General features: G+C 67.7%; 46 protein-coding genes and 1 pseudogene. 17 read left to right on the top strand and 30 right to left on the bottom strand.

Going from position 1 to position 55043, the window contains the following annotated elements:
• A partial coding sequence (locus AC1DXK_RS11605) for a transposase (RefSeq protein ID WP_477297818.1) occupies positions 1-221 on the bottom strand: 221 nt, incomplete at its 3' end.
• A gap of 607 nt (positions 222-828) precedes the next feature.
• Between AC1DXK_RS11605 and AC1DXK_RS11600 the strand changes: the two genes are divergently transcribed.
• On the top strand, positions 829-1212 hold the full coding sequence (locus AC1DXK_RS11600) for a hypothetical protein (RefSeq protein ID WP_457105330.1): 384 nt from the start codon (positions 829-831) through the stop codon (positions 1210-1212).
• A 158-nt stretch (positions 1213-1370) separates the two neighbouring features.
• On the opposite strand, the gene AC1DXK_RS11595 is transcribed toward AC1DXK_RS11600, so the two are convergent.
• Positions 1371-1604, bottom strand: coding sequence for a hypothetical protein (locus tag AC1DXK_RS11595; RefSeq protein ID WP_457105331.1), 234 nt, complete (start codon positions 1602-1604; stop codon positions 1371-1373).
• Positions 1605-2148: 544 nt separating this feature from the next.
• Positions 2149-2781, bottom strand: a complete 633-nt coding sequence (locus tag AC1DXK_RS11590) for a tyrosine-type recombinase/integrase (protein WP_457105332.1) — start codon at positions 2779-2781, stop codon at positions 2149-2151.
• Between the two features lie 373 nt (positions 2782-3154).
• Between AC1DXK_RS11590 and AC1DXK_RS11585 the strand changes: the two genes are divergently transcribed.
• Positions 3155-3550 (top strand): hypothetical protein, encoded by a 396-nt coding sequence (locus tag AC1DXK_RS11585; protein ID WP_457105333.1) that lies wholly within the window; start codon positions 3155-3157, stop codon positions 3548-3550.
• Positions 3537-4436, top strand: a complete 900-nt coding sequence (locus AC1DXK_RS11580) for a sigma-70 family RNA polymerase sigma factor (RefSeq protein ID WP_457105334.1) — start codon at positions 3537-3539, stop codon at positions 4434-4436. Before AC1DXK_RS11585 ends, AC1DXK_RS11580 begins: the two co-directional genes overlap by 14 nt.
• 368 nt (positions 4437-4804) lie before the next feature.
• Here AC1DXK_RS11580 and AC1DXK_RS11575 read toward each other — a convergent pair whose 3' ends face one another.
• Both AC1DXK_RS11575 and AC1DXK_RS11570 read right to left on the bottom strand, forming a co-directional pair.
• A complete protein-coding gene (locus AC1DXK_RS11575; RefSeq protein WP_457105335.1) occupies positions 4805-5563 on the bottom strand; it encodes an SDR family oxidoreductase in 759 nt (252 codons plus the stop codon).
• Between the two features lie 295 nt (positions 5564-5858).
• A complete protein-coding gene (locus AC1DXK_RS11570) occupies positions 5859-6806 on the bottom strand; it encodes an MBL fold metallo-hydrolase (protein ID WP_457105405.1) in 948 nt (315 codons plus the stop codon).
• Between the two features lie 857 nt (positions 6807-7663).
• Between AC1DXK_RS11570 and AC1DXK_RS11565 the strand changes: the two genes are divergently transcribed.
• Both AC1DXK_RS11565 and AC1DXK_RS11560 read left to right on the top strand, forming a co-directional pair.
• Positions 7664-13477, top strand: a complete 5814-nt coding sequence (locus AC1DXK_RS11565; RefSeq protein WP_477297815.1) for a HAMP domain-containing protein — start codon at positions 7664-7666, stop codon at positions 13475-13477.
• Positions 13474-15561 carry a response regulator gene (locus tag AC1DXK_RS11560; RefSeq protein WP_457105337.1) on the top strand — a complete coding sequence of 696 codons (2088 nt, stop codon included), beginning with the start codon at positions 13474-13476 and terminating at the stop codon, positions 15559-15561. The genes AC1DXK_RS11565 and AC1DXK_RS11560 overlap by 4 nt, the downstream gene beginning before the upstream one ends.
• A 632-nt stretch (positions 15562-16193) precedes the next feature.
• Here the strand turns inward: AC1DXK_RS11560 and AC1DXK_RS11555 are convergent.
• The 11 genes from AC1DXK_RS11555 to AC1DXK_RS11505 form a co-directional block, all read right to left on the bottom strand.
• Complete coding sequence (locus tag AC1DXK_RS11555) at positions 16194-16646, bottom strand: Rieske (2Fe-2S) protein (RefSeq protein ID WP_457105338.1); 453 nt, start codon at positions 16644-16646, stop codon at positions 16194-16196.
• Positions 16618-17322 carry an ABC transporter ATP-binding protein gene (locus tag AC1DXK_RS11550; protein WP_457105339.1) on the bottom strand — a complete coding sequence of 235 codons (705 nt, stop codon included), beginning with the start codon at positions 17320-17322 and terminating at the stop codon, positions 16618-16620. Before AC1DXK_RS11550 ends, AC1DXK_RS11555 begins: the two co-directional genes overlap by 29 nt.
• Positions 17315-18160: an ABC transporter ATP-binding protein gene (locus tag AC1DXK_RS11545; RefSeq protein WP_477297812.1), complete on the bottom strand. Its 846-nt coding sequence runs from the start codon at positions 18158-18160 to the stop codon at positions 17315-17317. The genes AC1DXK_RS11550 and AC1DXK_RS11545 overlap by 8 nt, the downstream gene beginning before the upstream one ends.
• On the bottom strand, positions 18157-19191 hold the full coding sequence (locus tag AC1DXK_RS11540; RefSeq protein WP_457105341.1) for a branched-chain amino acid ABC transporter permease: 1035 nt from the start codon (positions 19189-19191) through the stop codon (positions 18157-18159). The genes AC1DXK_RS11545 and AC1DXK_RS11540 overlap by 4 nt, the downstream gene beginning before the upstream one ends.
• Complete coding sequence (locus tag AC1DXK_RS11535) at positions 19188-20060, bottom strand: branched-chain amino acid ABC transporter permease (protein ID WP_457105342.1); 873 nt, start codon at positions 20058-20060, stop codon at positions 19188-19190. Before AC1DXK_RS11535 ends, AC1DXK_RS11540 begins: the two co-directional genes overlap by 4 nt.
• A 93-nt stretch (positions 20061-20153) precedes the next feature.
• Positions 20154-21302 carry an ABC transporter substrate-binding protein gene (locus AC1DXK_RS11530; RefSeq protein WP_457105343.1) on the bottom strand — a complete coding sequence of 383 codons (1149 nt, stop codon included), beginning with the start codon at positions 21300-21302 and terminating at the stop codon, positions 20154-20156.
• A gap of 42 nt (positions 21303-21344) precedes the next feature.
• The gene (locus AC1DXK_RS11525; protein WP_457105344.1) at positions 21345-22541 is read right to left on the bottom strand and encodes a xanthine dehydrogenase family Fe-S subunit; all 1197 of its coding nucleotides are present in this window, start codon (positions 22539-22541) and stop codon (positions 21345-21347) included.
• Positions 22538-23404 carry an FAD binding domain-containing protein gene (locus AC1DXK_RS11520; RefSeq protein ID WP_457105345.1) on the bottom strand — a complete coding sequence of 289 codons (867 nt, stop codon included), beginning with the start codon at positions 23402-23404 and terminating at the stop codon, positions 22538-22540. Before AC1DXK_RS11520 ends, AC1DXK_RS11525 begins: the two co-directional genes overlap by 4 nt.
• Positions 23401-25782: a xanthine dehydrogenase family protein molybdopterin-binding subunit gene (locus AC1DXK_RS11515; protein ID WP_457105346.1), complete on the bottom strand. Its 2382-nt coding sequence runs from the start codon at positions 25780-25782 to the stop codon at positions 23401-23403. The genes AC1DXK_RS11520 and AC1DXK_RS11515 overlap by 4 nt, the downstream gene beginning before the upstream one ends.
• The gene (locus AC1DXK_RS11510; RefSeq protein ID WP_457105347.1) at positions 25779-26678 is read right to left on the bottom strand and encodes an alpha/beta hydrolase; all 900 of its coding nucleotides are present in this window, start codon (positions 26676-26678) and stop codon (positions 25779-25781) included. The genes AC1DXK_RS11515 and AC1DXK_RS11510 overlap by 4 nt, the downstream gene beginning before the upstream one ends.
• Positions 26678-27961, bottom strand: a complete 1284-nt coding sequence (locus AC1DXK_RS11505) for an amidohydrolase/deacetylase family metallohydrolase (protein ID WP_457105348.1) — start codon at positions 27959-27961, stop codon at positions 26678-26680. The genes AC1DXK_RS11510 and AC1DXK_RS11505 overlap by 1 nt, the downstream gene beginning before the upstream one ends.
• Before the next feature lie 135 nt (positions 27962-28096).
• Between AC1DXK_RS11505 and AC1DXK_RS11500 the strand changes: the two genes are divergently transcribed.
• Positions 28097-28630: a MarR family winged helix-turn-helix transcriptional regulator gene (locus AC1DXK_RS11500; protein WP_457105349.1), complete on the top strand. Its 534-nt coding sequence runs from the start codon at positions 28097-28099 to the stop codon at positions 28628-28630.
• A gap of 819 nt (positions 28631-29449) precedes the next feature.
• On the opposite strand, the gene AC1DXK_RS11495 is transcribed toward AC1DXK_RS11500, so the two are convergent.
• The 5 genes from AC1DXK_RS11495 to AC1DXK_RS11475 form a co-directional block, all read right to left on the bottom strand.
• On the bottom strand, positions 29450-30739 hold the full coding sequence (locus AC1DXK_RS11495; protein ID WP_457105350.1) for a cystathionine gamma-synthase family protein: 1290 nt from the start codon (positions 30737-30739) through the stop codon (positions 29450-29452).
• A 178-nt stretch (positions 30740-30917) separates the two neighbouring features.
• A complete protein-coding gene (locus AC1DXK_RS11490) occupies positions 30918-32933 on the bottom strand; it encodes an erythromycin esterase family protein (RefSeq protein WP_477297807.1) in 2016 nt (671 codons plus the stop codon).
• Positions 32934-33034: 101 nt separating this feature from the next.
• Entirely contained in the window at positions 33035-33568 is a 534-nt protein-coding gene (locus AC1DXK_RS11485; protein WP_457105352.1) for an Hsp20/alpha crystallin family protein, read from the bottom strand.
• 279 nt (positions 33569-33847) lie between these two features.
• Entirely contained in the window at positions 33848-34267 is a 420-nt protein-coding gene (locus AC1DXK_RS11480; protein WP_457105353.1) for a CBS domain-containing protein, read from the bottom strand.
• Between the two features lie 205 nt (positions 34268-34472).
• Positions 34473-35291 carry a universal stress protein gene (locus AC1DXK_RS11475; protein WP_457105354.1) on the bottom strand — a complete coding sequence of 273 codons (819 nt, stop codon included), beginning with the start codon at positions 35289-35291 and terminating at the stop codon, positions 34473-34475.
• Positions 35292-35482: 191 nt separating this feature from the next.
• On the opposite strand from AC1DXK_RS11475, the gene AC1DXK_RS11470 reads away from it, so the two are divergent.
• On the top strand, positions 35483-36016 hold the full coding sequence (locus AC1DXK_RS11470; RefSeq protein WP_457105355.1) for a flavodoxin family protein: 534 nt from the start codon (positions 35483-35485) through the stop codon (positions 36014-36016).
• On the opposite strand, the gene AC1DXK_RS11465 is transcribed toward AC1DXK_RS11470, so the two are convergent.
• Positions 36006-36911 (bottom strand): RMD1 family protein, encoded by a 906-nt coding sequence (locus tag AC1DXK_RS11465; protein WP_477297804.1) that lies wholly within the window; start codon positions 36909-36911, stop codon positions 36006-36008. The two genes, AC1DXK_RS11470 and AC1DXK_RS11465, sit on opposite strands and share 11 nt — an antisense overlap.
• A gap of 77 nt (positions 36912-36988) precedes the next feature.
• On the opposite strand from AC1DXK_RS11465, the gene AC1DXK_RS11460 reads away from it, so the two are divergent.
• On the top strand, positions 36989-37357 hold the full coding sequence (locus AC1DXK_RS11460; RefSeq protein ID WP_477297802.1) for an SPW repeat protein: 369 nt from the start codon (positions 36989-36991) through the stop codon (positions 37355-37357).
• Positions 37358-37707: 350 nt separating this feature from the next.
• Here AC1DXK_RS11460 and AC1DXK_RS11455 read toward each other — a convergent pair.
• The 3 genes and pseudogenes from AC1DXK_RS11455 to AC1DXK_RS11445 all read right to left on the bottom strand — a co-directional run.
• Positions 37708-38039: pseudogene (locus AC1DXK_RS11455) on the bottom strand (ABC transporter permease); the annotation flags it as partial.
• Positions 37991-38752 carry a CBS domain-containing protein gene (locus tag AC1DXK_RS11450; RefSeq protein ID WP_457105358.1) on the bottom strand — a complete coding sequence of 254 codons (762 nt, stop codon included), beginning with the start codon at positions 38750-38752 and terminating at the stop codon, positions 37991-37993. The gene AC1DXK_RS11450 and the pseudogene AC1DXK_RS11455, both read right to left, overlap by 49 nt.
• 247 nt (positions 38753-38999) lie before the next feature.
• The gene (locus AC1DXK_RS11445) at positions 39000-39290 is read right to left on the bottom strand and encodes a hypothetical protein (RefSeq protein WP_457105359.1); all 291 of its coding nucleotides are present in this window, start codon (positions 39288-39290) and stop codon (positions 39000-39002) included.
• Between the two features lie 161 nt (positions 39291-39451).
• Between AC1DXK_RS11445 and AC1DXK_RS11440 the strand changes: the two genes are divergently transcribed.
• Both AC1DXK_RS11440 and AC1DXK_RS11435 read left to right on the top strand, forming a co-directional pair.
• Positions 39452-40243 carry a Crp/Fnr family transcriptional regulator gene (locus tag AC1DXK_RS11440; protein ID WP_457105360.1) on the top strand — a complete coding sequence of 264 codons (792 nt, stop codon included), beginning with the start codon at positions 39452-39454 and terminating at the stop codon, positions 40241-40243.
• Positions 40212-40688, top strand: coding sequence for a hypothetical protein (locus AC1DXK_RS11435; protein WP_457105361.1), 477 nt, complete (start codon positions 40212-40214; stop codon positions 40686-40688). Before AC1DXK_RS11440 ends, AC1DXK_RS11435 begins: the two co-directional genes overlap by 32 nt.
• Positions 40689-41048: 360 nt before the next feature.
• Here AC1DXK_RS11435 and AC1DXK_RS11430 read toward each other — a convergent pair whose 3' ends face one another.
• From AC1DXK_RS11430 to AC1DXK_RS11420, 3 genes are all read right to left on the bottom strand, one after another.
• Positions 41049-42962 (bottom strand): heavy metal translocating P-type ATPase, encoded by a 1914-nt coding sequence (locus AC1DXK_RS11430; RefSeq protein WP_477297799.1) that lies wholly within the window; start codon positions 42960-42962, stop codon positions 41049-41051.
• Positions 42963-43110: 148 nt separating this feature from the next.
• The gene (locus AC1DXK_RS11425) at positions 43111-44514 is read right to left on the bottom strand and encodes an FAD-binding oxidoreductase (RefSeq protein WP_477297797.1); all 1404 of its coding nucleotides are present in this window, start codon (positions 44512-44514) and stop codon (positions 43111-43113) included.
• Positions 44515-44598: 84 nt separating this feature from the next.
• On the bottom strand, positions 44599-45081 hold the full coding sequence (locus tag AC1DXK_RS11420) for a nucleoside deaminase (RefSeq protein ID WP_457105364.1): 483 nt from the start codon (positions 45079-45081) through the stop codon (positions 44599-44601).
• A 1303-nt stretch (positions 45082-46384) separates the two neighbouring features.
• Here AC1DXK_RS11420 and AC1DXK_RS11415 point away from each other — a divergent pair.
• Together AC1DXK_RS11415 and AC1DXK_RS11410 are read left to right on the top strand one after the other, a co-directional pair.
• On the top strand, positions 46385-47341 hold the full coding sequence (locus AC1DXK_RS11415) for an antibiotic biosynthesis monooxygenase (RefSeq protein ID WP_457105365.1): 957 nt from the start codon (positions 46385-46387) through the stop codon (positions 47339-47341).
• A 104-nt stretch (positions 47342-47445) separates the two neighbouring features.
• A complete protein-coding gene (locus AC1DXK_RS11410; protein ID WP_457105366.1) occupies positions 47446-48570 on the top strand; it encodes a hypothetical protein in 1125 nt (374 codons plus the stop codon).
• Positions 48571-48614: 44 nt separating this feature from the next.
• Here AC1DXK_RS11410 and AC1DXK_RS11405 read toward each other — a convergent pair whose 3' ends face one another.
• Positions 48615-49874, bottom strand: coding sequence for a D-amino acid dehydrogenase (locus AC1DXK_RS11405; protein ID WP_457105367.1), 1260 nt, complete (start codon positions 49872-49874; stop codon positions 48615-48617).
• A gap of 8 nt (positions 49875-49882) precedes the next feature.
• A complete protein-coding gene (gene alr, locus AC1DXK_RS11400; protein WP_457105368.1) occupies positions 49883-51016 on the bottom strand; it encodes an alanine racemase in 1134 nt (377 codons plus the stop codon).
• Positions 51017-51145: 129 nt separating this feature from the next.
• Between alr and AC1DXK_RS11395 the strand changes: the two genes are divergently transcribed.
• From AC1DXK_RS11395 to AC1DXK_RS11375, 5 genes are all read left to right on the top strand, one after another.
• Positions 51146-51613 carry an Lrp/AsnC family transcriptional regulator gene (locus AC1DXK_RS11395; RefSeq protein WP_457105369.1) on the top strand — a complete coding sequence of 156 codons (468 nt, stop codon included), beginning with the start codon at positions 51146-51148 and terminating at the stop codon, positions 51611-51613.
• A 37-nt stretch (positions 51614-51650) separates the two neighbouring features.
• Entirely contained in the window at positions 51651-52889 is a 1239-nt protein-coding gene (locus AC1DXK_RS11390; protein WP_457105370.1) for an amidohydrolase, read from the top strand.
• Positions 52886-53797 (top strand): LysR family transcriptional regulator, encoded by a 912-nt coding sequence (locus AC1DXK_RS11385; protein ID WP_457105371.1) that lies wholly within the window; start codon positions 52886-52888, stop codon positions 53795-53797. The genes AC1DXK_RS11390 and AC1DXK_RS11385 overlap by 4 nt, the downstream gene beginning before the upstream one ends.
• 101 nt (positions 53798-53898) lie before the next feature.
• Entirely contained in the window at positions 53899-54783 is an 885-nt protein-coding gene (locus AC1DXK_RS11380; protein ID WP_457105372.1) for an NAD(P)-dependent oxidoreductase, read from the top strand.
• The coding region (locus tag AC1DXK_RS11375) for an aldehyde dehydrogenase family protein (RefSeq protein ID WP_477297793.1) at positions 54783-55043 on the top strand (261 nt) is incomplete at its 3' end. The genes AC1DXK_RS11380 and AC1DXK_RS11375, both read left to right, overlap by 1 nt.

Here is a 55043-nt window from a genome sequence, read left to right as displayed (position 1 = left end):
TCGCGCCGCAGGCGCTTGAGCTCGGCGGCCATGTCCTCCTGCCGATCGGCCGGCGGGTGATCCATCTCCCGCTCACGCCGGCCGTCGATCCAGGTGCGCAGCGTCGAGAGCCCGACGCCGAGATCGGGGGCTACCTCGCGGCGGGACCGCCCGCTCGTCTGCGCCCATCGCACCGCCTCAGCGCGAAACTCAGGGGTAAAGGTCTGCTTCCGGTCTGCCATCGGAAACCCCCTCCTTCAGGAAAAGAGCCCTCCACTTTCTCGAGGCAAGTCCACGGCTGGGCGACGCCTGGGACATTGATACTGGTGCGCTGCGAGCTACCCTCCCGGTGAGCGGAACCGGAGCGGTGCGGAGTGATCATGAGACGGGCGACGGCCAGGTGGCTCGTAGCGGCGCTTGCGGGGGTTGCCAGCCTTCCTGCCGAGGCTCAGGGCGGCCGGGGGAATAGGGTGACTCCCCGTTCGAGGATCCAAGCGCGCCCACCCGCTTTTCCGCAACCGCCAACGACGAGGCTGCGTCCTCCGGACGACGGCATCATCCATTGGAACACGCCGAACAAAGACGGCAACCTGGGCGGTCCTGGGACGGGTGGAAGTGGCGGCGGAGGAGGCTGATCTGCTCGGCCTTCACAATCCGGCGCTCAAGACGCGGCAAGCTGTAGCGGTAGAGGTTGCCTGACGGACACGATGTCAGCCGCGCCGGTGGAGCGTCATCCGAATAGGGGTAGTGTTCCGCAGCACGTCGCGGGTTGATGTCTGGTGCTTAACTATGGCTCGCACCGTCGGCGCCGATAGGACTATGCGGCGTAGGTGCTGGAAGGTCTCCACCATGTTGACTCGCACCGTCATCAGCCTCGCCGCCCCTGTCTTCGTCCTCGCCGCATGGGCCGCTCCGTCCTTGGCCCAACCCGCCGCCAATGGCGGACCGAAGCTCCTGATCCACGGCAACTACTGCGGTCCGGGCAACAATGCCCCCTTGCCGCCGATCGACGCTCTCGATGCAGCTTGTGCTCGTCACGACGCCTGCACGCCCGATGTCGGCCTCCCCTCGAAGGCTTGTAACGTTCGGCTGGAGCAAGAAGCAGCGGCAGTCGCCCGGGATCTGCGTCAACCCGATGATGTTCGCTCCTTGGCGGGCTTCGTAGCCTCGTTCGCTGCGTCCGCCGCTTCCAGCACCGCTCCGTCGGTGCTCCCAGCGAGGCTAGGTCGCTAAGTGACGGGCGGTCAGCTCCCGCCAGCCGGGCCATCGTCCGGCCTCGCTACAGCACAACGTTCCTGAACAACTCGGCGGAAGCTGAGGTGTGGACGTTAGTGTCCGGCCCGGGCTTCTGCACGAGCACCGACACGAAGCCGTTGTTCTCAATGCGTGGGCTACCCACGATACTGGGACCGCCCCTGCCAGGGCAGATCGTCGAGGCGGCGCTGATAGGAGCCGTGGGTCGGATCTGATTGCATTCGGCAAACCGGACAGCACGACGCCTCCGACCGCGGCACGGCCATCACCGTCACTCGCTCGGGCTTGGACACGACCGCGATGACGCGCAACGAGGCCGGAATGAAGGGAAGCAGGCGCTTGGGCATGAGCAGCTCGGGGATGGCATTCATCCCATCGAAATCGCCGCTACGCGCGACGGCTCCCGATAACCCCGTTCCGCCACACGAAATGACGGAGAACCCCAAGTCTCCGCAAATGTGGGCTTTCAAAATTCCCTATCCGGCGGGTTCGGTGGTGATCGGTGATCAGCCGGCGATATAATCAAGGGTCGCCTTCTTGGGTGGCCGGCCGCGGTGCCTTGGAACCGGCGGCGGGGTGAAGTTTACCGGAGCCTATCTCTTCATGACGGTCGGCTCGCCGAGCTAAGCCGACCGGAGCCGACTCGCCCGAGCTTACGTGTAACGCGCCCCGGAGCGGCTCGTCTGGGGCAGCGATGGCCGCATCCGACCTCACTAGCCGACGCGGAGCCGGACGATGCCGTGCTCATAGACCTCTTGGCGGATTGGGGTTCCGACGAGGCGGTGCAGAGCAAAAGCCTGGGTGATCATGTTCGCTTCCAGCGATTGTCTTTGCCAAAGGGAATGGCTGGAATGGGCGCACTGCTGCCGGGCTGGGTTTGGAGCCCCTCAACACTGAAGCCGAGGGGCCGATCGCTCAAATCTCAGTTCCTTCGACCAAGGTCAGCGCATCCTCGACGTCGACCCTAAGGTAACTGACTGTACTCTCGATCTTGGTATGGCCAAGCAGGGTCTGGACGGCGCGCAGATTGCCAGTCCGCTTGTAGATCAATGACGCCTTSGTGCGACGCAGGGAATGGGTYCCGTAGTCCTCGCTTCGCAGCCCGATGCCCCTGACCCATTCATCGACCAGACGCGCATACTGCCGGGTGCTGATGTGCGTGACGCCGTCGAGCCTGCTCGGGAAGGCATAATCATCGAGCGTTCCGCCCCTGGCCTCCAGCCATTCCAGGATGCTGGTGCGAGCGGGTTCGAGCAACTCGAACTGCACCGGCCGGCCGGTCTTGCGCTGGATGACGATGGCCCGGCTACGAACGCGACCACCGCTGACGAGGTCGCCAATCTTGAGCTTGACGATGGCGCCGCCGCGCAGCTTGCTGTCGATGGCGAGATCAAACATCGCGCGGTCGCGCACGCGCCGTTTGCGGTCGAGCCAGAAACGGATGGCCCAGACCTGCTGCGGTTTGAGGGCGCGCTTGGCGCCCAGGTTACGGCCAGCGTTCCAGGCGGGTCGCCCTTTCGTGGCCGGATCGTATGCGGAGTGTCCCATCGCCCTCCTCCTCGTCGGCCCATGCCGACGAGGCGAGAAGACGCTCGAACTGATGCTTCGTATGAAGGCCAGCCTAAGCAGACGGGCGGGTTGCGACCCAAGATCGCCGTTGACGTCCGTACCGGAGCTCCTCGAAAGCGTTCGTTCAATCGAGTACTTCGTCTGGGTCCGTCCGTACCTGTGTTCCGTATCCTGGCTGCATTGAGCTCTCCGACGCGGCACACGAGTATCAGCTCGGTCAGCTCGAATTTGGTGAGGAGGGCTGTCCGAGGCCGAGGCATTTTATGAAAGCGCCGAGGTAAGTTGCGTCCGATGTCACATTCGGCCTCAGCGCGTCGTCATCCTCGTGGACCAATCACGTGGAGAGCTTGCGATGGGGAAAGCAGTTCCGGTGCTGGCCGGCCTTTTCGGCGCTGGACTGGTGGGCAATGGCGCCTTCATGCTCGCCTCACCTGAGGCATGGTACTTCGCAGTGCCAGGCGTGACGACGACAGGCCCATTCAATCAGCATTTCCTACGCGATATCGGGCTGATCTTCGTTCTGATCGGGTCGGGACTTGTGTACGGTGCGCAGAGGCCCAGCTCGCGTGTGCTGCTTTGGAGCATCGGCGCGATCTGGCTCTCAGGGCATGCGTTGTTCCACTTCTGGGAAGTTGCAGTGGGCATTTGCGGGCCGGAAGTGCTGTCCCGCGACTTCCCCGCAGTGACACTTCCTGCGCTCATTGCGATTGCCCTCAGCGTCTGGTCCCTTCGCCATGCCGACCATTGACGATCCGACCCTCGTCTTCGAACAGGAGCGGACGCGGCTCGTCCGGCTCGCCTACCGCATGCTCGGTTCATACGGCGAGGCCGAGGATGTCGTACAGGACGCCTGGCTCCGCTGGCGGCACGTCGACCATACTGGTGTTTCGTCAGCCGGCGCATTCCTGTCGCGAACGGTGACGCGGCTCTGCCTGGACGTCATGAAGTCTGCTCGCGCACGGCGAGAGACATACTTTGGAACTTGGTTGCCCGAGCCCGTTGCCATGGCACCGGACGACGTCTCTGGCGATGACCTGACACTCACGCTGATGCTCGCTTTGGAGCGGCTCTCGCCTCTAGAGCGGGCTGCGTTCCTCCTGCATGACGTCTTCGCGGTCCCACTCGGGGAGATCGCAGCAGCACTTCAGCGTGAACCGCCGGCTATCCGCCAACTCGCAGCGAGAGCGAGAAGGCACGTGCAGTCGGCACGTCCACGCTTCCCCGTCGACAAGGAAGAGGGCGCACGCATCGCGAAAGCTTTCTTCGAGGCATCGGCGACAGGCGACGTCGCGGCGCTCCGCAGCATGCTCGCCGATGCCGTCATCGTGCACTCCGATGGTGGCGGGAAGGTCCACGCATTTCCGCGGCCCATCATCGGCATCGACAAGGTCACGCGTATGTTCGAGGGCGCTGCGCGAAAGTCGTGGATCCAGCATGCGCAGAAGCTGCAGGAACTCTGGATCGATGGGCTGCCGGGCTATCTCAGCCTGGAGCCGGGCGGAACCCTTCAGACCGTTGCGCTGGATATCCAGGGGGGCTTGATCGTCGGCATCTACTTTACCCGCAATCCGGACAAGCTCGAACGGATGGCGAGGCTGTTCGGAGGAGCAGCGGGAGCGCGGATGCCGCACTGAACCTCACCGCCGGGCGATTGCGAGTTCCCTACGGCAAATCGCCGAGAATGCACAGAGCGGGTCGAGGTCGCCGGCGTGGTGGATGCCGGCGAAGGACGAGATGTTCTTGTGTGGGGAGAAGTAAGTCTCGCCAATTTGGCCGAATCGTCGAGGTCATGCTGGAAGGCTTCGCCGAACAAGGTCGAAGCCTCCCGAATGAACTCGCCGTAGAGTGCTTCCCGCCGAGCGCGGTCCTGCACCAGCAGCGTCGCGCGCTCCTGGCTGTGTTGCGTCAGCGATGTGGTCGCAAAGGAAGCCATCGCGCCGATGGCGGAACCCGCGAGTGCGGAGAGCGCCGAGACGTAGGCCGCATCCATCGGCGCCGTTCCTCAGGCCACTCGCTTCGGCTGCGCCGCCAGCCAATCGCTGTAGCGCCGCTTCGACAGCCACGCGTCACCGGTGGGTGTCAGCCAGCGGTCTTCGAGGAGTATCCCAAAGTATGGGGCGGTATCATCCAGGATGACTTCACGCGTTTCACCGATGCCGTCAAAATGGCGCTTCACCAGCTCGACCATCGGGAGCCGCTCAGGCCCAGCGATCTCGATCATGCCGTTTCGAGCTGGTGCGAGCGCGACCTCGGCGACTTTCGCGGCCACGTCGGCCGACGCGATCGGCTGGATCGACGCGGAGGTCACCCGCGAAACGCCGTCGATAATTGTCGCTTCCGCGATCGTGCCAACGAACTCGAAGAACTGCGTGGCGCGCACCACCGTCCAAGGCACGGCCGCCGAGGCGACCAGCTCCTCCTGGGCCAGCTTGGCGCGAAAGTAGCCGCTATCGAGCAGGAGCTCGGTCCCGACCACCGAGAGCGCCACGTGATGCATGACGCCCGCAGCCTGCTCAGCCGCTGTGAGGTTCCGTCCGGCGCGGACGAAGAAGTCCATCGCCGCATCGTCAGCAAAGGAGGGCGAGTTGGCGACGTCGACGACGACGCTGGCACCTTGCAATGCATCCGCGAGCCCCTCGCCCGTGACAGCGTTCACCCCCGTATTGGGCGAGGCCGCGAGCGCCTCGTGACCGGCACTTCTTACGTTGGCGACGACCTGCGAGCCGATCAGCCCAGTACCGCCGATGACGACGATCTTCATGTAACGCTCCATCTCGACTCCGGCCCCCGCGGGACGGTCGTGGTCAAGACGAGGAGCGCCTCTCACAGTGTGACATTGGCGGGAAGAATCGATGCGCCCTCTTTGGGTCGGCGAGGACTCATGTCGTTGCATGAGCCGGACGGAGACGAGCTAGATAGACCAAAGCCATTTTAGTTCGGCCATGCGATCTTACGGAAGCTCATCCTCGGGACAAATCCCGAGGATGAACGATTGCCAAAGAAGCGAACGTGCGCGATCTTCGGTTGCAACGGACGACCGTTTCGACCAGGGCCTCTCAGTAATCCCAGAACGCGGGAACCCACCGAAAGGCGTCGCCATCAATCGCGACCCGACCGACGGACGGGAACGGCAGGTGCGTGGCGATCAATTGCTCGCCGGTCGCCGCCAGTTCTCGCAGAAGCCGGACGCGAACGCGAGCCGCCTCCGCGGGATCGTGTTCGAAGCCGTTGTGCCAGTCGGGATGCTCGAACCCGACCGTGAACACGGCGTCGCCGGCGAATGTCAGCCGGTCGCTGCCGGATGCCATACGGACGACGCTGTGCCCGGGAGTGTGGCCGCCGGTGCGTTGGACAATCACCCCCGGTGCGACCTCGTGCTCCTCGTCGAAGAGCCGCAACTGGCTGCGGTACTGTTGCGTGAACTGCTTGGCAGCTGCCCTGAGCGCGTCAGGAAACCCTTGAGGCATGTCGACGTGGGTGAAGTCAGGCGCTTCCCAGAATTTGACCTCGGCAGCCGCCACATGGATCCGCAGATCCGAGCGAAGCCGCTCCTTTACTCCGTCGACAAGGAGCCCGCCAACATGGTCCATGTGCATGTGGGTGAGCACCACGTCCGTCACAGACACGAGATCGATACCTACGGCCTCCAATCTCCTGATCAGTTGCCCGGCTCGCGGCAGGTTCAGGTTCGGGTCCAGCCCCAACCCGGCGTCGATGAGGATGGTTTGGCCGCCGCTGTAGACGACAACCGCGTTTAGCGACCAGTCGAACGCGTCCGTCGGCAGGAACATGTCGTTCAGCCAAGCCGCTCGTACGGCTTGGTCAACATTGTGTCCCAACATCTTGGTCGGGAGCGGCAGCACGCCATCGCTGACGACCAGTACGTCGATCTCACCGATCCGCACCGCGTAGCGCGAGGGCACCAACTCCTCCCCGCTTACACGAGGAGGGCCAGCATATCCCAGATCGATTCGCTTGGTATCGGCGGGTATTATTGCAGTCATCGTCATCCCTCTCGCGGGACGCGCGTGCATCTGGCTCGTCAGGTTCACTAAACGCGCGTCATGCCACGGAGACGAGATAGGATCGGCCGATGTGACATGAGCGATGAGGAGCTAAAATCATAACCCGTGGATGATCGTTTTTCCCCCACGGTTTCCCGGAGGGGACGTTCCTCGGTCTTGCAATGACCCGAGAACAGCCTGGACGGCGACGTTTGCTCTGATGCATTTCCGCCCGGAAGCGGACAAGCAAAGAACCACCCAGCTGAGACGTTCACTCGGGCGGTCTACGACAGCCGGTGCTGGCCGAAAGCCGTTGGTCCGCTTTGAAATCAGCAAGACATTGAAGCAGACCTAAAGAGTGCCGTGTGGCTCGTCATTGAAGTGCAAACCTCGAAGTGGCAGCGGAGCCCACGTCGCGACATGGCCCTGCAACGAGGAACGTCAGCCCGCGCCGGCGCATCCCGGCCCACAATCAAACATTGAGACGCATGGTCGTTCTCCGTGAACTCGGGCCGGAGCAGCGTCAATGCCGCGATCACAAGCCTTGATGATTTCACTCCAGCAGACAGCCGGCAGGGCTGCCGAACCAGAGTCGAACGATACCAACATGCATTAAGTCCAGAGCCCGCGGCGAAAGCTAAACAGCAACATCCGGCGACGCGCCGCCCCATTTTCGGCCCAACGGCTGCCCATCAGGAAGTGAAACGTGCTGGCTCACTCCTCAGGCCGAACGGTTGAGCAATCATCTCCACTCAGCCCTATTGCCGTTCTTTCCCGTCGGTGGTTTCTCGTTGCCACGTACGATCCCGACGGCAGCCTCGCCGGGCCGTATGCATCTGCCCTGAAGGTGTGTTCGAATGACGCCGACTACGTCGCAACTGGAGCCGAAGCTCCTCCTGAAGAGCCTCCGCGCGTTTCGGAAGGGAGACTTCTCGACCCGGCTGCCGCTGGATCTGACTGGCATCGATGGCGAAATCGCGGAAGCATTCAACGACATCGTCGAGCTGAACCAGGGGCTCGCGCGGGAACTCGACAGGGTCGCGCGTACGGTGGGCAAAGACGGGCGCATCAATGAGCGCGGCAAGCTGCCGGCGGCAACTGGCGGCTGGAACGACTGCGTCGAGTCGGTCAACACGATGATCGGCGACCTCGTGCAACCGACCACCGAGGTCGCGCGGGTCATCGGTGCGGTGGCCAAGGGCGATCTCGGCCAGACCATGCAGCTTGAGATCGAGGGCCGCCCGCTGAGGGGCGAGTTCCTGCGCATCGGCAAAGTGGTCAATACGATGGTCGACCAGCTGAACTCCTTCGCGTCCGAGGTGACGCGCGTGGCACGCGAGGTGGGCTCCGAGGGCAAGCTCGGTGGTCAAGCCCAAGTTAAGGGCGTCGGCGGCACCTGGAAGGATCTCACGGACAACGTGAACCTGATGGCGGCCAACCTCACCGGACAGGTGCGCAATATCGCGGAGGTCACAACCGCTGTCGCCAACGGCGATCTGTCCAAGAAGATCACCGTTGACGTCAAGGGCGAGATCCTGGACCTGAAATCGACCATCAACACGATGGTGGACCAGCTGAACTCCTTCGCCTCGGAGGTGACTCGCGTCGCCAAGGAGGTGGGCTCGGAAGGCAAGCTCGGTGGACAAGCCCAGGTCAAAGGCGTCGGCGGTGTCTGGAAGGATCTAACCGACAACGTGAACATGATGGCCGAGAACCTGACCGGCCAAGTGCGCAACATCGCCGAGGTCACGACCGCGGTCGCGCGCGGCGACTTGTCCAAGAAGATCACCGTCGACGTTAGAGGCGAGATCTTGGCTCTGAAGCTGACTATCAACACAATGGTGGATCAGCTGAACTCCTTCGCTTCAGAGGTGACGCGCGTCGCCCGCGAAGTCGGCACCGAGGGCAAGCTCGGTGGCCAAGCACAGGTTGAGGGGGTCGGCGGAACCTGGAAGGACCTGACCGACAACGTCAATATGATGGCCGCTAACTTGACGGGTCAGGTCCGCAACATTGCCGACGTGACCACCGCGGTGGCCAACGGCGATCTGTCCAAGAAGATCACCGTCGACGTGCGCGGCGAGATCCTGGAGCTGAAGAACACCATCAACACCATGGTGGATCAGCTCAATTCCTTCGCCTCCGAGGTGACGCGCGTCGCCCGTGAAGTCGGCTCAGAAGGTAAACTCGGCGGGCAGGCCCAGGTGCGCGGCGTGGCCGGTACGTGGGCCGATCTCACCGACAACGTGAACCTGATGGCGGCCAATCTGACCGGTCAGGTGCGCAACATCGCCGACGTGACCACGGCGGTAGCCAACGGCGATCTGTCCAAGAAGATCACCGTCGACGTTCGCGGCGAGATCCTGGAGCTGAAGAACACCATCAACACGATGGTCGACCAGCTCAATTCCTTCGCTTCAGAGGTGACGCGCGTCGCGAAAGAGGTCGGCTCGGAAGGCAAGCTCGGCGGGCAGGCCCGCGTCGAGGGTGTAGCGGGAACCTGGGCCGATCTCACCGACAACGTGAACCTGATGGCAGCCAATCTGACCGGTCAGGTGCGCAACATCGCCGATGTGACCACGGCGGTGGCCAACGGCGATCTGTCCAAGAAGATCACCGTCGACGTCAAGGGTGAGATCCTGGAGCTCAAGTCGACCATCAACACGATGGTGGATCAGCTCAATTCCTTCGCCTCCGAGGTGACGCGCGTCGCCCGCGAGGTCGGCACAGAGGGCAAGCTCGGCGGTCAGGCACAGGTCAAGGGTGTCGGCGGCGTCTGGAAGGGCCTGACCGACAACGTGAACATGATGGCCGCTAACCTCACCGGACAGGTGCGCAATATCGCGGAGGTCACAACCGCTGTCGCCAACGGCGATCTGTCCAAGAAGATCACCGTCGCCGTCGAGGGCGAGATCCTGGAGCTCAAGTCGACCATCAACACCATGGTGGATCAGCTCAACTCCTTCGCCTCCGAGGTGGTCCGTGTCGCCCGTGAAGTCGGCATCGAGGGCAAGCTCGGCGGTCAGGCCCAGGTGCGCGGCGTCGGCGGAACCTGGAAGGACCTGACCGACAACGTCAACATGATGGCGGCCAATCTGACCGGTCAGGTGCGCAACATCGCCGATGTGACCACGGCGGTGGCCAACGGCGATCTGTCCAAGAAGATCACCGTCGACGTCAAGGGTGAGATCCTGGAGCTCAAGTCGACCATCAACACGATGGTGGATCAGCTCAACTCCTTCGCCTCCGAGGTGACGCGCGTCGCACGCGAAGTCGGCTCGGAAGGCAAGCTCGGCGGTCAGGCCCAGGTGCGCGGCGTCGGCGGAACCTGGAAGGACCTGACCGACAACGTCAACATGATGGCCGCTAACCTCACCGGACAGGTCCGCGGCATCGCGGATGTCGTCACTGCGGTGGCCCAGGGCGACCTCAAGCGGAAGCTCTCAGTCGACGCCAAGGGTGAGATCGCCGCCCTGGCCGACACCGTCAACGAGATGATCGAGACGCTCGCTACCTTTGCCGATCAGGTCACCAACGTCGCGCGCGAAGTGGGTGTCGAGGGTAAGCTCGGCGGTCAGGCCCGGGTGCCGGGCGCAGCAGGCCTATGGCGCGATCTGACAGACAACGTGAACCAACTCGCGGCGAACCTGACGACCCAGGTGCGCGCCATCGCCGAGGTGGCGACTGCGGTGACGAAGGGCGACCTCGCACGCTCGATTTCGGTTGAGGCCTCCGGCGAGGTCGCCTCGCTGAAGGACAACATCAACGAGATGATCCGCAACCTGCGGGACACGACCCTCAAGAACGCCGAGCAGGACTGGCTGAAGACGAACCTCGCCAAGTTCACGCGCATGCTGCAGGGCGAGCGCGACCTCGCCACCGTCTCCAACCTGATCCTTTCCGAGATCGCGTCGCTCGTGAACGCCCAGCGCGGCGTGTTCTACATGGTGGAGGACGAGGGCGGAGAGCCGGTTCTGGACCTGATGGCGAGCTACGCCTTCACGGAGCGCAAGAACCTGTCGAACCGGTACCGCCTCCGCCAGGGTCTCGTGGGTCAATGCGCCTTCGAGAAGAAGCGCATCCTCCTCACCCACGTGCCCGGTGACTACATCACCATCGGCTCAGCTCTCGGCGAGGCGCCGCCGCTCAACATCATCGTGCTGCCGGTCCTGTTCGAGCAGGAAGTCCGGGCGGTCATCGAGCTGGCGTCGTTCAACCGCTTCAGCGAGACGCATCAATCCTTCCTCGATCAGCTAACGGAGTCGATCGGCATCGTGCTCAACACGATTGCCGCCAACATGCGGACCGAGGGCCTCCTCAAGCAGTCGCAGCTCCTGACTGGCGAATTGCAGAGCCGGCAGGAGGAGCTGAAGAAGACAAACGATCGCCTGGAGCTGCAGGCCGCCTCGCTGCAGCAGTCGGAGGACCTCCTCAAGAGCCAGCGCGAGCGGCTGCAGCAGACAAACGAGGAGCTGGAGGAGAAGGCGCGGCTGCTCGAGATCCAGAAGCGCGAGGTCGAGGGCAAGAACCGCGAGGTCTCCGTCGCCAAGACCGCACTGGAAGAGAAGGCCGAGCAGCTGAGCATGACCTCGCGCTACAAGTCTCAGTTCCTAGCCAATATGAGCCACGAGCTGCGTACGCCGCTCAACAGCCTGCTGATTCTCTCGAAGCTTCTCTCCGAGAACCGGGACGGGAACCTTTCAGACAAGCAGCGGGAGTTCGCCAAGACCATCAACGCTGCCGGGACCGACCTCCTGTCGCTCATCAACGACATCCTCGATCTCTCCAAGATCGAGTCAGGGACGGTGTCGCTTGAGATCGGCGACGTGACGCTGCAGGACCTTGTCGAGAATCTTAACAGGACCTTTCGGCAGCTCGCCGAGGAGCGCCACCTTGGCTTCATAATCGATGTCGAACCTGGCTTGCCGCGCGCGGTGCGCACAGATTCGAAGCGCCTGCAGCAGGTGCTCCGGAACCTCCTCTCCAACGCCTTCAAGTTCACCGAGAAGGGGAGCGTTTCGCTAAAGATCAGCTCGGCCGAGGGGTCGCCACTGCGCGCTGGGAGCCAGTGGATGGCCCTATCGGTCACCGATACCGGCATCGGCATCGCTGAGGATAAGCAGCGCATCATCTTCGAGGCGTTCCAGCAGGCCGACGGGACAACGAGCCGCAAGTACGGCGGCACGGGCCTGGGCCTCGCGATCAGCCGCGAGATCGCCCGCCTACTGGGCGGCGAAATCGTGGTTGAGAGCCAGATCGGTTCGGGTAGTACCTTCACCCTGTTCCTGCCGTTCGAGCCGCCGGTCCAGACCGTCACGGGTCGCACCTCGGATGCTTCGGATGGGAATGGCATTGCGGCGCTTATCGGCCGCCAGCCCAATGCCGCGATGGCGCTCTCGGCCTCAGCCGATGACCGTCATGCCATTCACCCGGGCGATCATATCGTGCTCATCGTGGAGGACGATGCGATGTTCGCCTCGGTGCTGCTGGAGCTTGCGCGCGAGCGCGGGTTCAAGGGCTTGATCGCGCAGGATGGCGCCGGCGCGCTGAGCCTCGCCCACCGCTTCAAGCCGCACGCCATCACCCTCGATATCGGTCTGCCCGACATGGACGGCTGGGCCTTGCTCGACCTCCTGAAGAACGATCCCCGCACCCGGCACATCCCGATCCACGTCATCTCGGTCAATGACGAGAAGAAGCGCGGCCTGCGCGCGGGCGCGTTCGGCTTCCTGGAGAAGCCCGTGGAGCGCGAAGGCCTGATGCGGGCGCTCGAGCGCTCGAAGGAATTCATCGCACGGCCCGTGCGCAACCTCCTGCTCGTCGAGGATGACGAGAACCAGCGCGCCAGCATCACGGCGCTCTTGAGCGAAGAGGGCGTCAAGATCTTCGGGGTCGGCACCGCCGCGGCCGCGCTAGAGGCCCTCACAGGTGGCCGTTTCGACTGTGCGATCATCGATCTCGGTCTGCCCGATATCGGTGGTTCCGAGCTGATCGAGCGGATCCGCGCCTCGCAGGAGGGCGAAGAGCTGCCGATCATCGTCTACACGGGCCGGGAGCTGACGACCGCAGAGGAGCAGCAGCTCAGGCAGACCGCCTCGACGATCATCCTCAAGGACACGCGCTCATCCGAGCGGCTTCTCGATGAGGCCGCCCTATTCCTGCATCGGACCATCGCTAGCGTTCCGGTCGAGGAGCAGATCCTCGTCGAACGGAAGGACGCGGCGTCTCTCCAGGGATGCCGGGTCATTCTAGTCGACGACGACCTGCGCAACATCTTCTCGCTCACGAGCGCCCTTGAGCAGTATGGGCTGGAGGTTCTGTTCGCGGAGAACGGGCAGGACGGCATCGCGCTGCTCAAGGCTAACCCGAACATCGATGCAATGCTGATCGACATCATGATGCCTGGGATGGACGGCTACGAGACGATGCGCACGATCCGGGCTCAGTCCACCTTCCGAAGCCTGCCGCTCATCGCGGTGACCGCGAAGGCCATGAAGGGCGACCGCGAGAAGTGCCTTGAGGCGGGCGCGACCGATTACGTCTCAAAGCYGATCGACATGGACCAGCTCCTCGCCGTGCTGCGGGTGCAATTGGCAAGGCGTGGTGAGGTCGTAAACAGCCCCGCACTGGTTCGCGGAGCCGCACAGGATTTTGAACGGCAAACACAATGACGGACCGACTGGATTTCCTTCCGGCTGGTACGGTTGCTCCCGCCGAACAGCTGGCCGCGCTCGCTGACCCGGACGCGATCCGAGCGAAGATCCTGATCGTCGATGACGATCAGCGTAATCTGCTCGCCGCCTCGGAGATTCTCGCTGATCCGGCGATTGACCTCGTCCTGGCAAACTCACCGGAGGAAGCCTTGCGCTGGGCGCTCCGGGAGAACTTCGCCGTGATCCTGCTCGACGTGCAGATGCCGCGTATGGATGGCTACGAGGTGGCCGCGCTCATCCGCGGCCGCTCGCGCACGTCCCGTGTCCCGATCCTTTTTCTCACGGCGCATAACAAAGACGACATTCACATCTTCCGCGGTTATTCCGCTGGAGCGGTGGACTATGTGTTCAAGCCCATCCAGCCGCTCGTCTTGAAATCGAAGGTCGACGTCTTCGTCGAGCTTTACCGCAAGACCGAGGAAATCAAGCGCAAGGCGGCGGCTGAGAAGCAGCTACTCCTAGAAAACCTGCGCGTGCGCGGCGAGAAGCTTGAAGCCGAGCAGGCGCTGCGTAGGCAGGCGGAGCATCAGGCTGCAGTGCTGCGTGGCCTTCCGATCGCGCTTTACACCTCACCGCTCGGATCGGAAGACCGGCGGCTCCACTTCACGAACGACAGCATCGAGCGCATCACCGGCTTCTCGCGTGAGGCCTTTGCCGATTCCAGCCTTTGGCAGTCGCGCCTCGAAGCGGAAGACAGGGACCGCGTTTTGGAAGATCTGCGCACCGTCTCGGCGGTCGGCGCAGTGGCTCTGGAATATCGTTGGCGCAACGCGGACGGCACGGAGCGGCACATCCTCGATCAGATTGCGGTCAACTGCGACGAGAGCGGCACGGCGGTCGAACTCTTCGGGATGTGGTTCGACGTGACAGAGCGCAAGGAGCTTGAGCTCAGCTTGCAGCACGCCTCGAAGCTTGAGGCAGTCGGCCGTCTGACCGGCGGTATCGCACATGACTTCAACAACATGTTGAGCATCGTGATCGGCAATCTCGACCTAATGAAGGGCTCGCTCCAGGGGAATGAGAAGGCGCTCCGCCGCGTCGAGAGTGCCATTGAGGGGGCGCATCGCTGCGCAGAACTCACCAGCCGTCTTCTGGCCTTCTCTCGGCGCTCTCCTCTCCAGCCGAGAGCGCTGGACTTCACAAGCTTTATCCCTGGCCTAATCAAGCTCCTCGAGCGCACGCTCGGCGAGCAGATCACGATCTCCGCGAACGTGGAAAAGGGACTACCGGAAGTCTGTGTCGATCACGCTCAATTCGAGGCCGCGCTCATCAATCTCGCTGTGAATGCGCGGGACGCGATGCCGGACGGAGGTACGTTGGACATCTGCATCCAGCGTCGCGACGCCCCTGCGCCGGGCTGCGTTGAAGGCTCGTGCTCCGTAGAGATCGCGGTCGCCGACTCGGGCACCGGGATGCCGCCCGCTATCCTCGCCCGCGTATTCGAACCCTTCTTCACAACGAAGGAAGCTGGCAAGGGCACCGGTCTCGGTCTCAGCATGGTCTACGGCTTCGTGCAGCAGAGCGGCGGTACCATTGCCGTCGACAGCAGCCCTGACCAGGGCACCCGATTTGTTATCACGTTGCCTGCGCTTTTTAGGCGGAGGCCTACGCCGCAGGACATCGATCCGGGGACGACTTCAGCAGCGCCGAATCCGGTGGATGGCGCCGGTAAGGCCGTGCTCGTCGTCGAGGATGACGCTGATGTTCGATCCACCGTTGTCTCAACCCTTGAGGCGCTCGCGTTCAGGGTAATCAGTGCGCAGGACGGGAGCGAGGCTTTAGACCTCCTGCAGACGGAGGCTAACATCGCTCTCGTCTTCAGTGACGTGAACATGCCTGGTGCGACGAACGGCATCGACCTTGGACACACCATCCGTCAGCGATGGCCGCAAATGCCGATCCTGCTTACCTCCGGCTATCTCCGAGAGGATCAGGACGCCAATGGCTTCGCGTTGCTGCAGAAGCCGTACCGCGCGAGCGATTTGGTTGAAATATTAAGAGGTTTGCTCAGCGACTCTCGCGAGGAAACGACACTTGAATGACCGCTTGACAGCTATCGAGTGTGGACGGAGCGCCGCTTAGATCGCGATGTCCGCTTCGGAGGAGCGCATCATGTCGGCTGAACGGCCGATATGTGCGCGAAGCCGACAGTCCGCACTTGCGCGCGATGGCGCTCTGGTGTGACGTAGTCTGGCCGAAAGCCGCGGGTCCGCTTCGGAGAAGCACGGGCGGAAAAGCCGACGGTCTGCTTCCATGCTTCGGAGGAAATAAACAGACATTCGGCTCTGCTCTGCCGAATGGGTTGAATTGACCTCATCCGTACATTTGGCAAAGACAACTTGAACGTCCGCAAGGTGTCACTTCGAGGCAAGCAACCTGGGAGCTCTCGGATGCGCCGACGATGTCCGTATTGTCCTGCTAGCGTCACAGGGGACGCAGGTCGTGAGAACGTTTGAGCGATCACGGATTTCCGGCGTGTTGCCACACCTCGCGAGATCATCGGCCTCAAGCGGCTGTGCAAACCCATGAAGCCCGTCAGCAAATGCCTCAAGGCCGTGGTTGTGTGGAAAGGCCAAGCACGAATTCTCTCCGCGTCCCATCATGGACCTCCTATTTGCAGCAGTTCTGCGATGCCCGTTCGGATAAAAACACAAGAATGGCAATTCGAAAAAATCTATTTTTCCTCACTCGGCGCGCCGTTCTTTGCTTGCGCGCGGCGTCCAGCTCTTATGAAATTTGTCGCGTCAATGTAGATATCGCCATCCAAGATTCTAATATTATAAGTGCACAGACGGCGGATCGACCAGCCCGGGGAAACCGCTCCATCCGTGAGCGCGAACGACGCTTGGTGATGGGGGCAGTGCAGGCGGCCCGCCACACAGCGCCCCTTGGCGAGATCGGCACCCTCGTGTGGGCAGGTCCGCTCGAGGGCAAAGACCCGGTCGCCATCGTGCACGATAAGAAGACTTTGCCCGTCGATCGTGACTGGAATAACCGAGCCGGCCCCGAACGCTGCCAGGGCGCCAATGCGAATCCAGGCCACTTCCCCGCCGCGCGGATGGTCCGAGTCGGGTGATCGATCGAGAGCGGGCACTTCGTCAGCCGCCGAGATAAGCTGCCCGGACATGGGGATCGGCGATCAGGGCATCGCCGGAACCCTCAAGTACGATGCGACCGGTCTCGAGCAGATAGGCGTAGTCGCAGAGCTCGAGCGCCGCGAAGGCGTTTTGCTCGACCAGCAGCACGGTGGTGCCTTGGTCGCAGATCGACCGGATCACCGCGAACATCCGCTCGACGATGTTGGGAGCGAGCCCCAGCGAGGGTTCGTCGAAGAGCACCAGCTTCGGCCGCGCCATCAGCGCCCGGCCAATCGCCAGCATCTGCTGCTCGCCGCCGGACAGGGTTCCGGCAGCCTGGTCGCGCCGCTCGGCGAGCCGTGGGAACTCACCGTAGACGCGCGCCAAATCCGCCGCGATGCCGGCCCGGTCGCGACGCAGATACGCGCCCATGGCGAGATTCTCGGCGACGCTCATCTGCGGGAAGACGCGGCGTCCCTCTGGGCAATGGGCGATGCCCGCTTCCAAGATGCGGCGGGGCTCCGCACCCGCGATGTCGCGGCCGCCGAACCGGATCGCGCCCGACCGCGCGGGCACGAGGCCAGAGATCGCCCGCAACGTCGTTGACTTGCCGGCCCCGTTGGCCCCGACGAGGGCGACGAGCTGCCCCTCGCGGACGTCGATGGTCAGGCCCTTGAGCGCCGTGACGTGGCCGTAGCCGCAGACGAGGTCTCGGATCTCAAGCATGGGCCGCCTCTGGCGTCACTTGGGCGTCCTGCGCCTCAGCGGCCGCCCGTCGGGCAGCGCTGCCCTGGCCGAGATAGGCCTCGATTACTGCCGGGTCGCTACGGATCCTCTCTGGCGGGCCCTCCGCGATAAGCCGGCCGTAGTTAAGCACGACGATGCGGTCGGAGACCTCCATCACCATCGGCATGTCGTGCTCGACGAGCAGGATCGTGACGCCACGCTCCCGGATCTGCCGGATCAAGCGCACGAAGACGCGGGTCTCCGAGGCGTTCATGCCCGAGACCGGCTCGTCGAGCAGCAGCATGGCCGGCTCGGTGGCGAGCGCCAGCGCCACGCCGACGAGGCGCTGCTCGCCGTAGGCCAAGCTGCCCGCCTTCTCCTGCGCCCGGCCCGACAGGCCGACCCAGTCGAGCAGGGCCGCGGCGCGCTCACGCAGTTGCCGCTCGCTCGCGCCGGCGCGGCCCAGCAGCGCGTCGAGGCGCTGTGCCCTGCCGAGGCCGGGTGCCTTGGAGGTGCCCTGCCGGTGCAGGCCGATCATCACATTGTCGAACACCGTGTCGTCCGGGAAGACGCTGGTGCGCTGGAAGGTGCGCGCCAGGCCCAGCCGCGTGATGTCGTGCGGAGCCAAGCCCGCGAGCCCCGTGCCGCGGAAGCGGACCGTGCCCTGGCTGGGCTTCAGGAAGCCCGTCATCACGTTGAAGGCCGTGGTCTTTCCTGCCCCGTTCGGGCCGATCAGGCTGACGATCTCGCCCTCGGCCACGTCGAAATGCAGGTCGGCGATGGCGACGAGGCCGCCGAAGCGCACCCCAACATGCTCGACCGAGAGGATCATGCTCATCGCTGCACCGCCGGTTCGGCCTTGAGGACGGGGACGGCCGCCGGACGGCGCCGGGCGAGGACGCCCGCAAGTCCCGGCACGATGCCCCGCGGCATCACGAACAGGATCGCGATCAGCACGAGCCCATAGACGATCCACTGGGCTTCCGGCGCCATCACCGGCCGCAGGGCCACGGGCAGGAGTCCGAAGATCAGGCCGCCGATGACCGGCCCCATCAGCGTGCCCTTGCCGCCTGCCACCACCATGATGACGATGCTGACCGTGGTGGTGAAGGCGAAGATGTCGGGATCAATGATGCGCAGGTAATGGGCGTAGAGGCTGCCCGCCGCCCCCGCCATCGCCGCCGAGATAACGGCGGCGACCGTCAGCGTGCGGGTGGCGTTGATTCCGACCGAGAGTGCGAGCGGTTCGTTCTCCTTGAGGCCTCGCATGGCCCGGCCGAAGCGCGAGCCGACGAGGCGGGCGATGATCACCCAGCAGAGCGTGCCGACGGCCAGCACGAGGTAGTAGTTCTGAAGCTTCGTCCGGAGCGTCCAGGTGCCGAGGCCCGGGACGCCCAGCGTGATGGCCGGGATGTTGGTGAGCGCCAGCGGGCCCTGGGTCAGCTCCACCCAGTTGAGGGCCACCAGCCGCACCACCTCCGCGAAGGAGATCGTCACGATGACGAAGTAGGCGCCGCGCACCCGGAAGGAGAGGCGCCCGATCAGCCAGCCGCAAAGCCCGGCCGCGAGCGTCCCGAGGAGGAAGCCGACCGCCGCCGGCCATGGGTCGTGGACGACGCGCAGGCTGAAGCCCAGATCGACGTCGAAGCCGAGGCTCGTCAGGGCGCTCACATAGGCCCCGATTCCGAAGAAGGCGATGTGGCCGAGGCTGAGCTGCCCGGTGAACCCGAGGAGCAGGTTCAAGCTCATGGCGGCGATCGTCAGGATGCCCGTCACGATCAGCGCGTTGAGGAGATAGGGCTCGGAGCCCAGTGCCAGCGGCAGGGCGACAAGGGCGGCGAGCAGCGCGAGGGGGAGGAGCCGGCTCATCCGATGCGCTCCGCCTTCGCGAACAGGCCGGTCGGCCGGTAGAGAAGCACCGCAATGATGATCAGGAAGCCCATCGCGTCCCGGTAGCCGGAGGAGACGTAGCCGGCGCCGAGTTCCTCTGCGAGAGCCAGGATGAAGCCGCCGATGGCCGCCCCCGTGACGTTGCCAAGGCCGCCAAGGATCACGATGGCGAACGCCTTGAGCTCGGCGAGCCCGCCCATCTGCGGATGCACGACGTAGACGGGCCCGAGGAGCGCGCCGGCCGCGGCAGCGAGCCCGGAGCCCATGGCGAAGGTCGCGGTGTAGATGAGCCGCACGTTCACGCCCATCAGGGCGGCCGTGTCCGAATCCTGGAAGGCGGCGCGCATGGCGAGCCCGAGCTTCGTCCGGTTGATCAGGGCGTAGGTGAGCCCGATCAGGGCGAGGGCGGCGCCGAACACGAACAGCCGCAGCCAGGAGACAGACGCCGGTCCGATCTGCAGTGGCGCCTCGGGGAAGGGCGAGGCGATCGCCTTAGCGACACCGCCGAATACCCAGAGTGTTCCCGATTGCAGGACGATGCCGGCGCCGATCATCACGAGCATCGTGGTGTCGATGTCCGATCCCCGGAATGGACGCAGCAGCAGGATCTCGATCGCGGCGCCCAGCGCCATCCCGCCGAAGATCGCCACCGGCAGCGCCAGGAAGAAGTTCAGGCCGAGGGACGCCGCGGCGAGATACATCGCGTAGGCGCCCCCCGTGTAAAGCGCGCCGTGGGTGAAGTTCACCACGTTCATGATCCCGAAAATCAGGGTCAGCCCGATCCCGAGTAGCGCATAGGTGCCCCCGAGGATCAGCGCGTTGATGAGGTGCTGGGTTAGTTGGTCCATGGGCGGCCTCTCACGTGGGGGTGCTGCTCGGCACGGCGAATGGTCTCGACCCTGACACCCGCCACGCGGTTGGGAGAGGGACAGTACCCAGCCTCACAGCGTCGGCAGGATCACGCGGCCGTCCTTGATCTCGATGAGGTAGACGTCGGGCTTGCTCTGGCCGCTCTCCTTGCCGGCGGGGCCGGCCTTGGCGAAGCGGATCGGGCCGTTGAGCCCGGTAAAGTCGACCGACCAGAACGCCTTGGCGATGGCCGCGGGCTCGGCCTTGCCGGCCTTCTCGATGGCCTGCGCGATCGCACGGATGCCGTCGTAGCCGCGGAAGCTCTCGGTGACGCCCGCGAACTGATAGCCGCGCTTCTTCCACTCGCCGATGAAGGCCTCGGTCGCCTTCGGATCAGGGGTCTTCTCGGGGATCCAGGGCAGGAAGGTCGTCAGGTGCATGGTGCCGTCGGCGGCCGATCCCGCCTGGGCGATGATCTGGTCCGGGTTCTGCGAGCCACCGGTGGTGATGACGCGCTTCTTCAGACCCATCGCCGCCATCTGCTTGAACAGGAGTACCAGTTGGTCGACGGCGCTCGTGATCATGATCGTGTCGCTATCTGATGCCTTCAGCTTGACGAGCTGGGCGCTCATGTCCTGCGCGCCCTGGTCCATGGTCTCGACGAGGCCGACCTGAACGCCCTTGTCCTTCAGCATCTTGCCGAAATCGGTCGCGGCGCCGCGCCCGAAATCGTTGTTGAGCACCAGGAAGTCGACCTTCTTCAGCCCGAGCTTCTCCACCATCGGCGCGAAGGTCTCAGCCTCGAGGGAAGAGGGGGGTGAGATGCGGAAGACGTAGGGGTTGCCCGAGGTGGTGATCTTGCCGGACGAGGAGGTCTCGACCAGCATCGGCACTTCGTAATCGGCGAGCTTGGGCATCACGGCGAGCGTCAGGCTGGAGCCCCAGGCGCCCATCATCACCGGGGTCTTGTCGCTGGTGATGAGCTTCTCAGCCACCGCCGCGGCCTCGGTCGGGTTGCTCTTGTTGTCCTCGACGACGAGCTCGAGCTTCTGTCCGAGGACGCCGCCGCGCGCGTTGATCTCGTCGGCGGCGATCTTCGCGCCGTTGACCACGTAGGTGCCCGAGGCCGCGAAGGGCCCGGTCAGGGGCTCATTGACGCCGATGCGGATCGTGTCGCCCCGCGCGCCGGTGACGGTCAGCGCCAACAGGATCGCGGTGGTGAGTGTGAACCGGCTCGGCATTCTCGGGTCTCCGGAAGCTTGGGGCTTGAGCGAGGGACAGGGTCAGGCGCGCCCGCGCCACGCCGCGAGGCGGGCTCGGACCACGTCGAGGAGTAGGCGTAGGGGATTGAGGTCGGCGGGCGCCGGGGCGGCGAGACCCGAGAGGCGGGCGTCGAGGTTCCGGGCGAACGCGGTGCTGATCCGGCCGGCGAGGTCTCGCACGAGGCCCGGACGGCCGAACTGAGCGAGCGGCCCGGTCAGGGTGTAGCCGACGTCGAGGTCGAGCCGCGCGGTCCCGGGTACCGGGCCGGCGCCGACCCGGTAGCGGATCTCACCCTTGGTGGCCGAGCGCCCGCCCGCATCCGCGCCGACGCCACGGACGCGGCCGCTCAGCGCCGCCTCGTCCCGCTCGATCCGGGCGCGGCCTCGGAAGGTCGCGGCGATCGGGCCGATCCGCACCTGCAGGCCGCCCTCCACCGTCTCCGGGGCGGGCCGACCGGTCAGGACGGCGCCGGGCAGGCAGGCCGCAACGGCCTCGATATCGGCGAGGAGCGCGAAGACGGCCTCGGGCGGGTGGGCGAGGTCGAGGGATTGGGTGAAGCTCTGGGCCGGCGCAAAGGCCTCGGCGAGGTCCGAGGCGGCAGCGGGCGCGAGCGCCGCCACCGTCCGGGACGGAGGCGCGGCGGCGGCGGCGACCGTTTCGCCGATCCGAGCCCCGACCGGTCCGAGCCGGCGCTCGCTGCTCGCCGACGGGCCGATGCCCCGGGCGCGGCGATCGGCGATCACGCCCATCACCGCCCGCACGATGCCGGCATAGCCGGTGCAGCGGCAGAGGTTGCCCGAGAGCCCGACGCGGATCCGGCGCTCGTCGGCCTCCGGCAGCCGCACCACGAGGTCGCGCGCGGCCACCAGCATGCCGGGCGTGCAGTAGCCGCACTGAAGCGCGTGCTCGCGGTTGAAGGCGCCGCGCAGCTCGCCCGCGATCTCATCCGCGTCGAGGCCCTCGATGGTGGTGATCGCGGCGCCCGCGCAGGCGCCCGCGAAGGTGAGACAGGCGCGCGCGGGCTCGCCGTCGAGGAGCACCGTGCAGGCCCCGCAGACGCCGTGCTCGCACCCGAGATGGGTGCCCGTGAGGTCGAGGGAGTCCCGCAGCACGTCGCCGAGATGGCTGCGCGGCTCGGCCTCGACCCGGCGGGCGACGCCGTTCACCGTCAGCGCGAGGGCCATGCGGCCCGACGGGGCGGCGAGGGCGGCGCTCATGCGGCCTCCGGAACGGAGAGGGGGTTCGGGCAGCCCGCCTGCGCTACCGCGCGGGCCAGCACCGTGACGTGGACGTGACGCTCGACCCGGTCGGCCATGCCGGCCTCGGCCAGGACGGCGTCGGCGACGCGCGGGTCGAAGCGCGCGGCGAAGTCGGGGCCGATGCGGCCTCCGAAGAGCGGGCGGGCGTCGGCCAGCAGTACGGGCGGCCCCTCGACGGCGCCGATCACCGCGCGCCCGCGCCCCGCGGCCGGCTCGATCCGCACGGCGCCGATGGCGTGGGCGAACTCGCCGATCTTGGCGCAGTGCTTGACGTAGCCCCAGGCTGCCCCGTCCGGCAGCGCCGGCACCCGGACCGCCGCGAGGACCTCGTCGGGTCCAAGCGCGACGTCGAGGGCTCCGGTGACGAAGCGCTCGACGGGAAGGGTGCGGCGGCCCGCGCGGCCCGCGATCTCGACCGCGGCGCCGAGCGCGGTGAGCGCGCTCACCCAATCCGCCGCCGGGTCGGCGTGGACGAGGCTGCCGCCGACCGTGCCGCGGTTGCGCACCGGCCGGTACGCGATCGCGGAGGCGACGCGCCGCAGGGCGCCGTCGGTATTGTCGGGCACACGCCCATCCTCGATGTCGGCATGCGTCACGCAGGCGCCGAGCACCAGGGTGCTGCCGTCCATGCGGACCTGCCGGAGTTCGGGAACCCCGGTGATGTCGAGGACGAGGTCCGGCTCGACGAGGCGGAGGTTGAGCATCGGCCCGAGCGACTGGCCGCCCGCGATCAGCTTCACGTGGCCCGTCGCCTCTGCGAGGCGGTCGAGGAGCGCGGGCAGGCTCGCCGGACGCTCCCAGGCGAAGGGGGCGGGCTTCATGCGGCCTCCCGGGCGCGGGTCTGCGCCGGCTTGGCAGCGAGCACCGCCTCCACGATCCGGTGCGGAGTGACGGGACTGTGCAGCATCTCGACGCCCAGCGGCCCGAGGGCGTCGTTGATGGCGTTGGCGAGCGCGGCCGGGGGGGCGATAGCCCCGCCCTCGCCGATGCCCTTCTGGCCGAAGCGCGTGTAGGGGGACGGCGTCTCCATGTGGTCGATACGGGCCATCGGCACCTCGGCGGGACCCGGCAGCAGGTAGTCGCCCAGGGTCGAGGCGAGCGGCTGGCCGCGGGCGTCGAAGCGCATCTCCTCGAACAGCGCCGTCCCGATGCCCTGCGCGAGGCCGCCGTAGATCTGGCCGTCCACGACCAGCGGGTTCACCAACGTGCCGCCGTCCTCGACGATGACGTAGTCGAGGATCTCGACCGCCCCCAGATCAGGGTCGACCGCGACGACCACCGCGTGGGCCGCGTACGAGAAGGTGCCGGAGTCGCGCTGCGGCTTGTAGCCCGCGGTGACTTCGAGCCCGCCCGGATCGGTGTCGGGCGCGAGATCCTGCGGGCGCCGGTACCAAGTGTGGGCGATCGTCGCGAGCGGGACATCGCCCGAGGGCCCGACCACGTGGCCGCCCGCGAAGCGGCACTCCTCGGGCTTCGCCTGGAGCAGGTGGGCGCCGATCTTCACGGCGCGTGCGCGCAGCTCCTCGCAGGCGGCCGCGACCGCGCCGCCCGCCATCACCATCACGCGGGAGCCCCATGAGCCGGTGGAGTAGGGCGTCATCGCGGTGTCGCCGTGAACGAGGCGGGTGCGCGCCACCGGCACGCCCAGGATCTCGTGGGCGACCTGTGCCAGCGTCGTCTCCAGGCCCTGGCCGTGGGAATGGGCGCCGATGCGGAGCTCGAGCCCGCCGTCCGGGGTCAGCCGGGCCGCGGCCTGCTCGTGGCCGGGCACCATCGGGATGCCCCAGCCGGAATAAACCGAGGTGCCGTGCGCCGCCTGCTCGCAGTAGATCGACAGCCCGAGGCCGATGCGGCGTCCGTCGGGCTCGCCGGCCTGCTGGCGGGCGCGCACCGCCGCGACGTCGATCGCCCCGAGCGCGCGGGCCAGCGCCTCCGGGTAGTCACCGCTGTCGAAGTGCTTCCGGGTGATGTTCTCGAACGGCATCTGCTCGGGCCGCACGAGATTCCGCTCGCGGACGATCTCGGGCGCGAGGCCCGCCTCACGGGCGACCGCGTCGAGCACGAGTTCGAGGGCGAAGCAGACGCCGGTGCGCGCCACACCCCGGTAGGGCAGGATCGGGCACTTGTTGGTGGCGACCGACCACGTGCGGCAGCGATAGCTCGGGAAGTCGTAGGGCCCCGGCAGGATGCTGGCGACCTGCGCGGCCTCCAAGCAGGCCGAGAACGGGTAGGCCGAATAGGCGCCGGAATCGACGGTCGCTTCGCAGTCGATGCCGCGCAAGCGGCCGTCGCGCTCCGCGTAGGCCGTGATCCGGTAGTGGTGCTCGCGGCAATTGGCGTTGGCGGTGAGGTGCTCGCGCCGGTCCTCCAGCCAGCGCACCGGGTGGCCGCAGCGCAGGGCGAGCCAGCAGAGCGCGACGTCCTCGGCCAGCAGGATCGCCTTGTAGCCGAAGCCGCCGCCGACATCGGGCGAGACGATGCGGATGCGGCCCTGCTCGATGCCGAGACATTCCGAGAGGCCGTTGCGCACGATGTGCGGCATCTGGCTCGCGGTGTGGACCACGAGCTGGTCGAGGCGGTGGTCGAGCTGCACGACAGTGCCGCGCCCCTCGATCGGCGCCATGCACTGGCGGCCGGTCGAGATGGTGCGGCTGACCCGGATCGGCGCGTCGAGTGCGGAGGCGATGTCGATGTCGACCAGCGTCTCCAGGTAGACGTTGTCGCCCCAATGCTCGTGGACGAGGGCGGAGTCGGGCTCGCGCGCCGCCAGCATGTCGTGGACGGCCGGCAACTCCTCCAGGTCGAGCACGATCGCGGCGGCGATGTCCTCGGCCTCCGCGCGGGTCGGGGCCACGCACATCGCCACCAGCTCGCCGACCTGCCGGACCTTGGTCGTCGCCAACACCGGCTGTTCCGAGGCCTTGAAGCCGGGCAAGCCCGAGACCGCGCGGATCGGCAGGACGCCGTCGAGATCGGCGGCGGTGAAGACGCGGTCGCGAAAGGCCTCCGGTACGTGGATCGCCCGGATGCGGGCATGCGCCAGGGGGCTCCGCACGAAGGCGACGTCCTGCAGGCCGGGCAGGCGGAGGTCGCCCACATACTGGCCGCGCCCGCGCATCAGGCGGTCGTCCTCCTTGCGGGGCAGGCGTGCCCCGACGCCCTCGGTGAGGCCGCTCCTCGGTGGGGTCGTGTCGCTCATTGGGAAGCTTCCTCAAGGAGGTCGCGTGCGGCGCGGACCAAGAGGCCGTTGGGCCGGCGGAACGCGTCGAGGATCGAGAAGTGGTCGGCGCCCGGCACAGGCAGCAGCGCACCGGGCGCGTGTGCGGCGCTGCGGAGCGCGTGGAGGTTGCGCGCGTCGTGGACGAGGGCGGGCAGCTCCCGGGTTCCGTAGGCGACCGTCATGGGCTTGGACACGACCGGGAGCCGCAGCGGCGAGAGCGCGGCGATCTCGGCCTCGGTCAGGGCGAGCTTCGCGTTCAGATAGGTGTCGCGAATCGGAGCGAGGTCGTAGACGCCCGAGATCGCGAGCCCCGCCGCAACGGCCGGGTGACCGAGATTCATGGCGGCGAGCAGAGCGCCGGCCGACCAGCCGGAGAGCACGACCGGGCCGCCGATCCCGTTGCTCGGGCCGCGCGCCGCGAGCCAGTCGAGAGCCGCTCCGATCTCGGCGACGATGCCGGCAAGGCTCGCTTCCGGCGCCAGCGTGTAGCCCGGCATCGCCACGGACCAGCCGGCGGCGTTGAGGCCTTCCGCGAAGCAGGCGAAGTCGGCGCGCGCGTTGCGCTGCCAGTAGCCGCCATGGACGAAGACGAGGCACGGCGCGTCAGGGCCTGCCGGGTAGAGGTCGAACGCGGTGCGCCCGCCCACCGCGTAGGGGATGTCGAGGCCGGTCGGGTGCGCGGTCCGGTAGGCGGCCGAGGCCGCGTTTCGGGCCGCGATCTGCGCGGCACTGTCGGGCACGCCCGCATTGTTGTCGTAGCAGGCGCCCCGCGCCGCCTCGTCCAGCGTCTCCCAGACGAGCCGGGGGTCGGCCGGCCCGGGAGCGGCGAGGACGAAGTCCGAGGCCGCGGAGGAGGCCATTCCATGGGCCGCCATCACGCTGCGATCGCCTGGGGCAGGATCGGCGAATCGGCGTCGAATCGGTGGCCCGCCCGCAGGCAGAAGGCGGGGCGCAGCAGGCGCTCGGCCACGACCCGGGTGTCCTCGTTGTCGCGCAGCAGGAAGCGGCCGCGATCGTCGTGCAGCACCGAGACGTCGGCGGCGTAGCCAACCTTGAGGGCGCCGATGCTGTCGCTCATGCGCAGCATCTCGGCCGGGTGGGAGGTCACCATCGGCACCACCTCCTCCAGCGGAATGCCCAGCGCCATCATCGAGCTCATCGCCTGGGTGAGGCTGAAGCGGGCCTGCCCGAGGAAAGGGTGGTTCTCGTCGTCGTGGTGCTCGTCGGGGGTGCCGGCGGGCTTCTTCACCTCGGGCACCTCGGTGTTGTAGCCGTGCATGTCGGCGCCGAGGGTGTAGGGGATCACGCCGGCCGGCAGCGAGGCGCGCGCGACCCGGTAGGAGAAGTGGCTGCCGTGGCCGACATCGACCTTCAGGCCCGCATCCATCGCCCGGCGGATGATGTGGTGGACCTCGCCCGCCTCGTTGATGAAGCCGCCGGGATGGCGCGTGAAGGGATGGGCCAGCACGTCGCCGGGGCGCAGCAGCGGGATCACCCGCTCCACGATGGTGTCGGCGTCCTCGCCGTTGGCGCCCGATTCCGGCAGGCCCCAGAGCTGGCCGAAATGCACGTACAGGGGGAGATCCGCCCGCCGGCTGATCTCGGCGGCCATCTCCATCACCTTGATGCCCCAGCGGGCGAAGCCGCCGATCTCGGCGTGGCCCTTGATACCGCGCACGAGGTCGCGGTTCTCGGTGGCCGACTTCACGGTCGCGTCGATGTCGACGCCGTCGGGGCTGTAGAGGTTGGGGTAAAAGTGCCCCTCCAGGCCGCCGACCAGATAGGCCGAGAGGAAGGCGAGCACCTGGGTTTTCGAGCGCTCGGCGATGAAGTGGCGGAAGCCCGGCAGGGTCATGCAGGAGGGACCGCCCTGGTCCACCACCGTGGTGACGCCCGAGCGCACGCCGACCATGTCGGGGTTCAGGCCGAAGCGGCCGGTGACGTACTGGTAGACGTGGGCATGAGTGTCGATCATGCCGGGCAGCACCAGCTTGCCCGAGACATCCACGACCTCGGCAGCGGCGGAGGGCAGGATCGTCTCCTCGACCGCGGCGATGCGCCCGCCCTGTACCGCCACGTCGCGGATGCCGTCGATGCCGGAGGCCGGGCAGATGACGCGTCCGCCGCGCAGGATCAGGTCGTAGCGGGTCTCGTTCATCACACCACCTTGTCCGTTGAGTCGCATTGACCGACCGAGGTTAGGCAGAATATTTCCAAAAAGGGAAGCATGCTTCGTATTTTTCTGGGATTGCATAGTTCGTGCCAGTGAGAGCCGACGAGCGAGGGGGCAGCAATGGTTGACGGAGTGGGTCAGGCCGAGGGCGCCGCTCGTGCGCATGATCGACATACGGATTCTCAAGAGAGCAAAATATTCGGCCAGCCTTGGCCTCTGGCAGAGCGCCCCGGATTTCTGGTCCGGCGGCTGCATCAGATACACGTCAGCCTTTTCAACGAAGAATGTGCCGCCTTCGGCGTCACGCCGCTTCAATACAGCCTGCTGTCGGAGCTAATGTCCCGCACAGAGGCTGATCAGACCACCCTGGCCAATGCTGTTGCTCTGGACAGAACGACGACCACAGGGGCGCTCAGGCGCCTCGAGGCTCGGGGTCTCGTCAGCCGATCGACCTCCACGTCCGACCGCCGCGCGCAGCGGTGCCGACTGACCGCGGAAGGAATTAAAATTCACAACGCCATGGCCGCTGCCGCACGACGCGCTCACGAAGCGACCGTGGCTGTTCTCTCCCCGGCGGAGCGGCAGATCCTGACGCAGCTCATGAAAAAGGTCGCCCTCGCCCACGGCCAACGTCATGAGGCGACGGTGCTCTGACCTGGGCAGCATTCCAGAACCTTCGCACACGGATAACGGCTAAAGCAGAAGATCCGCCGAAATTTGATCATTCCCCGTGCACGAGTTCGGGCGCAAACCTTATGCAGGAATGGCTATAGGAGATCGCCAGATCTTGACGCGGAAACGGGCCGCCAAACGGATCATAAATCGATATCAAGACATGGCAGGAATCTGCATGATATGCCGCCCGGGCGAGCGGTCATCGGCTCGACGATCGTCGTAATCCTCTCTTAGAACTATCAAGACGCCCGCACCGATCTCGGCTCGTTTCTGAGGGGGTGCTCGATTGCCCCGTCGGGACGGAAGGCTGAGCCTGATAGATCGGACTGGGCCGGCGATGTCGCCCTGAACCGCGAAATGGTCCGCGCATGTTCGCACGCGCTTCGCGCGCCGCGTCAGCCGATTGCGGATCGCGCGTGAAGTGGGTGCAAGGATTGGGCTGTAAGGCGCCGTTCGAGGTCGGGAACGATCGGGCGGGCCGCTCGGCCCTCGCACGCCGGCCCGTCGCGGTGGGTGCCTTTTGTTTGCGAAGGCGTGATTTAGTCGAGCCGTCTTCGGCTGGCTTTATTTCAAAAACAGATCGCCGCTGAAGATGAGGACGGTTCCAAAGGGAGCAAGCGGCTTTGCAGGCTTTCTCAGCGTCCGCTTCGGGGCGAATGCCCTCGTCGGCTAAGCGGCCATCATGGGCGCAAAGCGGAAGGTCCGGTTCTGCGAAGTCCCAACGTCGGTGTCTGGCTAAGCTCGGGCGGCCTGGTCGGCCTTGCCAAACTTTCGCATAGACCGCGGGCGGAGCGCCGCTTAGCTGAGAACAGCGAGAGCCGCGACTAAATCGGCGACCAAATCGTCAGGATGCTCAATCCCGATCGACACTCTGATCGTCGCGTCCGTGATTCCTAGGCGGTCACGCACGGCCTTTGGCACACCCGAATGGGTCGTAGAGGCCGGGTGGCTGGCGAGCGATTCAGTGCCACCTAGGCTCACGGCGAGCTTGAATAATTGAAGAGCGTTGAGGACTTGGAACGCCTCTGCCTCGCCGCCTACGATGTCGAATGAGAATGTCGAGCCTGGCGCCGCGCATTGCTCGGCATAGACGTGCGCCCGCTGCGATCCGGGCTCCAAATGCGCGAGATGGTGAAGGCGCGACACCTTCGGATGCGCAGCCAACATGCGGCCGACGATCTCGCCATTGCGGTTTGCGGCATTCATCCGCAACGTCAAGGTTTCGAGCGAGCGCCCGAGCATCCAGCAGGAATGCGGGTCGAGGCCGGTTCCGATCGCTGAGCGCAGCAGCCGCACCGGCCTGATCCGCGCTGCTGAGCCGAGAGCAGCGCCAGCGATCAGGTCGGAGTGGCCGCCGACGTACTTCGTCAGCGAGTAGACCGAGATGTCGACGCCGTGGCGCAGTGGGTGCTGGAAGAGTGGACCGAGCAGGGTGTTGTCGCAAACCACGACCGGAGCTTCACCGCCCTGCCGCGCGCCGATCTCGTCGGCGACCTCGCGGATCAGGCTGAGATCGACGAGGGTGTTGAGCGGGTTCGAGGGTGTCTCGATCATGACGACGCTGACTCGTCCCGCCTCAATGGCTTGGTTGGCCGCCGCGCGCACGCTCGCCGGATCGACCCCATCGGCGAATCCGAACGGTACGATGCCGAAGCCTGCTAGGGTCTTGGCGATCAACGTTTCAGTGCCGCCATAGAGCGGCTGCGAGTGCAGGATCGTGTCGCCGGGCCGTGCGAAGGCCAGGATCGTGGTCGCGATCGCTGACATGCCGGAGGAGAAGACCAGCGCGGCCTCGGCCCCTTCGAACACGGCTAGCCGATCCTCGACAATCTCGCTGTTTGGATGGTTGAAGCGCGAGTACACGAGCCCCGCCGCCTCGCCGACTGGGGGCTCGCGCCGCCCGGAGACGTAGTCGAAGAAGGCTTTGCCGTGCTCGGCCGAGGTGAAGACGAAGGTGGATGTGAGGAAGACCGGTGGCTTCACCGCGCCCTCGGACAGAGCGGGATCGTAGCCATAGCCGAGCATCAGGGTTTCGGGATGGAGCGAGCGGTTGCCAAGCGCCTTCTTGTGGTAGCGGTCGTTGGACATGCTGCCTCGCTCCGACCCGGCTCCAGCTCGGGGCTGGTTAGCCCGTTCGTGCTTTAAATCCGGTGTTCCGGGCGAGGGAGCGCTCAGTTTAATGTGCAGCCATGTCCGCCGTCAGCATTCCTGAGTGAGCGCCTCCAGGGCCGGTTCCGCCGCCGGAGTGAGGGGTCGCGCCGGGGGCTCACAGGCCGACCGGGAAGGTCTCGGGCACCTCGCCCGCATCCCACTCCGAGGTCCGTTCCAGCGGCGTCACCGCGCGGGTCTCGTCGAAGTGGAGGATCGCGTCGAACTGATCCGAAAGGCGTGCCTGGAAGTAGTGGCACTGCAGCTCCGTGTCGGGTCGGTAGATGACGCCGATCGCCCGCTCGGTGCGGGCCGCCCGGAGCAGCTGCGCCGCCGCGCTGCCGGCCGTGAGGGGCAGCAGGAAGCGGTGCAGGCCGAGGGCGTGGAACAGGGCCTCGTAGCTGCCGTGACGCGCGGGGCGGACACCCTTGCGCTCGGCCGGCTGGTCCCAGTCGGAAGCGGCCGTCACGGTCCCCGCATAGGTGGTGAAGCCGACGCTCACGACGGCGCGGCCGTAGCGCTCCCGCAGCAGCTGTCCGAGGTTCAGTTCGCCGCGCTCGCCCATTGCGGTGGCGCGCGCGTCGCCGAGATGGGAATTGTGCGCCCAGACGGCGATCTTCACGGGGCCAGGCCGGCGTTCCAGATGCGCCACCAGCCGCTCCAGGCTCTCCGCCATGTGGCGGTCCCGCAGGTTCCAGGAGGAGACCTCCGCGAGGAACATCGTGCGGTAGTAGGCCTCGGCGCTCTTGACGACGCGCGCGTTCTGCTCGGCGTTGAAGAGTTCCTCGACGTCGGTGCTGCCGCTCCAGGCCAGGGTATCGGCTGCGCGCCGCTGCAGGGCCAGCAACTGGGCGACGGCCTGCTCCTGGCAGGATCCGATGCCCTCCAATCCGGCCATGAAGCCGTAGACCTGCCCGCTGTCGCCGAACCGGTCGAAGCAGGCGTAACGGGCGCGCGCCGCCTCGGCGGCGTCCGGTTCGAGGGCTTCGAGGCAGCGCAGCACCGCTTTCATCGAGGCGCGCAGGCTGTAGAGATCGATGCCGTAGATGCCGACCCGGGCCTCGGCCGGCAGGCCCTGATTGCGGGTGCGCAGCCACTCGACGAACGCGACCATCTCGGCATTGCGCCACATCCAGGTCGGGAAGCGGCGGAAGCCGGCGAGGGCCTCGACGGCGTCGAGGTCGTCGCTGTCGCCGCGGACGTAGCGGTTCACCCGCCAGGCATCGGGCCAGTCGGCCTCGATGGCCACGGCCCCGAACCCCTTGTCCATGATCAGCCGACGGGTGATCTCAGCCCGTTCCCGGTAGAATTCGTGCGTTCCGTGGGAGGCTTCTCCGAGCAGCGCGAAGCGYGCATCGCCGATCAGCGCCAGCAGGGCATCGTAGTCGCGGGGGCCACCGTCCAGGGGTATCGCCGCCGCACGCAGGCGCCGGAGGGTCGTGGCGTCCGCTTCGGCGGCGGGCAGCGCGGCGGGATCGGCCGTGCCCGAGGCCTGCGCGCGCCCGAGCAGGCGGCGCACCTCGTCGTCGCTCGTCTGCGCGAAATCCCGGTAGGCGGCGCCCACCGCCCAGAACGGTTCGGGCAGATCGGCGCAGATGACCGTATCGGCCTCGTGTTTCAGTCGCTCGACCGTGTCGCGGGAGGCGGTGGGCACGGCCACGACCACCGCCTTCGGCCGGCGCTGCCGGATCGCCCGGATGGCGGCCTGCATCGAGGCGCCGGTGGCCAAGCCGTCGTCGACTAGGATGACGGTGCGCCCGCGAACCTGGGCGGGGGGGCGACCGCCGCGATAGACGCGTTCGCGTCGCAGAAGCTCCTCGCGCTCCTGCGCGGTCACCGTCTCGATCAGGTGCGGGGGAACCTTCAGCGACGCGATGATATCCTGATTGAGCACTCGGACGCCGCCGCTGGCGATCGCCCCCATGGCGAGTTCCTCGTAGCCCGGCACGCCGAGCTTGCGCACCACGAACACGTCGAGCGGCGCGTGCAGCGCATCGGCCACCGCGGCCGCCACGGGAACCCCGCCGCGCGGCAAAGCCAGGATCACGACGTCGGGGCGGCCGGCGAAGTCGGCGAGGTCCTTGGCGAGTTCGCCCCCCGCCTCGGCGCGGTCGCGAAAGATGCGCTCGGCCATCGCCACCCTCCCGCTGCGCGGATCCTGGACAGGGATTGTCGTTCGCCGGGGCGGGCGACCCGGTGCGTCGCGCCCACCCCGGCAGCGCCTTCGGAAGCCGGCTAGGCGGCCTGGACGGCGATCGTCTTCTCGGCCTTCGCCTCGGCGGTCTTCGGCAGCGTCACCGTCAGCACGCCGTTCTTGAGGACCGCTTCGATCTTGCTCGCGTCGACGCCCGGCGGCATGCGGAAGGCCCGCTCGATGGCACCGAACCGACGCTCGGACAGGTAGAGGCCCTCGCCCTTGCGTTCCTGCTCCTGCCGCTTCTCCCCCTTGATCGTCAGCATGCCGTCGGTGACTTTGACCTCGACATGGTTCTCATCGATACCGGGAAGCTCGGCCGTGACTTCATAGCAAGTCGGCTTGTTCTGTATGTCGGCTACGGGAGACAGTTGCCACATGGCGCCACCGCTGGTGAACGGCGTCGTCGCCGCCCCGAGGAAATCGAACGGCACGCGTTTCAGGCTGCGCGCCAGATCATCGATGAGATGATCGATGTCCCGGCGCACGTTCTCGAACGGCCGCCACTCGGCCGGCGTGGACGGGCGCTCGCCCCCCTCAGTGCTGACCGCCACTCTTGTACCGGACTCGGCCATGGTGAATGCCTCCTCTAAAAAAGACGAAGCGTCTCGGTAGGGCGCGCGCCCTGGAAGGACATTGATCCATCTCAAGATCATCGGCGCTGGAATACGGAGCATCCAGTAATATTCGAAACATGTTGCATGGTGCGCGAAGATATAGCCCGCAAAATATCGAAATGATCACAGGATTTTCCGCGCAGGATTTTACCCGCGCGGCCAGTGCGCGGCGGACGGCCGCGTCGTCACGGCGGGACCCCGCCGTCGAGTCCAGGACCGCCTACGCGGCGATCCTGCTTAGTGATGATGCGCGGAGACGGCGCGCAGAACCTCGCCCGAGAGCCCGGCACCGACCTTGTGCGAGATGTCGCCGAGGCTCACCATGCCGACAAGCTCCTGGTCGGCGTCGATGACCGGAAGACGGCGAATCCGCCTGTTCTCCATGATCTTGATCGCCTGAGCGAGATCGTCATCCGGGGCACAGCAGACGACCCGGGTTGTCATCACGTCGTTCGCCGTCATCGTCCGCGGGTTCCCGCCGTCCGCGAGGGCGCGACATGTGATGTCCCGGTCGGTGATGATGCCGACCAAGTGGCCGTCCGACTTGACGGGCAGTGCCCCCACATCGGCATCCCGCATCTGCCGCGCAATTACGTCGACTTTCGTCTCGGCCGAGACGAAAGTCGCACCTCTGTGCATGACGTCACTGACTTTCATAGGCGTGGCCTCGTGCTGATGGTTCCAGATCCGTCCGGAATCGCCTTCGCGCGGAGTTTGTCTGAAACCCTCCTCCGTTTGGCACGACTGGCATTGATGCAAGTCAACGGACGGTTCGATAAGATCAAGTCTTCATCCGAGGCTTCGGCTCGAAGCCAAGGCGTTGCGCAGGACCCGGCGGCCGGTGCGCGAACGCCGCCTCGGCTCAGTGCGCCATCAGGGTCGGCGCCGTCATCGTGCGGAGGAGTTCACGGCTCGCCCCGCCGAGGAAGGCTTCGCGCAGGCGGGAATGGCCGTAGGCCCCCATCACGAGCAGGTCCGCGCCGCCCTGGGCGATCTCGGCCAGCAGGGTCTCGGTGACGGTGGTGTCGCTGAAGATCGCGCGGTAATCGGCCGTGATGCCGTGGCGCCCCAGATGCTTCACCACGCGGGCGCCGCCTTCGCTGACGCCGGCCACCGCGTCCGTCTGCACCGTGAGGACGCGCACGCGCTCGGCGCGGCTCAGAAGCGGCAGAGCGTCGGCCAGCGCCCGTGCGGCCGAGGCGCTGCCATCCCAAGCCACCGTGACGGCGCTGAACCGCGCCGGCCGAGTCCAACGCGCCGGCACCAGGAGGATGGGCCGGCCCGCCCCGAGGAGGAGGTCCGCGATATAGGCATCCGCCGGCTTGTCGCGGCCCGGATCGGCCTGCTCGACCACGATGAGATCGGCGATGCGGGCGCGATCCAGGAGACGGCTTCGGATGTCGCCGGCGCGCCCGCCCAGGGCTTCCATCTCCATCGGCACGTCGGCGGTTCTGGCGGCGTCGGACAGGTCGTCGGCGGCGTCGCGCACCACCGCCAGGGCGGCCTCACGGGCCGAGACGGCGAAACCGTAGGGCAGTTCCGCCAGGAACGCCTCATCACCGCCCTCCGGCTGGAGGCACAGGCATCCGACGGCCGCCCCGACCTCCCGGGCCAGGGACAGCGCGTAAGGCCCGGCGGCCTCTCCGACCGCGTCCGCAACGATGAGCAGATCCTTGATCATGGTGCGCGTCCCGTGAACGTCGACCGGGGGGCGATCCGCGTTCCGGTCCAGGCAGGCAGGGTGCGCCGACGGGCGCGGCGGGCCTTGATTCATCGCAAAGCGGCCGCACGACCGGCCTTTGATGTCCCTCAATGTCGCGCCCCGCCCGGAGGCCGATCCTGGCCGCTCACTCGGGCACGCGGAGGCGGGCGATGCGTGACGTCCTGGTTGTCGTCTATTCGCGCTCGGGCACGGCCGAGGTGGTGGCCCGGGCACTCGCGACCGCCCTCGGCGCCGACCTCGATCGGATCACGCCTGCGGTCTCCTATGCGGGTACGGCCGGATACCTGCGAGGCCTCTGGCAGGCGCTCCGTCGGAGCGGGCCGCCGATCCGAAAGCGCTTCGATCCGGCGCAGTTCAGGACGGTCGTCCTGTGCTCACCCGTATGGGCCGGCCGACTTCCCGGGCCGGTGCGGACCTACCTCCAGGAGGCCGGGGCGCCACCTCATCTGCTCGGCGTCGCCGTGTCGGGCTCGGGCGGCGCGCAGGCCGCCTTCTTCCGGGAGATGGAGCAGATCAGCGGCTGCGCCGGCATTCCCGCCCTCTCGTTGACCCATCGCCAGGTCCTGACCGGGGCGTATCGCGCTTCCCTCATCGCGTTTGCGCAGACGGCGCGTCGCGCCCGGAGCGAAGCCCCGGCCCGGCCCCGCGCGGACGGTCTTCCGGGCGGCGGCCTCATCGCCTGACGGCGTGCACCAGCGGGAGGAACGTGATCGCGATCTCGAGGGCGATCAGCAGGACGACCACGATCTCCAGGCGCAACGAGCGGTTGGTATGGATCAGGTCGGTGAGCACGGTCGCCGTCTCGCCGATCACGGTGAGCTTGCGATGCAGGGTCGCCGTCCGCTCCCGCAACTCGTACTCGTCCTCGAGGCGTGCGTAGAGCCGTTCCAGGCCCGGCCGATCCCACAGCACTTCGGGCTTCTCCTCGACCGCCACGCGCCCGGACACCCTGTGCTGGACGAGCAGCGTGCTGCCGATGAGCTTCAGGACGGCCCGACGACCGCCCGATGCGCGGCCCGTCTCGGCCAGGCGCCGCGCCAGCGGCTCGATCACGTCGAAGACAGCTGCGACCTCGATCTCGTTCTGCGCCAGCGCCGTGCTCTTGGCGAGGATGTCGGCGATGACGATCAGACGTTCGGGCGTCAGCTGGCGCAGGGCGATCCGGCCGCCGGGCACGACCTGATCGTCGTGATCTGGCCCGATCTCGATCGTGGCGGTCTCCTCTTCCGGCCGCGTCACGGGACTGCGGACGCGCGGCCGCAGGCCCGCGGCCATCGCCTCCTCCTCGATCGGAGACAGACCGACGGACACCACGACCCCGTAGCGGAAGACCACCGCGAACCCGCATCCCACCTTGAAGGCCAGCGGATTGATCGCGAGCGTGTCGCTGCGCTCGAGACCCGCCGTGTCGATCCGGTCACCGAGAATGCGGGCGCGGGCGACCAGGCGTTGCGGTTCGACCGGCAGGGCGTCCTGGCTCAGTGGTCCCGCCTCCCGCGTTGATCCGGCGCCCGGCTGCGGGGAGCGACTCGGACCCCGGGCCAATCCCCGTGCGGCGCCCGCTTTGATCCATCGCAAGGTCCCCCGTTACCCCGCGCCATACGGTTCCGGGCGCGGCGGCGACACGCGCGCCGCACCTGTTGAGAGGGCGGACGATGCGCACCATCGACAATCAATCGCAGGACATCTTTCTGAACGGATTGAGTCTTTTGCTGGGCATCGGCCTGATCGCGGCGCCCTGGTATTTCGGCTTCGCGTCCGAGACCGCCGCGGCTTGGAACGCCTGGATCTTCGGCACCACGGCCACGATCCTCGCCGTGCTGGCGCTGATGCAGACCTACGACTGGGAGGTCTACGCCATCGCGGCAGCGGGAACCTGGATCTGCCTGGCCCCTTGGGCGCTCGGCTTCCAGGACGCCACGGTGGCGACCTGGGGACATGTGAGCTTCGGCGTCGCACTGATCATGTCGGCGAGTTCCGAACTCCGACGCCTGCGCGAATCCCCTTCGGCCTACAAGGTCTGAGCAGGCGCCTCGCCCCAGGCCCGCGCGCGTACCGTCACGCGACCTGCCGCGTCCTCCGCCGGGTCGCCGTCCCGGTGCTCGCCGGATCCCGCCCCGGACCTGTGGCGCCCTCGCCGATGAGGTGGAGCATCCATCCGGGATCGGCCGCACGGGAGGGCAGGCCCCCCATCGGTCCATCGAGGGCCGTGAAGCCATCGGGGCCGGGAGCAGACGCAACCGGGATCCGGGCGACGCTGCGGCCATCCCGGCCGGGTCTCTCACCTCCGCGTCGAGCATGCACGGTCTCCTGCGACGCCGCGCAGGTTACGGCGTGCGCGACCCCAGGCCGGTGATCCAGATCAAGGCACGGCAAGCGGCAGGTAGACCATGAGGGAGAGCAGGCCGAGCTGCGGCATCGAGCGCGCGAGGGTGCCCAGGAGCCGGCCGATCGCCGTCGCGATGAACAGGTACGCCGCCGTTCCGAGCCGAAACGGCGGGGTGGAACCGATGATCGGCGCGACCAGACCTTCGCCGGGGCAGTCTCGGAGGGCGTGACCGGCATCACCAGCAGGTTTTCCGCCGTCCCGCGCTCGCGCACCACCCGCGCACCGGCCGGGATGATGGCCAGCATCGTCACGCTGTTGAGGATCCCCATCAGGCTCGTGAACCGCGCCGTCTCGGCGTTGGGGTCGATGGCGGCGCGCCCACGGCAGCGGCCTTCGCGTCCTCCGGGGACGGCAGAACCATACCGGTGATCGGCTCGACCCAGGTCAGGTGGTCCCGTATCGCGACAACGCCCGGAATACCTTCGACGGCGGCGCGAACCGCACCCCTCTCGCGCTCGTCGATCAGCCAGCCGTTGAGTTCCACCGTCCCCTGCAGGACGGCAACATCGATCGTGGCTTTCGGGATGCAGACGGCACTGTCGAATGCGGACAGGATGTCCTTGTGGATCTCGGCATCGCTGCGGACTCCGGGGCGGCGGTCCGCCTCCAGGGCGATGCCGAGCGCCCGGACGACGTCGGCGCGGCTCACCATCCCGACGACGGAACTCCCGCGCAGGACCGGCGCCCGCTTGATACGGCCCCGCGTCATGGTCTCGACGATCGCCTGAAGGGGCGTGTCTTCCGTGACGGTGATCACGGTGCCGGACATCACCGTCTCGACCGTCCGCCCGTGCGCGTGGGCATACTCCTCCGCGAGCCTGCCGGGACTGCGGAGATACTGGACCCAGCGCGGCACGCGGCGTTCGGTGCCGAGTTCGACCCGGCGGAGCAGATCGCCCTCCGTCACGATCCCGACAAGCGCGCCCTGCATGTCGATGACCGGCAGGCCGCTGACACCCGCCTCCAGCATGAGATCGATCACGCGGCGGAGGGGCGTATCGGGGCAGACACTGATCACGGGGGCGGACATGATCTGGCCTGCGCAGATCCGTTGCGCCCCAAGCGGCGCGCGATCGCGCGCGGACGGCGTCGCCGCCGGATCCGGTTCACGGGTGAACCCTGGCATTCGCGACCTCCCGGATCAGGATCGGGACAAGGACCGGCCGGACTCCCGCAGGCGCCGCCGATCCCGCATCAGGGTGCGCATCCCGCCCGTTCACCCGCCTTGCGCTGGATCAAGCCGGGTGGACCGGGCGAGCATCCCGCGCTGCCTTCCGTCACGACTGGATGGCCGCACTGAGCTTGTCCGCCTGCGGCCGCAGCACGGGTCCGGCATGGGCCTGACGCTCCATCGCCGACCGTTCGATGTCGCGCGCAGCGTTCGCGTAGATCTCGAACCGTCGCTGAAGAACGGCACTCTTGATGTCATCCTTGCTTTTGACCATGGCGGCCTTGGCCTTGTCGGCCCGCCGCCTCAGCTTCGCGGCCAGTTTGTCGTAGAACCTGTCGATGCGGGCGCCGGCCCTTTTGGCCTCCTCGCTCAGGCTCGTGGGTAGATTGCGCTTCATGGCGTCGCCTCCTGCAATCTCGCCATTCATCCCCGTCCACACGGCCCAAGCCTTGATCCAGCGCAATGCCGCGATGTCGCGACCGACGTTGAGTGGGCCGGGGTCACGGTCGTCGGCCTCTGGTCCCCTCGTCGGGTGTTTCCTCGAGAACCGAGGCCGCGGTGCCGAACTTCCTCGTCGTGAAGCTGCAGCAGTTCACGGCGCTTTCGGAGGCCGACCGAGCGGCTTTGCACGAGGTCATGGCCCGGCGGTCGCAGGTCGGCCCGCGCGAGGACATCGTCCACGAGGGCGAGCCGCACGGACCGATCCGGGTCATCCTCGACGGCTGGGCCTGCCGCTACAGACACCGCGCGGATGGCCGCCGGCAGGTGACCGCCATCCTGCTGCCGGGCGACCTCTGCGACACCCATGTCGCCGTGCTGCGCGCGATGGACCACTCCATCGGCGCCCTCACGCCGGTGACCCTGGCCGAGATCCCCCGCGACCGACTGGACACGCTGGTCGGCTACCATCCCCAGGTCGGTCAGGCGCTCTGGTCTGAGATGCTGGCAGCCGCCGCGATCCAGCGCGAATGGACACTCAGCGTCGCCCGACTGGGGGCGGTGGAGCGACTCGGCCATCTGCTCTGCGAGCTGTTCCATCGGCTGCGGGCCGTCGGGCTCACGCGGAACCACGGCTATGGGTTGATGCTGCGCCGGTCGGATCTGGCCGACACCTTGGGCTTGATGGACCTAGATGTCAGTCGCGGCCTGCGAACGCTGCACATCCAGGCCCTGATCGTGTTGGAGCGGGGCTGGCTGACCATCCTCGACCTTCCCAGGCTGCAGCGCGCCTCGCTCTTCAGCCCCGGCTACCCCCATCTCGGCGATCGGGATTCGTTCCGCACCGCCGACCCGTCCTCGCCGCTGGAGACCGGTCGTCATGAAGCGAGCCACCGCCATCCTGTTGGGTAGTGTTCTGCTCTGCGGCGTCGCCGAGGGCCAGCCATCCCCGTTCGCGCAGCCCCCCGCCGCATCGTCGCCCCATGAAACCCAGTCGAGCCTCGGAAACATCATGCTGATGATCCAGGCGCGGCACGCCAAGATCTGGTACGCGGGGCGCGCGGAGGATTGGGATTTGCTCGACTACGAGTTGAATCACGTCGCGGATGACCTGACCGCCGCGGCGATGCTCTACCGGGAAATCCCCGTCGCGCTCGTGACGGGCGCAGGTCGCGAACTCGCCCGCATGAAGGATGCGGCCAACCGGAAGGATGGGTCGGGGTTCCAGTCCGCCTATTCCGGCCTGACGGCGGCCTGCAACGCCTGCCACACGGCCGGCGGTGTCCCGTTCATCCAAATCCAGACGCCGACCACCCTGCCGTTCGCGAACCAAAGGATTCCGTCCAAGCCTCGATGAGACCGCGGCCCTAGGGCACGATCTCCGGCGGCATCCCGCCCGGGATGCCGAGCGGCTCGTTCGCCGGCGGCACGTCGTCGGGTTCCGAAGCCGGCACGCCCAGGGGCTCCGGCAGCGGATCCTGCCCCGGCTCCGGCGGGTGGGCGGGAGAGGGTGGCGGAAAGCAAGGGTCAGGGACACCTGGGTTGCCTGGATTGGCCATCGCAATGTCCTCCGGTTGGTGGTTCATCAGGCAGCAGACGGACGCGCCTGCCAGAAGGTCGCGCGTGCCCCCACTGAAGAACCGTTGCGGCTCATCAGCCCGACCCTTGCACGCCCGCCGTCGCCTGATCGGCTGATGCGGGACAGACGACGGCCGGGTCATGCGGCCGCCTGCCGTCCGACGGAGTCGGGACCTCCGAGCACCCGCATGGCGTTCAGGATGACGGCGACATCGATGACTTCCTGAAACAGCGCACCCTGCAGGGGCGCGAGGTATCCGAACGCCGCGGCCACCATGCCGGCGAGCGAGAGTCCGAGGCCGGCCAGCACGCTCTGGAGAGCGATGGCGCGGGCACGCCGGGCGATCCCGATGGCCCGCGGCAGCGGCTCGAGGCTGTCGACGAGGAGCACGACGTCGGCGGCCTCGGCCGCGGCCGCCGCCCCGCGGGCGCCGAGCGCCACGCCGAGATCGGCCGCCGCCAGGGCGGGCGCGTCATTGACGCCGTCGCCCACCATCATCACCGGCCCGTTCATCCGCTCCTTCGCCACGATCTGCGTCTTCCCCGACGGGTCCAGGTCGGCCGCCACGGCATCGACCGGCAAGCCGACGACCAGCGCCTCGGCGATCGCGCGCCGGTCCCCCGTCGCGAGCACGATCCGCCCGATGCCGCTGCCCCGCAGATCGTTCAACGTCCGCGCCCCGTCGGTGCGCAGCGGATCCGCGAGGAGCAGGACGGCCGCCGGCTTGCCATCCACGGCGACCAGGACCGTCGCCGTGGTCGCGCCCGCACCCGGAACGGCCTCGGTCTGCGGAAATCGGATGCCGCGCGCCCGCATCAGGCGCGGACCGCCGACCTCGACCTGGCGTCCCTCCACGATGCCCGCGATGCCCTCTCCGGGAACCTCCGTCACGCCCGTGGGCTGCACGAGCGTCGATCCGCGCGCCTGCGCCTCGTCGACCAGGGCTCTGGCCGTCGGATGGCCGGATGCCTGGTCCAGGGAGGCCGCAAGCCTCAGGATGTCGGCCTCCCCGAAGGGCGGCAACACATGGGCCGACCGAAGGCGCGCTCGGCCGTGGGTCAGGGTGCCGGTCTTGTCGACCACGAGGACGCGCACCTTGGCCAACGTTTCCAGGGCGCCGCCGCCCTTGACGATGACGCCGATGCCGGCGGCCCGCGAGAGACCCGAGACCAAGGCGACGGGAACCGCCAGGATCAACGGACAGGGCGTGGCCACGACCAGGACGGCGAGGCCCCTGACAGGGTCGGCGGCTGCCAGCCATGCGCCGCCGGCGAGCAGAAGCGTGAGCGCGAGGAAGACGAGGCCGTAGCGGTCGGCCATGCGCGCCATCGGCGCCTTCTGCGCGCGCGCCGCCTCGACCAGCCGGACGATGCCGGCATACGTGCTCTCGGCCGCGCAGCGCTCGACGACGAGGGTGAACGGAACCCCGACGTTCAGGGGGCCGCTCATCACGGTCGCGCCCGCCTCGAAGGTCACCGGCATCGCCTCGCCGGTCAGGCTCGCCTGGTCGAGGACCGCGTGACCGGAGGCCACGCGGCCGTCGACCGGAAGAACGTCGCCCACGCGCACGAGGATGCGGTCGCCCGGGACAAGCCGCTCGACCGGGACCTCGTGCACCGCGCCGCCCGCCTCGCGCAGGGCCGTCCGCGGCTGCCGGCCGATCAGCGCGGTCATCGCCCGCCCGGCCCGCCCTGCCGCGTAGGCTTCGAGGGACTGGCCGCCCGCGTACATCAGCGCGATGACGACGCCGGTCAGGGGCTGGGACAGGGCGACGGCGCCCGCCATCGAGAGCACCGCGACCACGTCCAGCCCCACGTCGCCCCGCGCGAGGCTGGTCGCGACCTGGATCAGGAGGACGACGAGGATCGCCAGAGTGGGCAGCATCCAGGCCCAGGCCGCGAAGCCGGGATGCTCCAGCGCCTGCGCGGCCAGACCCAGGCACAGGCCCGCCAGGGGCAGGATCGCGAGCCACCCCCTGACCAATGTGGGCAGTTCGGCAACGGTCGGCCGTCTGGAAACCGCGGCGTCGAGGGCTTCCGCTTCCGTCGCCATGCCCATAATCGCTCCCGCCCGTCACCGCGTCCGGACGCTCGCACGCTGTCCGGACCTGCGCGTTGTGCTGGATCAAGGCGATCGTTCTGGCGGCGGTCGAGGCCGCGGGACCGTCGACCCGCGCCGCGGGCGTCACACGGATCCGACGTTAGCGGGCGCCTCGATCCGACCCGCCGGCCAGACCGTCGAAGTAATCGAAGAACACCCGGTCCGGATCATACCTGTCGCGCAGGTCGCACAGCCGCTGCCATTTCTCGGGCGTGAACGCCTGGGCGACGATGTCGGGCTGTTCGACCGTGTTCGTTTCGCCGATGTAGTAGCCGATGTTGAACGGCTTCAGGACGGCGATCAACTCGCGGTGCCATGCGGCATTGGCCTCGTCGGTGTGCGGATCCCGCCACATCGTCCAGGGGCCGCCGTAGATCCGGGAGGTGATGGACCGGGCCATGTCTCTCTGCGGACCCGGAACGTTGGGACCGCAGAAGATCGTCAGCAGGAACACCGAGGTCTCCGAAGGCGCCGACCGCCAGAGGGACTGGATGGCCGCCATCACCGCGCCGGGACTGTGATTGGAATAGGTCGCCTCGACCCTGGATCGGACCCCCTCCGGGAACAGGGCTCCGGAGGCATCGAAGAGCTGCTCGAAATCGAGGGGCGTCGGCCCCGAGCGCGACAGCGGCTTGACCGGGGCGTCATCCAGCGGCTGCAGGGCGGTTCGTGCCGCTTCCGGATTCTCCTCGAACGCGGTTGCAGTGACCATGCAGACCCAACCGTTCTGGTCGGCCGCGAGCGCGGGGGGCGCTTTGACGAGGAACTGGCTCAGTTCGACGCTGGGGGCGATGCGCGCTGCCGCCTCGCCGAGCCACGTGCCGACGGCCGGTGCATCCTCGAGACGATRGAAATATTCACTGCCCTGTATCGCTTTGGGCAGCGCATGTAGCTTGAGATAATATTTGGTGACGACGCCGAAGAATCCCGAGCCTGCGCCCCGGGCGGCCCAGAAGAAATCCGCGTTCTCGGTTTCACTCGCCCTGATCAGGGCACCCTCGGCGGTGACCAGTTCGATCGCCTCCAGGCTCTCGGCGCCATATCCCCAGACCGTCGGGTTCCAGGCCATGCCGCCGCCCAGGAAATAGCCGCTTGCCTTGACCTGCGGGCAGTGTCCGGTTGGGAAGGCGAGCCCGTGGGCATTGAGAGCCTTCTGGATCGCGCGATTGCTCACGATGGGTTGGATGACGGCCCGGCGATTTTCCACGTCGATCGAGATGATCTTGTCGAGGCTCGCGAGGTCGATCAGGATGCCGCCGTTACGCAGGGTCGGCTGACACCAGTTGTGGCCGCCGCCACGGACGACCACCTTCAGCCCGTTCGCGCGGGCGAAGGTGATGGCGGCGATGATGTCATCTTCGTCGGCCGCTTTCACGATCAGCTGCGGCGCCCGATCGGGGATCAGCCTGTTCCACAGGTTTCCGTGGAGGGCTTCGGGAAATCCGGCCTCGTCCGAGGCGATCACCGGACCTTTGCAGGCCGTCCTCAGGTTCTCAGCAGTCATGATCCGGCACGTCACATCAGTGGCCCGCCCGGGCGGGATTGCCTGAGCGGGCGTAAAAGAGCGAGCGATTCCCCGGGCCGGTCCTCAATATGGGACGCGGTCCTTCTTCTGGGAATACTTCTTCCACACCTCGACGGCCTCTTCCCGCATGATCTGCTGGGTCGGGATCGAACGCTCGGCGACATCCTTCTTGAGTTCGGCATAGATCATGCTGTCATCGAAGCCGCCATATTCCAGCGCATCCTCGACCTGTGCGGCGTAGTAGACGTTCTTGATGCCGGCCCAGTAGGCGGCCGCCATGCACATCGGGCAGGGCTCGGCGCTCGTATAGAGCGTCGCGTCCCGGAGCTTGAAGCTGCCCTGCGCCTTGCAGGCCTTGCGAATGGCCTCGATCTCCCCGTGCCACGTCGGATCGTTCTCGGCGACGACGCGATTGGCGCCCTCCGCGATGATCTCGCCGTCTTGAACGATCACGCAGCCGAACACGCCGCCGGCACTGTCGACCAGCGAGGTCTTCTCCGACAGCGCGATCGCCCGGGCCATGAATTTTTCGTGTTTGTCAGTCATCGGATCCTCTGGTTCAACGGAAGCGTATGTTTGGACGGGTTATGAGCGGCGGATATCGAGCGAGCTTAGACTTCGCGCATCACGATCAGCGCTCTTGTGTTCCGGCAGGATGGCGTATCTGACGATCGGCGCCGGCCGTCGCGCGCCTCACGCGGAGCGCGCGGGTTCCGAAGGATGCCGGGCCGCCGGCGGCTCGTGCGTCCGATCAGCGAGGTGGTGCGTGCAGAGCGGATCGTCACGCTGTGAAACCTCGCTTTCCCCGACGCGCGTCCGTCTCGGCCAGTAAAGAGCGGCCGTGTCCGGACTACTGATTGAAGAAACATCGCTTTCGATGTCGCGTCAACGTCACCAGGCAATCGGTGGTAATACGATTGTAAATGTTCCTGGACTTAGTAAAGCGGCGCAAAACAGCCGCATAACTTCGTCGGAATGCCGGGTCTTGCAATAGATCCGCCGCCTCTTGAGAGCGGCACGCGCGAACGGTACGTCCGATCGCGGTTGGTCGGAGACGCAGGGACAAGAAATATTTTCTGTGCCGATCGCGTCCTCCGCCGCCGGCGATACTGCTGCGCCGACGGTGCCACGCATGCGCCGCCGCAGGGCGCCGACAATCAGGCCGTGCGTGCATCCGGGCAGGCCTCCCGCTTCGGTGCTAGAGCCGTTACCGAAGGTATTGCAACGGTTTGGACGGACGGCGACCCCGGTCGAGACAGCCGCGCCATGCCTCCTATCCCAACGCGATCGGGAACGGCGCTCTGTGAACGAGGCTCCGGTTTTTGTTGTCGTTCCGTCCCAGGCCGGCGGAGTCCAGACCAGCCGAGGACAGAAAGATCCGGGAGTTCTACCGCCCGATCGCCAACGTTGAATGGGCTGCGCAGGACAAACATGAAAGAACGCGCGTCGAGTGATACGTATTGTAGTTACAATCGAAATATTTCCATTCGGTCGGGGCGTCTTGACTTCGAACGAGCCGGTCGCGTTGATATGGGCCGGTCACATGGCGCCGCCGGTTGAACGGCGGGTGCACGATACAAGATCAATCTTCGGCTGTTGCGCCTGGCGGAATCCGGAGCGGCAGGCCCGTGAAAGTCTGCCTCCGACCCGATACCGGGCTTCCCGAACCGATCGCACGGCTTGCAGAAGGCGGCGTCGGTTCGGGTGCTCAAGCGGGGCGGCGTGACGGCATCGTCCCTGCGCGACGCGGTGCGTGCGGGGGACGACGGCACGGTGCAGGACTTGCGGGCCTCCGTCGCTCCATAAGAAGGCGCGCGCAGTCGGCCGGGCAACGGAAGCGCGTCGGGTCATGAGCGGTGCCACAACGTCCGTCAGCATCGTGACGCAGACGACCATCCGGCCCGAGAGCGCGGATGCCTTCGCCCGATGGCAGACCGACACCGGCACGGTCGTCGCGGCCTTTCCGGGCTTCATCGAGCAGCAGGTGATCCCGCCGCGGCCGCCGCTGCAAGTGGATTGGGTGATCCTCCAGCGGTTCCACAGCCTCGAGCAGGCGAAGGCGTGGCTGGCCTCTCCGGAGCGGCAGGCCCGGATCCAGGGCGCCACCCCGATGCTCGTGGGCCGCGACGACGTCCATATCGTCAAGGACGACGGCGACGCGTCGCGGACGTCGCCGGTCAGCGCGGTGATCAGCACCCGCGTGAAGCCCGGCATGGAGGCGGCCTATCTGAAGTGGGAGCAGAAGATCGCCGCGGCGCAGTCGAAGGCGCCCGGGATGCAGGGCTACCGGTTCGAGCCGGCCGTGCCGGGGGTGCAGGAGGATCACGTCGCGATCCTGCGCTTCGACAGCGAGGCGAATCTGCGGATCTGGATGGACTCGCCGGAGCGGCAGACCCTGGTCGCGGAAGCGGCCCCGTTGACCGCGGAGTTCCACACCCGAACGGTCCAGAGCGGCTTCGAACAATGGTTCCGCAACGTCGCCCCGGCGGGGGAGGGGGCGCCCGCGGCGTGGAAGATGAACATGATCGTGGTGCTGACCCTGTACCCAACCGTGTTCCTGTGGGGCGTCCTGGTCGGCACGCCGATCCTCGCCGGGATCCTGAAGGTGGATTTCCCGGTGGCACTGTTCATCGGCAACGTGTTCAGCGTGCTGCTCACCGCGCAGATGGTGCCCTGGACGGCCAAGCGGCTGGGCTGGTGGCTGACGCCGGATCCGGCGCGCCGGACGCAGGTCAATCTGCAGGGCGCCGCGCTGCTGATCGCCGCCTACGCGATCATGATCCTCGTGTTCTGGAAGCTGCTTTGACCGGCCTCATGCAGGGACCGGCGCGACCTCCCCGGTCCGCACGTCACCGCGTCGTCCGCCCGGCAGGACGCGGAGCTTCGGAATGGGGCGGGACGCTCCTGACGGTGACGCGTCTGCGGCCGCTGATCCTTGCGGGTCTCATGAGCGCGCTGTGCGGGGCGTCCGGGCTGACCGGAGCCGCTCGGGCCGCACCGGCGACGGAGCCGGACACCACCCGGGGCTCCGACACGAGCCGGCCGACGGCGCCGGCGACCTCGGATCGCCGGGAGGCCGAAGTCCCCTTCGCGGCCGCGACGGCGATGGCGGCGCCACCGCCTTCGTCCTTCAGCTTCTCCGACACGGTGGTGAGCTATCGGTTTCAGGGGCCGTCGGCGGAGCCCGGTCTCTTCGTACGGCGTCCCGACGGCACGGCGCAGGGCTCATTCGCGCCGCGCGCGGTGCCCAAGACCGTCGTCAACCTGTTCCACGCCAACGCGTGGGCCTACGGGACCAACCTCATCTCCCTCGATATCCTCAAATCCGGGTCCCAGGATCCGGCGGGCGACAAGCAGCGTCCGTTCAAGGATTACGGCGCCACCGAGGTCTATCTGATCTACCGGGGTGTCTTGAGCTTCAACAAGATCTTCGCAACTGAAACCTTCGCGATCCCCGGCTTCGTCAAGGACGTCGGCCTGTCCTTCGGGGCCGACATCAACACCAAGAACACGTATTTCGATGCCGAGAAGCGGGCCGGCACCTTCGGTCTGAGCTTCGCCTTCGACGTGCCCGCCGGGTTCGTGAACCTGAAGGTCCAAGGCTACAAGGACTTCTCGCGCAATGGTTTCGCGGGAAGCGGGCCGTCCCCCGGGATTCCCGGGAACGGCGCCGTGCCGGGCTTCGACTACGCGCACTTTCGCAGCGTCGAATTCAAAATGACCCCGGAATTCGAGATCACCTACACGATCCCGCTGCCGTTCACGGGGCTGCCGCTCTCCCTCTCCGGCTTCAACACCATCGTGCTGCCCAAGGGCCGTTACGGCACGATCAACCAGAACGACACGCAACTGGAGTTCGTCTCGCAGACGAACCTCGTCCTGGATGTCGGGCAACTGCTTGCCGAAACACCCAACCGGGTCGAGGTATTCGCCGGGTTCCAGTATTGGCGCAACAAGTTCGGCGCCGATCCGCGGCGTACGATCAACACCGAGGAGAAGGCCCTCATCGCCGGCATCGCCTATCACCTGAAATAGGCCCCGCCCTCCCGCGATCGCCTGCGGACGTCACCCGGCGCGCCTCACGCGGCGTAGCGCTCGAGCGCCAGATCGTCGCTCGCGATCTCCGGAGCCCGGCCGGACACGAGGTCGGCGAGCAGGCGGCCCGAGCCGCAGGCCATGGTCCAGCCCAGCGTGCCGTGGCCGGTGTTGGTGAACAGGTTCGCGATCCGCGTCCCGCCGACGATCGGCGTGCCGTCCGGCGTCATCGGCCGCAGGCCGGTCCAGAACGCGGCGCGGTCGAGGTCGCCGCCCGCGGGGAACAGGTCCTGCACCGAGCGCGCGAGGGTCTCGCGGCGCGGCAGGCGCAGGGCGCTGCTGAAGCCGGCGAGTTCGGCCGTGCCGCCGACGCGGATGCGGTCGCCGAGCCGGGTAATCGCGACCTTGTAGGTCTCGTCCATGACCGTCGAGACAGGCGCGGCGGCTGCGTCGGTGACGGGCAGGGTCAGGGAATAGCCCTTCACCGGGTAGACCGGCAGGGCGATCCCGAGGGGGCGCAGCAGGGCGGGCGTGTAGCTGCCCAGCGCCGCCACGTAGGCCTCCGCCCGCAGAAGCTGACCGTCGGCGGTCTCGACCGCCGTCACCCGGTCGCCGTCATGGTGGAGGCGCGCGATCGACGTCCCGTAGCGGAAGCTCACGCCGAGCCCCTCGCAGAGCGTGGCGAGGCGCTGGGTGAACAGGTGCGCGTCGCCGGTCTCGTCGCCCGGCAGCCGCAGGCCGCCGACAAAGACGCCGCTTACGGCGTCGAGCGCCGGCTCGGCGGCGATGCAGCCGGCCGGATCCAGGACCGTGTAGGGCACGCCGTAGGCATCGAGGACGCGGGTGTCGTCGCCGACATGGTCGAGCTGCTTCTGCGTCCGGAAGAGCTGGAGCGTGCCCTTCTCCCGGTGGTCGTAGGCGATGCCCGTCTCGGTGCGCAGATCGCGCAGCACGTCGCGGCTGTATTCGGCGAGGCGGACCATGCGGCCCTTGTTGCGCCGGTAGGCCTCCTCGGTGCAGTTGGCGAGCATCCGCGTGAGCCACCCGTAGAGGCGGGGCTCCAGCCGCGGCCAGAGCACCAGGGGCCGGTGCCGCATCAGCAGCCACTTGAGCGCCTTCACGGGGATGCCGGGGGCCGCCCAGGGCGCCGCGTAGCCCGGAGAGACCTGGCCGGCATTGGCGAAGCTGGTCTCCAGGCCGGCGCCGGGCTGGCGCTCCAGCACCGTGACCTGATGGCCGGCCCGCGCGAGGTAATAGGCCGATGTGACGCCGACGACGCCGCCGCCGAGGATGATGACGTGCATGGCGGACCTCAGGCTCCGAGATAGATGCGGTGGAAGCGGTGGCCGAGGTTGGTCAGGACCTCGTAGCCGATCGTGCCGGCCGCCGCCGCGACGGCGTCGACGTCGCGCTCCGGGCCGATGATGTCGACGAGCGCCCCCGGCCCGAGGGTGCCGGGCGCGACGTCGGTGACGTCGAGGACGAGGCTGTCCATCGAGACCCGCCCGACCACGGGCAGGCGCGTGCCGCCGAACCACGCCGCGCCGCCCGCCGTGCTGCGGAAGAACCCGTCCGCGTAGCCGATCGCGATTGTCGCGAGGCGGCTGTCCCGGCCGACGGTGGCGGCATGCCCGTACCCCACGGGTGTTCCCGCCGGGACGCTGCGCGTCTGCATCACCCGCGCCCGCAGACCGATCACAGGCCGCATCGGATTGGGCGTGCCCGTCTGCGGAGCGATCCCGTAGAGGGCGGCACCGGGGCGCACCAGGTCGAAATGGAACTCCCGTCCGAGGAAGATCCCGGACGAGGCCGCGAGGCTCGCCGGCACGCCCGGCAGGCGCTGCCGGACGGCCTGGAAGGCGGCGCGCTGCGCCGCGTTGACGGGGCTGTCCGGCTCGCCCGCGCAGGCGAGGTGGCTCATCACCAGCCTCAGGTCGAGACCGGCGAAGGTATCCGGCCGGTCGACGAGCGCGCAGGCCTCGTCCGGCGCGAAGCCGAAGCGGGCCATGCCGGTGTCGATCTGGAGGATCGCGGGCAGGCGCCGATCGAGACGCCGCGCCAGCCCCTGCCATCCGTCGCGCTGGGACGCGTCGTTCAGGACGGGAACGAGGTCGTGAGCCGCGCAGGTCGCCTCGCTGCCCGGTGCGGCGCCGTTGAGCACGGCGATCACCGCCCCGGGTCCGAGGATAGACCGGAGGGTCACGCCCTCGCCGACCTGGGCGACGAAGAAGTGCCGGCAGCCGGCGGCGGCCAGGACCGGCGCGACCCGGTCGGCGCCGAGCCCGTAGGCGTCCGCCTTGACGACGGCCGCGCAGGTCGCCGTCCCGGCCCGCGCGGCGAGGCGGCGGTAATTCTCCGCGACGGCCGCGAGATCGATGATGAGGTGTGCGGAGGCCGTCCCGGCCGGGCTCGCATCGGGTCGGAGATCGCGATCGATCATGCTCATGGCGACCCTCGGGACGGCACTCGGATCCAGCGCCAGGAGGCTACACGAAGGATCGTCGAACGAGCGTGCGTGCTGTCGAAGCCGTTTGAGTTTTGAGCTTGGCCGTGCAAATTTCTGCGGCTATTTCGAATGTTCTGCGAGTCGCGCGTGGATGAGATCGACCGCCGCATCGTCCAGGCCCTGCGCGGCGACGGCCGGATCACCAACGCCGACCTCGCCGCCGCGGTGGGCCTGTCCGCCTCGGCCTGCCATCGCCGCGTGCGGCTGCTGGAGGAATCCGGGATCATCCGGGGCTACACCGCGCTGATCGGCGGCGGCGTCGACGGACCGGGCCTCGTGGTCCTCACCCAATTCACCCTGGACCGCCAGACCGAGGATTACCTCAACCGGTTCGAGGCGGCCGTCCGCCGCTGTCCCGAGGTCCAGGATTGCTATCTGATGACCGGGTCGGCCGATTACTTGGTGAAGCTCAAGGTGATCGACGCGGCCGATTACGAGCGGCTGCACAAGGATGTCCTGTCGCGCCTGCCGGGGGTGGCCCGGCTGCAATCGAGCTTCGCCATCCGGACCGTCGTGGCATCGGGCCGGCCGCTCTGATGGCCGGCGCGCACGCGGATGCGAGAGGAGGCCCTGCATGACGTCGACCCACGAACCCGACGCGGGCGCACCGTGCGACCTGCGCCTCAGCGACGCCACGCTCGCCGAGGGCCACCGGACGAGCATCGACATCCGGGACGGCCGCGTGGCTGCCCTGCGGGATCCCGGCGCGCCGCTGCCCCCCGCCGCCCGTACGATCGACCTCGGCGGCGCCCTGGTGCTGCCGGGTCTGTCCGATGGCCACGTCCACCTCGACAAGTGCCAGCTCGGCCTCCCGTGGCGCCCGCACGCGGCGGCAGGGTCGGTCCGCGCGATCATCGCGGACGAGAAGGCGTTCCGCCGGGCCACGCGGATCCCGCTGGCCGAGCAGGGGGCCGAGGCGCTGCTCGAACGCATGCTCCGCGGCGGCACGACGAGCCTGCGCACCCATGTCGACATCGACGACGTCACGCGCCTCGACCATCTCGCCCAGATCCTCGACCTGCGGACGCGCTGGTCCGACCGGCTGCAGATCCAGATCGTCGCCTTCCCGCAGAGCGGGATCCTGGGATGCCCGACCGTCGCGGGCGACCTGGACACGGCCCTGCGGATGGGCGCCGACCTCGTCGGCGGCCTCGATCCCGTCGGCATCGACGGGGACCGCGACGGCCCCCTGGACATCGTCTTCGCCCTGGCCGAGCGCCACGGCCGGGGCATCGACATCCATCTCCACGACGGCGGCGCGGCCGGTCTCGACACGATCGCGGCGATCGCGGCCCGCACGGCGGCGGCCGGGCTCGGCGGGCGGGTCACGATCAGCCACGCCTTCGCGCTGTCGGAGGCCGATGACCGGCAGCTCGGTCGGATCGCGGAGGCCCTGAACCGGGCCCGCGTCGCGATCCTCACAAGCGTGCCGGGCGGGCGGCGCTGCCCGCCGATCCCGCGGCTGCGGGAACTCGGCGTCCCGGTCTGCTTCGGCACCGACAACGTCCGCGATTGCTGGAACCCCGCCACGGTGACCGGCATGATCCACCGCGCCCAGCTCGCCGCCTACCGGTTCGATCTCCGCACCGACGCGGATCTCGCGGCGCTCCTCAAGCCCATCACCACCGTCCCGGCGCGGGTGCTCGGCCTGGGGCCGGGCATGGTGGCGCCGGGCGCCCGGGCCGACCTGATCGCCTTCGACGCCGAGCGCGTGCCGCAGGTGATCGTGGAGCGCCAGGAACCGGTGCTCGTCGTGGCGCGGGGCGCCGTCGCGGTCGATCGGCGCGCCGCGGGTACGGTGCCTCTGCCGTGAACGACCGCGCCCTCCGCTACCTCCTCGCCGTGGTGCGCGCCGGCTCGGTCCGGGCCGCCGCAGAGGTCCTGAACGTCGCCGCCTCGGCGGTGAGCCGGCAGATCATCGAGCTGGAGGCGCAGGTCGGCGAGACCCTGCTCGAGCGCCTGCCCCGGGGCGTGGTCCCCACCGAGGCCGGCCGTCTGGTCGCCGAGCACGCGCAGCGCCAGGCCGACGAGGCGGCGGTGCTGGAGGACCAGCTTAAGCGCCTGCGCGGGGTGCAACGGGGTACGATCAGCCTGCGCTGCGGCGCCGGCTTCCTGATCGACCTCCTCGACAACGCCCTGGCGGGCTTCGCCCAGGAGCATCCGGGCATCGCCTATCAGGTCGAGATCGGCACCACCGACGGGATCCTCGCGGCGATCGCCCGGGGCGAGGCCGATCTCGGCCTCGTCTACAATCCGCCTGCGCATCCGGATGTCCGCGGTGTCGTCTCCGCACGGCAGCCCCTGCTCGCCGTCCTGCCGAAGAGGCACCCCCTGGCCGGCGGGGGGGCGCCTGTGGCCCTGCGCAGCTTCGCCACCGAGCCCGCCGCCCTCCTGCCGCCCGACCACGGCGTGCGCCAGCTGATCGGCCGCGTCGAGGCGGATGGTGGCTTCCGGCTGGTGCCGCGGCTGGAGACCGCTTCCTTCGAGATGCATCGCCGCTTCGTGATGGCGGCCATGGGCGTCGCCTTCCTGCCCCGCTTCGTGGTCGCGGCCGAGCTGCGCGACGGGGTGCTCGACGCAGTGCCACTGCGCGACACCATCCTGTCGGAGGCGAGCGCGCATCTCGTCATCCGTGGCGGACGGCGGCTGCCCGAGGGCGCGGCCCGGCTGCTCGGCTGGCTGGCCGACCACATGGTGGCGTTCCGTCCGCCCCCCGCCTGACGCGAGTGTGCTCAATTTCCGCACGGATCGTGCAGAAATCGATTGTTGTCGCAACGCTCGTTTGCCGGAACTATCGTGCCGCTTCGTGAGGACGGATCGGCATGATCATCACAATGGTAGGCGTGGTCGGGCTCGGCAACATGGGTCTGGGCATGGCCGCGACCCTGGCCCGCAAGGGCTTCACGGTCCTGGGCTACGACCTCGACCCGGTCCGGCGCCCCGCCGCCGAGGCGGCCGGCGTGACCACGCTCGACGTCCTCACCGATGTGCTCCGCCGGGCCGACGCCCTCGTCTTCTCGCTGCCGCTGGCGCGGGACGTGGAGGCGGTGGTCACCGCGGAGGGCGGGCTCCTGTCCCGGACCGACCGGAAGGTGGTCGTCGTCGACACCTCGACCTCGGATCCCGGCACGACGCGGCGCCTCGCCGAGCGGCTCGCCGCCGCGGGGCACGCCCTCCTCGACGCGCCGGTGAGCGGCGGCCCGTCCGGCGCCGCCGAGGGCACCCTGACCATGATGATCGGCGGGGCGGCTGAGGATTACGAACTGGCCCGGCCGGTCCTGGAGGCCATGTCGGCCCGCGCGCCGCATGTCGGGCCGTCGGGCGCCGGCAACATCGTCAAGCTCGTCAACAACCTGCTGGTGGCGGCACATCTCGTCACCACCGGCGAGGCCCTGCGCCTGTCCGAGGCGGCGGGCCTCTCGGCCGAGGAGGCCGTCAAGGTCGTCAACACCGCCACCGGCCGCAGCGCGATCAGCGAGGTCATGGTGCCGCGCTGGGTCCAGTCCGGCACCTTCGACAGCGGCTTCTCGGCCGGCCTGATGCGCAAGGATGTGCGCCTCGCCCTCGAACTCGCCGACGAATGCGGGATCGACCTGCCGCTCTCCGCGGAGGTGAAGCGGATCTGGCAGGCCACGCAGGCCACCATCCCCGACACGGCCGACTTCACCCGCATGGCCGATTACCGCGCTCACAAGGGAGCCCACTGATGTCCGGCACGCCGCACTCGCCCGCCGCCGACCGGGTCGCCGCCCTCCTGTCCGACCTGCTGCCGGGCGGCCGCATCGGGAGCGTCGTGGCCGGCGAGATCCTCGACGGGACCGGCGCCGCCCTCGATCTGGTCAACCCCGCCGATGGCGGCGTGCTCGCGCGCTTCGCCGATGCCGGGCTGTCGGTCGTCGAAGCCGCCATGGCGGCGGCCCGCGACGCCCAGCGCGCGTGGTGGGGCCTGAGTGCCGCCGCCCGCGGC

This window comes from Methylobacterium sp. P3_A11, from assembly GCF_056403155.1.
Note: the sequence above shows the minus strand (reverse complement) of the source record. Positions and strands in the feature narration are given on the sequence as shown.

What these genes read in the sequence shown, in the direction of transcription:
- AC1DXK_RS11600 (WP_457105330.1), top strand. Translation starts at nt 829, where the DNA reads ATGTTGACTCGCACCGTCATCAGCCTCGCCGCCCCTGTCTTCGTCCTC.
- AC1DXK_RS11595 (WP_457105331.1), bottom strand. Translation starts at nt 1,604, where the DNA reads ATGAATGCCATCCCCGAGCTGCTCATGCCCAAGCGCCTGCTTCCCTTC.
- AC1DXK_RS11585 (WP_457105333.1), top strand. Translation starts at nt 3,155, where the DNA reads ATGGGGAAAGCAGTTCCGGTGCTGGCCGGCCTTTTCGGCGCTGGACTG.
- AC1DXK_RS11580 (WP_457105334.1), top strand. Translation starts at nt 3,537, where the DNA reads ATGCCGACCATTGACGATCCGACCCTCGTCTTCGAACAGGAGCGGACG.
- AC1DXK_RS11575 (WP_457105335.1), bottom strand. Translation starts at nt 5,563, where the DNA reads ATGAAGATCGTCGTCATCGGCGGTACTGGGCTGATCGGCTCGCAGGTC.
- AC1DXK_RS11570 (WP_457105405.1), bottom strand. Translation starts at nt 6,806, where the DNA reads ATGACTGCAATAATACCCGCCGATACCAAGCGAATCGATCTGGGATAT.
- AC1DXK_RS11560 (WP_457105337.1), top strand. Translation starts at nt 13,474, where the DNA reads ATGACGGACCGACTGGATTTCCTTCCGGCTGGTACGGTTGCTCCCGCC.
- AC1DXK_RS11555 (WP_457105338.1), bottom strand. Translation starts at nt 16,646, where the DNA reads ATGTCCGGGCAGCTTATCTCGGCGGCTGACGAAGTGCCCGCTCTCGAT.
- AC1DXK_RS11550 (WP_457105339.1), bottom strand. Translation starts at nt 17,322, where the DNA reads ATGCTTGAGATCCGAGACCTCGTCTGCGGCTACGGCCACGTCACGGCG.
- AC1DXK_RS11545 (WP_477297812.1), bottom strand. Translation starts at nt 18,160, where the DNA reads ATGAGCATGATCCTCTCGGTCGAGCATGTTGGGGTGCGCTTCGGCGGC.
- AC1DXK_RS11540 (WP_457105341.1), bottom strand. Translation starts at nt 19,191, where the DNA reads ATGAGCCGGCTCCTCCCCCTCGCGCTGCTCGCCGCCCTTGTCGCCCTG.
- AC1DXK_RS11535 (WP_457105342.1), bottom strand. Translation starts at nt 20,060, where the DNA reads ATGGACCAACTAACCCAGCACCTCATCAACGCGCTGATCCTCGGGGGC.
- AC1DXK_RS11530 (WP_457105343.1), bottom strand. Translation starts at nt 21,302, where the DNA reads ATGCCGAGCCGGTTCACACTCACCACCGCGATCCTGTTGGCGCTGACC.
- AC1DXK_RS11525 (WP_457105344.1), bottom strand. Translation starts at nt 22,541, where the DNA reads ATGAGCGCCGCCCTCGCCGCCCCGTCGGGCCGCATGGCCCTCGCGCTG.
- AC1DXK_RS11520 (WP_457105345.1), bottom strand. Translation starts at nt 23,404, where the DNA reads ATGAAGCCCGCCCCCTTCGCCTGGGAGCGTCCGGCGAGCCTGCCCGCG.
- AC1DXK_RS11515 (WP_457105346.1), bottom strand. Translation starts at nt 25,782, where the DNA reads ATGAGCGACACGACCCCACCGAGGAGCGGCCTCACCGAGGGCGTCGGG.
- AC1DXK_RS11510 (WP_457105347.1), bottom strand. Translation starts at nt 26,678, where the DNA reads ATGGCGGCCCATGGAATGGCCTCCTCCGCGGCCTCGGACTTCGTCCTC.
- AC1DXK_RS11505 (WP_457105348.1), bottom strand. Translation starts at nt 27,961, where the DNA reads ATGAACGAGACCCGCTACGACCTGATCCTGCGCGGCGGACGCGTCATC.
- AC1DXK_RS11500 (WP_457105349.1), top strand. Translation starts at nt 28,097, where the DNA reads ATGGTTGACGGAGTGGGTCAGGCCGAGGGCGCCGCTCGTGCGCATGAT.
- AC1DXK_RS11495 (WP_457105350.1), bottom strand. Translation starts at nt 30,739, where the DNA reads ATGTCCAACGACCGCTACCACAAGAAGGCGCTTGGCAACCGCTCGCTC.
- AC1DXK_RS11485 (WP_457105352.1), bottom strand. Translation starts at nt 33,568, where the DNA reads ATGGCCGAGTCCGGTACAAGAGTGGCGGTCAGCACTGAGGGGGGCGAG.
- AC1DXK_RS11480 (WP_457105353.1), bottom strand. Translation starts at nt 34,267, where the DNA reads ATGAAAGTCAGTGACGTCATGCACAGAGGTGCGACTTTCGTCTCGGCC.
- AC1DXK_RS11475 (WP_457105354.1), bottom strand. Translation starts at nt 35,291, where the DNA reads ATGATCAAGGATCTGCTCATCGTTGCGGACGCGGTCGGAGAGGCCGCC.
- AC1DXK_RS11470 (WP_457105355.1), top strand. Translation starts at nt 35,483, where the DNA reads ATGCGTGACGTCCTGGTTGTCGTCTATTCGCGCTCGGGCACGGCCGAG.
- AC1DXK_RS11460 (WP_477297802.1), top strand. Translation starts at nt 36,989, where the DNA reads ATGCGCACCATCGACAATCAATCGCAGGACATCTTTCTGAACGGATTG.
- AC1DXK_RS11450 (WP_457105358.1), bottom strand. Translation starts at nt 38,752, where the DNA reads ATGTCCGCCCCCGTGATCAGTGTCTGCCCCGATACGCCCCTCCGCCGC.
- AC1DXK_RS11445 (WP_457105359.1), bottom strand. Translation starts at nt 39,290, where the DNA reads ATGAAGCGCAATCTACCCACGAGCCTGAGCGAGGAGGCCAAAAGGGCC.
- AC1DXK_RS11435 (WP_457105361.1), top strand. Translation starts at nt 40,212, where the DNA reads ATGAAGCGAGCCACCGCCATCCTGTTGGGTAGTGTTCTGCTCTGCGGC.
- AC1DXK_RS11430 (WP_477297799.1), bottom strand. Translation starts at nt 42,962, where the DNA reads ATGGCGACGGAAGCGGAAGCCCTCGACGCCGCGGTTTCCAGACGGCCG.
- AC1DXK_RS11420 (WP_457105364.1), bottom strand. Translation starts at nt 45,081, where the DNA reads ATGACTGACAAACACGAAAAATTCATGGCCCGGGCGATCGCGCTGTCG.
- AC1DXK_RS11415 (WP_457105365.1), top strand. Translation starts at nt 46,385, where the DNA reads ATGAGCGGTGCCACAACGTCCGTCAGCATCGTGACGCAGACGACCATC.
- AC1DXK_RS11405 (WP_457105367.1), bottom strand. Translation starts at nt 49,874, where the DNA reads ATGCACGTCATCATCCTCGGCGGCGGCGTCGTCGGCGTCACATCGGCC.
- alr (WP_457105368.1), bottom strand. Translation starts at nt 51,016, where the DNA reads ATGAGCATGATCGATCGCGATCTCCGACCCGATGCGAGCCCGGCCGGG.
- AC1DXK_RS11395 (WP_457105369.1), top strand. Translation starts at nt 51,146, where the DNA reads ATGTTCTGCGAGTCGCGCGTGGATGAGATCGACCGCCGCATCGTCCAG.
- AC1DXK_RS11390 (WP_457105370.1), top strand. Translation starts at nt 51,651, where the DNA reads ATGACGTCGACCCACGAACCCGACGCGGGCGCACCGTGCGACCTGCGC.
- AC1DXK_RS11380 (WP_457105372.1), top strand. Translation starts at nt 53,899, where the DNA reads ATGATCATCACAATGGTAGGCGTGGTCGGGCTCGGCAACATGGGTCTG.